The sequence below is a fragment of the Streptosporangium sp. NPDC001559 genome, from assembly GCF_042893955.1.
Classification (GTDB): Bacteria; Actinomycetota; Actinomycetes; order Streptosporangiales; family Streptosporangiaceae; genus Streptosporangium.
Window position 1 is genome coordinate 1 of record NZ_JBIAVG010000027.1, and the last position, 54,250, is coordinate 54,250.

Here is a 54,250-nt window from a genome sequence, read left to right on the forward strand (position 1 = left end):
GTTCAGGGAAAGCGCGTAGCCGACCCCGGAGGAACCGGGGCCGCCGGGATGCAGCAGCAGAGAGCCGATCCTGGCCGCGGGGTCGGTGGCCTTGACCCTGCCCACGGCCAGGTCGATCGTCGGCCCGCCCGGGTCGTTCCAATCCACCGGCACGGCCTGCAACAGCAGGACGAGCCGGGTGACGTCGCCCTCGGTCGCCGCCGGTCAGGATCGCGGCCAGGCGGTCATCCAGCCGCTTTCGCCCTGGCCGGCGGGCCGCCATTGGTGTTCGGGCGACAGCGGCTCGATGACCGCCCACAGCTCGTCGCCGACCTCCCACGGCTTCAGCCGCGCCAAGCCGCTCCCCCTCCCGCCGTCACTCAGCGAGAGACCAAAGCATTCTGTTAGGAGCTCCAAGGCCTCACGCGGCCGGATCAGCCGATCCAATAACATAACGGGCAAAATGCACTGATCACCGCAATCTATGCGTGCTGCCTGGGCGGGAGACTCCACCGGCACACGCCCAGGAAAGCGAGCGCACCCATGCACGCCAACGGCTTCACGGCCCCCGGCTACGAAGGCGTCGCCGAGGCCTTCACCCGTAACTTCACCGGCTCCGCCGAGGTGGGCGCCGCGTTCGCCGCCTACCGCGACGGTCGGCTCGTCGCCGATCTGTGGGGCGGCAGCGCCGACCCGGACAGCGGCGCCCCCTGGCGGCGCGACACCCTGCAGCTGGTGTTCTCCGGCGCCAAGGGGCTCATCGCCGCCTGCGTGCTCCTGCTGGCCGAGCGTGGACGGCTCGACCTCGACGCCCCCGCCGCCCGCTACTGGCCCGAGTTCGCCGCCGCGGGCAAGTCCGCCATCACGGTCACCCAGATCATGTCGCACCAGGCCAGGCTCCCCGGCGTCCGGGAGAGCTTCACCACCGGCCAGTTCCTGGACCCGGTCTTCATGGCCTCCCTGCTGGCCGCCCAGGAACCGCTCACCGATCCCCGTGCGGCCTTCACCTACCACCCCCTGACCTACGGCTGGCTCGCCGCCGAACTCATCCGCCGCGTCGACGGCCGCAGCGCGGGCACCTTCTTCGCCGAGGAGTTCGCCCGGCCCCTGGACCTCGACGTCTGGATCGGCGTGCCCCGCGAGCACCACCACCGGGTGGCCACCACGCACGTCGCCCCCGGCTTCGTCTTCGCCGACCCCGACGCGCCCCCGACCGGAGACCCGCTGCGCGACCTGGCCCGCAACCCCATCTCCGTTCCCGACGCCCCCGCCCTGTGGAACAGCGCCGACTTCCGCGCCGCCGAGCTGCCCGGGGCGGGCGCCCACGGCACCGCCCGTTCCCTCGCCCGCTTCTACGCCTGCATGGCGCGCGGCGGCGAACTGGACGGGATCCGCGTCCTGAAGGAGACCACCCTCGAGAACGGCCGCAGGCTGCTCAGGCACGGCATCGAGCCCCTCTGGAACGGCCCCATGGCCTACGGGACCGGCTTCGAGCTGCAGACCGCGTCGGCGATCTTCGGCCCGGCACCGGACGCCTTCGGGCACGCGGGCATGGGAGGTTCGCGCCACGCCGCCTGGCCGACCGAACGCGTCGGGTTCTCCTACGCCACCAACCGGCTCCGGTCGTCGCCCAGCCCCGACCCGCGTCCGCTGCGGCTGCTCGACGCCCTGCACGCCGCCGTGAACTCCCCCGCCGATCCCGCCTCGGGCCGTTGAGCGGCCCGGCCCGGTCCCGGGCCGGGCCATTCGCCGGGTCGGCTAAGGTGCCCTGAGGCGACATCTCACAGGGGAGAACACAGCACGTTGTCCGGCAACCACGCACATCCCAGCCCTCCGGCCGCGACCGGCCCGCGTGACCTGCGTGCCGACTGCGCGAACTGTTTCGCCCTGTGCTGCACCGTCCCGGCCTTCTCCGCCTCCTCCGACTTCGCCGTCGACAAGCCCGCGCACCAGCCCTGCTCCAACCTCGGCGCCGACTTCCGCTGCGGCATCCACTCCTCCCTGCGCCAGCGGGGTTTCGCGGGCTGCACCGTCTACGACTGCTTCGGCGCCGGGCAGCGGGTCTCCCAGGTGACCTTCGGCGGGCGTGACTGGCGTTCCTCCCCCGGTACGGCCAGGCAGATGTTCGAGGTCTTCCCCGTCATGCGCGACCTGCACGAACTGCTGTGGTACCTGACGCAGGCCCTCGCGCTCCCCGGCACCGCCCCCGTCCGCGACGCGCTCACCGAGGCGCGGGCCGCCCTGGAGGCGCTCACCCGGGAGTCTCCGGAGGTCCTCGCGCGGACCGACGTCATGGCGCGGCGCGCGCAGGTCAACCCCCTCCTGCAGCGGGCCAGTGAGCTCGCCCGCGCCAACGTCCCCGGCCCCCGCAGGGACCGCAGGGGCGCCGACCTCGTCGGCGCGAAACTCAAAGGGGCCGACCTCAGGGGCGCCAACCTGCGCGGCGCCTACCTCATCGGCGCCGACCTGCGCGGCGCGAACCTGACCATGGCCGACCTCACCGGGGCCGACACCCGCGGCGCCGACCTGCGCGGCGCCGACCTCGCCGGGAGCATCTTCCTCACCCAGGCCCAGCTCGACGCCGCCAAGGGCGACGCGGCCACCGGCGTCCCCGCCTCCCTCACCCGTCCCGCCCACTGGTGAGGCCCTCCCCCGGGGGAAACAGCGCCCGTACCTGCCCGCGCAGCCAGGCGTGCGCCGGATCGGCGTCGTGACGCCGGTGCCAGGCCTGCGAGACGGCCATCTCCGGCAGGTCGAGCGGAATCGGGAAGGTGGCCAGCCCCAGGACGTCGATCATGGGCGCCGACATGCGGGCGGGCGCCATGCCGACCAGGTCGGACCCGCGTACGGCCAGCAGGACGGCGGTGAACGTCGGCACCGACCCGACGATCCGCCGCCGCAGCCCCCGCTCGGCCAGCGCCACGTCGATGGGCCCCGCCGTACGGCCCCGGCGGGAGGAGACGACGTGCTCGGCGGCGGCGAACCGCTCAAGGGTCACCGGGGAGCCGAGCAGCCGGTGGCCCGGCCGTACGACGCCCACCCCGTGGTCGTCGATCAGCGGCTCGACACGCGTCTCCGGTGAGGGGTCGGAGATCACCGCGATCTCCAGGTCGGCCGTCCCCTCGCGCAGCGCCCGCTGGTCGCCGTGCCCCTCCGGGACGAACCGCAGCCGGATCCCCGGCGCGGCGGCGCCGACGCGGGTCAGCAGCGGGGCGCAGACGGTGGTGGCCACCGCGTCCGACAGCAGTACGACGAAGTCGCGCCTGAGGGTGGCCGGTTCGAACACGGCGGGTGTGAACACCCGCCGTGCCCCCTCGACGAGGCCGCGCACCTCGGCCTGCACGGCCAGCGCGCGCGGCGTGGGAACCATCCGCTGACCGGACCTGACCAGGACGGGGTCGTCCATCGCCTGGCGGATCCGGCCCAGGGCGCGGCTCATGGCCGGTTCGGACAGTCCCAGCCGCAGGGCGGCCCCGGAGACGCTGCACTCCTCAAGCAGGGCGTCCAGGGCGATGAGAAGGTCCAGACTCGGTTGCGTTTGGCGCATATATCTCATGATAAATATGCATTTGAGGTTAGGTGTGGGCCTTTTTACCGTGGCCTCGTGAATCGAACCTCCATCGTGATGTGCGCCGCGTCGGTCCTCGTGGTCTCCCTCGTCGCCGCGGTGAATCTCGCCCTGCCCGCCCTGACCGGCGCCCTGCACCCCACCGAGAGTCAGCTCGTCTGGATCGTCGACGCCTACGTCCTGGTCTTCGCCTGCTTACTGATCCCGATGGGGGCGGCCGGGGACCGTCTCGGCGGCAAGGGCGTGCTGCTGGCGGGCCTGGCCGTCTTCGCCGCCGGGAGCCTGGCCGCCGCCCTCGCCCCGCACACCGGCGCCCTGATCGCCGCCCGCGCGCTCAGCGGAGCGGGCGCCGCCATGATCATGCCCGCCTCGCTGTCCATCACCGTGGCCGCCCACCCGCCGGAGCGGCGGGCCCACGCCGTCGGGCTCTGGAGCGCCGCGAGCGGCGCCGCCGGGGTCGTCGGCAACGTCGGCGGCGGGCTGATCATCCAATACCTGCCCTGGCAGGCCCTCTTCGCCGTCCCCGCCCTGCTCGCGCTGCTGCTGGCCGGGGTCACCGGCCTGCTCGTCCCGCGTCAGCCCCGCCGTGCGGCCGCCGTCGACCCGGTGGGCACCGGCCTGCTCGTCCTGGGCTGCCTGGCCCTGGTCTTCGCCATCATCGAGGGCCCGGAGACGGGCTGGACGTCCGCCGTCGTCCTGGGCGCCTTCGCGACCGCCGCCGTCGTGCTCACGGGATTCGTCCTGCACCAGCTGCGGGCCCCCCGCCCGCTGCTGGACCCCCGGCTCTTCGCCCGGCGTGAGCTGCGCGCCGGAGCCCTCGGCGTGAGCGTGCTGTTCTTCGGGCTCTTCGCCCTGTTCTTCGTCAACGCCCGCTTCCTGCAGGAGGAGCGTGGTCTCTCGCCGATGGTGACGGGCCTGGCCATCCTGCCCCTCGTGATCCCCATGGTCGCGTTGTCCGGGCGGCGGGCGCCGACGCTGCCCGCGGTGGCCGGCGGCCTGGCGTCCGTGGTGGCCGGGCTGGGGTGGCTGGCGTGGGCGACGACCCTGCCCTACCCCCTCTACGCCGCCGGGCTGGTCCTGGTGGGCGCGGGCATGGGGCTGGCCCTGCCCGCGCTGTCCACCCAGATCATGGCCGGACTGCCCGCCGGGCGGGCCGGGCTCGGCTCCGGGCTCAACAGCGCGGCACGTGAACTCGGCAGCGCCGTGGGCGTGGCGGTCATGGGCACCGCGCTGGCCACCTCGGGCCTGCGGGCGGGCCTGGTGATCGTGGCATTGTGCGTCGCGGTGGGCGCGGCGCCCGTGGTCGGCTGGCTCAGGACGGGCACGCGCGCGCTCAGCGCCCCAGCAGGCGGTCCACTTCGGCCGTGAAGAGCAGGCCCGGATCGAACCCCATCCCCGCGAAGTGCCCGGCCAGCTCCAGGGACAGGACGCCGTGCAGCCGGGTCCACAGGACCAGGGCCCGGTGCAGGACGGCGGGCGGGGCGGGGTGGGCGCCCGCCCATCCGCGGTGGTCGGCCAGGTGCTCCTCGAACGGCGTCTCCGGGCCGTCCGGCACGGGCTCCGCGCAGGCGTCGAGCAGCATTCCCATGATCTCCGATGAGATGACCGTGATGTCGACGGGCGCGTGATAGCCGGGCACGGGGGTGCCGTAGATGAGCAGGTAACGCTGGGGGTCGGCGAGCGCCCAGCCGCGGACGGCGTGCGCCAGCGCCTCCAGCCCGGCCCCCGTCTCGGAGAGCGGGCGCAGGGCGTCGGCCAGGCTCCGGTAGGCGTCACCGACGAGCTCGGTGATCAGCTCGTCACGGCCGGCGTAGTAGCGGTAGAGGGCCGGCCCGCTCATGCCCATCCGTTTGGCGATGGCGTTGAGCGAGAGCGCGGAGGCCCCCGCCGTGGCGATCTGCTCCCACGCGCACTCCTTGATCTCCGCGCGCACCTGGGCGCGGTAGCGCTCCCTGGGGCTCCTCGCGTCCGTCTCCGCCAAGGCCTCCGCCTTTCCGCCCCCACCGACAGGGCTACACCATCAAGGGATAGTTAGAAGGTATCACGAATCCCGTTGACACCCTCCTCACAGCTTGGTTATAACTTCTAACGAAAGCACATGCTTCTAGCCGGTTCGGAGGAACCCATGTCCCGCGCTCTCGCCGTCCTCGCCGTCCCGCTCACCGTCACCGCACTGCTGGCGGGCGGCGCCCCCGCCGCAGCTGCCCAGCCCCGCCACGCCCCCCACTGCCGGGGAGAGGGCCTCGACCCCGCCGCCCGCATCCGCTACCAGGCGGACATCCTCATCAAGGCGCCCCTGAGCAGCGTCTTCGCCCTCCAGACCGACGTGGAACGCTGGCCCGGCTGGCAGGCCCCCGTCCTCACCGCCGAACGCCTCGACCCCGGCCCCCTGCGCGCGGGCTCGCGCTTCCGGTGGACCACCCCGGCCCCCGCCACCGCCACGACCCCGGCCACCGTCCTGCGCATCACCTCCACCGTCCGGCGGCTCCAGCGCGACACCTGCGTCCTGTGGAGCGGGCCCGCCGTCGGCGACGGCGTGCGCATCGACCGCGGCACCCACCTGTGGACCTTCACCAGGGTCAAGGGCGGCGTCCGCGTCCACACCGAGGAGACCTGGACCGGCCCCCAGGTCGAAGCCGACGTCCCCACCTCGACCGCGATCCTCGGCGCGGGCCTCGAAGCCTGGCTGCGCGACCTGAAGACCGCCGCGGAGAACCACCGGGTCACCCCGTCCAGTCCCATCTGGTGATCGCGGAACGCATCAGGCGCGCCGCGCCCGACAGATGACCGTCGGCCGCCCAGAACAACGTCAGCGTGCGGCGGCAGTCGGGACTGTCGACCGGGACCCACACCAGAGGCACACTCCACGCGGCCCGCCGCGCGAAAGCCGGGACGAGCCCCACACCGAGCCCCGCGCCGATCAGATCCGCGATCGCACCGGACTCGTCCGCCTCACAGACCACCCTCGGCGTGAGCCCCCTGGCCGTGAAAAGCCGCTCCAGCAGCCGCCGCTGCCAGTGCCCCCCGCGAGCGGCCACGAAGGACTCCCCGGCGAGCTCCTCGACCCCGACCGAGGCGCGCCCCGCCAGCCGGTGATCGGACGGCACCGCCAGCCCGACCTCCTCCTCCAGCAGCCGGGCCGACTCCAGCCCGTCGGCGTGGATCGGCTGCGAGGCCACGCACAGGTCGACCTCGCGGGCCCGCAGGTGACGCCCCATGTCCTCGGCCGGCATCCAGCGAAGCTCGGTCTCGACGCGAGGGTGGGCCCGCTTGTAGGCCGCCAGCGGACCGGTGAGGGTCAGGAACGTCTCCGACGCCAGCCGTACGGCGCCCAGACCCTCACCGGCCGCCTCGGCCACCGCCCGCCTGCCCGCCTCCAGCTCTCCCAGGCAACGCTCGGCGTAACCACGGAAAAGCCTGCCCGCGTCGTTCAGCCGGAGCCTGCCGCTGCGATCGAACAACGGCGTGCCCAGCTCGCCCTCCAGCCGGGCGATCGTCCGGCTCAGCGACGGCTGGGCGACGCGGAGCTCCTCGGCCGCCCGGCTCAGGTGCTCAAGCCGCGCCACCACCAGGAACTGCCTGAGCGCGTTCAGCTCCACCATGCCTCCCAAGGCATAACACCATAGCAATATTGATCTTGGACAGGATAACTCGGAGCCCATAGCGTCGGGGGCGCCACGACATCCGCGAACAGAACGAGAAAAACCCCATGACCGAAACCGTGCCTCGGACGACCCCCACGGGGTGGGCACTGCGCGCCCTCGCCGGCGCGCACACCGTGGCGATCATCGGCCAGCCGGTGTTCGCCGGAACCTACCTCACCGGCGACTACGACAGCCTCCACCTGCACGCCGTCGGCGCCGACGTCGTCACCTCCATCGGCTACCTGCAGACGATCGCCGCGCTCACGGCCTGGATACGGCTGCGCCGAGCCTGGCCCTTCCTCGCCACCGCAGCGGTGGTCGCCGCAGAGACCGTCCAGTACCTCGCCGGGCTCGACGGCGCGCTGTGGCTCCACATCCCCCTGGGGGTCATCACCGTCACCGCGCTCACCGTCCTGTTCGTCGCCCTGTGGCTGCGCCCCCTCACCGGCCCCCGGCCGCGGACCGCCCGCCGTGCCTGACGACATCACCCGGCGGCGGCTCCTCGGCATCGGCGGGACCCTCGGCCTCACCGCCGCCGCCGGACTGACGACCTCGGCCGTCCTCGCCCGCCGCCCCGCCGTCACCGGCACCGAACTGCGCAGCGCCCTGCCGCTGCCGCCGCCCTTCCAGGTGCCCCTGCCCGTCCCCGCCACGCTGGCCCCGGCAGGCACCTCCGGCGGCGCCGACCACTACGAGATCACCCAGCGCGAGACGACCGCGGAGATCCTCCCCGGCGTCAGAACCCCGCTGTGGACCTACGAGGGCACCTTCCCCGGCCCCACCATCGAGTCACGCCGCGGCCGCCCCGTCACCGTGACCCACCACAACACCCTGCCCGTACCGACCGTCGTCCACCTCCACGGCGGGCGGACCGCCCCGGAGTCCGACGGATACCCCACCGACCTCGTCCTACCGGCGCACTGGCCGCAGACCGCGCACGCCGCGCACGACGCGGGCGCCCCCACCATGCACGACCCGAGGGCGGCCGTCACCAGGCTGAGCCGGGACTACACCTTCCCCCTCGACCAGCGCTCCACCCTCCTGTGGTACCACGACCACCGCATGGACTTCACCGCTCCGGCCATCTGGCGCGGCCTCGCCGGACTGCACATCATCCGCGACGACGCCGAGGACGACCTCGGCCTGCCCTCCGGAGCCCGCGAACTCCCCCTCATGATCACCGACCGCGCGTTCTCCGCCGACGGCACCCTCACCTACCCCTCCCTCGATCCCACCCTCCGCCTGCGGCCCGGCGTGCGGGACCCCTATCTCGCCGGAGTGCTCGGCGACGTCATCCTCGTCAACGGCGCCCCCTGGCCCGTCCACGAAACCGACACCGCCCGCCACCGCCTGCGCGTCCTGAACGCCTCCAACGCCCGCCACTACGAACTCGAAGCCGTCACCGACACCGGACGCCGCCTCCCCCTCGTCCAGATCGGCGCCGACCAGGGACTGCTCGCCGCCCCCGTCACCCACCACGCCCTTCCCGTCGCCCCGGCCGAACGCTACGACGTCGTCGTCGACTTCACCGGCCTTCCGGTCGGCAGCCGCGTCAAACTTCTCAACCGCCTCGGCACCGGCCGCACCCGCGACGTCATGGCCTTCCACATCACCCGCGCCACGACCGACGACAGCCGCGTCCCCCCGGTCCTGTCCACCGACCTGCCGGCCTGGCGCCCCGCGGACGCCGCCGTGACCCGCGAGTTCTCCTTCCGCGCCGGGCGGACGCACGGCGGACACGGATGGCTCATCGGCGGCCTCCCCTTCGACCCCGCCCGCTCCGACGTCACCGTCCGCCTCGGCGACGTCGAGATCTGGCGGCTGATCGCCGACGTCCACCACCCCGTCCACCTGCACCTGGTCGGCTTCCGGGTGCTCTCACGCAACGGCCGCCCGCCGCTGCCCCACGACGCGGGCCTGAAGGACACCGTCTCCCTGCGCCCCGGCGAGGCGGTGGAGATCATCACCCGCTTCGACGGCTACCGGGGCCGCTACCTCTTCCACTGCCACAACGCCGAACACGAGGACATGGCGATGATGGCCAACCTCGAGATCGTCTGACCCGCGCACAGGCCGCGGGCGTGTCTATCGTTGCGAGGTGAACACCCCCGCGGCCGAGGCCGACATCGACGACGACCTGGTCGCCCGCCTGATCCGCCTGCAGCACCCGGACCTGGAGGGCCCGCTCACCCTCGTCGCCAACGGCTGGGACAACGTCGTCTACCGCCTCGGAGAGGACCTGTCCGTACGGCTGCCGCGCCGCCGGGCCGCCGCCGGTCTCATCGTCAACGAGCAACGCCGGCTGCCGGTCCTGGCCGGTCACGTCGAGGTCCCGCTGCCCGTACCCGTCAGGACCGGCGTGCCCGGTGAGGGCTACCCGTGGCCGTGGACGATCGCGCCCTGGTTCGAGGGCCGCCCGGCCGCCGACGTGCCGCCGTCCGGCCGCTCCTGCCTCGCCGTCCCGCTGGCCGACTTCATGACGGGCCTGCGCCGGCCCGCACCGCCCGACGCGCCGCGCAACCCCGTCCGGGGTGTCCCGCTCGCCGCCCGCGACCAGGCGGTACGGCAACGCCTGTCGTCCATCCCCCGATCGGCCGGGCTGCTTTCCCTGTGGGAGAGACTGGCCGCCCTGCCGCCCTGGCGGGGGCCCGCGCTCTGGCTCCACGGCGACCCGCACCCGGGAAACCTCCTCATCGGCGGGGACGGCCTGGCCGCCGTCCTGGACTTCGGCGACCTCACCGGCGGTGACCCCGCCACCGACCTCGCCGCCGCGTGGCTGGTGTTCGACGAGGACGCACGCGAGATCTTCCGGTCAGGCGTGGACGCCGACGAGACGACCTGGGAACGCGCACGGGGCTGGGCCCTCGTCATGGGCACCGCCCTGGCCGCCCACTCCGCCGACGACCCCGGCATGGCCGCCGTCGGCGACCACGTCCTCCGCCAGGTGACTCTCACCTAGGGAAATCGAACCTCACCGGCTCACGGCGGGGACGACGCCCTGCGCGGATACACGGCCGATACACGGCCGCGCGGTCACCGATACGAGGCCGCTGCGGTGTGGAGATCTTCGCCCCTCAGGGTGGGCGGCGTGCGCCCGAAGGCGTGCCCCGCGCGTTCGGAGGCGCGGGCAGGACCGTCGAAAGGTTCGACCGTGTTCAGCATCCGTGCACTACCGGGCAGACGCCTGACACCCGTGGCGATCGCGTGCCTGACCGGCCTGGCGAGCCTCGGAACCGTCGGCGCGGCCGGTGCCCACGCCGACGAGGAACCTCTCGCCTGGCGGAAGTGCGCCCAGACGGCCAAGAACTGGCCCGTCGCCGGCGACACCAGGACCGAGTGCTCCACGCTGACGGTTCCCATGGACTACGCGAATCCGCAGGGCCGGAAGATCAAGATCGCCGTGAGCAGGGTCACGGCAACCGACCCGGGCAAACGCCGCGGTGTGCTGGTCATCAGCCCCGGCGGCCCCGGCGTCACCAACATCGACGCACCGGCGACGTACGCCACCAGCAGGCTCGGCACGCTGGCCGTCGACCATGACCTGATCGGGTTCGACCCCAGAGGCGTCGGCTACAGCGACAAGATCAAATGCGACTGGGGGGATCCGCCGCCCGCCACGCCCGGCATGTCCCCCAAGGAGGAGGCGAAGGCCACATTCGACCAGGACGCCGCGTACAACAAGCTGTGCGCCGCCAAGGACCCCGACTTCGTCCGGCAGCTGACCACCACGAACATAGCGCGCGACGTCGACGCGATCCGCGCGGCCCTCGGCGAATCGAAGATCAACTTCTATGGGGTGTCCTTCGGCACCGCGGTGGGCCTGAACTACCGGTCGCTGTTCGACAACAGGGTGAACGCGATGTGGGTGGACTCGGTGATGCCACCCGTCATCGACCTGGCCGCCATGGACGCCTCGACGGACGCGCTCAACGAGAGACGCTTCACCGCGTTCGTCCCATGGCTGGCTCGGCATGACACCGAGTACCGCTTCGGGACAACCGACGCCATGGTCCGCAAGACCATATTCACGCTTCGCGACAAACTCCACCGCAAGCCACGCAAAATAGATAAAAACACCGTGATCAACGGTGAATGGGTCAGCCAGCTCCTCGGAGGAGGACCGGGAAGCTGGGTCTCCTCCACCAGAGACCTGGCCACCGTCCGTGAAGGCGGCGTCCCGCTGTCCGCGTCTCCCGCCCCGGCATCCTCGAAGACGTTCGGTTTCGACGACACCCCCCTGGGCCTGAACCTCATCCAGTACCAGGCGATCTTCTGCAACGAGGGCGTCGGCGGCCGCGACTTCGAACAGATGTGGGCGGCCGCGCAGGCCAGGAAAACCACCTTCCCCGCAACCGGCGGCTACTTCGAACGCAGCGGCTGGTGCGGGCAGTGGCCATGGCCCGCGCGCCCGTGGAAACCCGTCAGGGGAACCAGCCCGCTGCAACTGTCCGGCCACATCGACGAGGACGTCACACCGTACGCGTGGGCGGTGGACGCGTGGAAGGCCGTCGGCGGAACACTGCTGACCGTCCAGGACGGCGCGCACGCCTCACTGCGCCGGCTGCCCTGCGCCTCGAAGGTGATCGACTTCTTCCGTACCGGCCGCACCGCCGCGGGCACCTGTCCCGGCGCGTGATGACCGCGGCCCCTCCCACGAACGGACATGCGATGCGCACGTTTCGGCGAATCGGCGCGACACTGAGCGCCATCCTCCTCAGCCTCACCCTGCCGGCACTCCCCGCCCAGGCGGCGGCCGCGGACTTCACGGGCTCCGCCGTCGCGGGCGGCTGCTCGGGATCACTGGTGCGGACCCCGGTCACCACGGCCGACGACAAAGCCCTCGTCCTGACCAACGGGCACTGCTACGAGGGCGCGTGGCCGGTACCGGACGAGGTCCTGGTGGACCAGCCGTCCCATCTCCTGATCGACCTGCTCAACCGCGAAGGCGAACCGGCGGTCACCCTGCACGCGGCCAGGGCCGTCTACGTGACCATGACCGGCACCGACATCGCGCTGTACCGGCTGGACACGACCTACCGGCAGCTGGAACGCGATCACCGCCTCCGGCCCCTCACGATGTCGACGGACCGTCCCACACCGGGCACGGACATCCGGGTGATCTCCGCAGGCACGAAGAAGATCTTCTCGTGCGAAATCGACGCTCTGGTCTACCGGGTACTGGAGGTGGGCTACATGACCAAGGACGTCATCCGTTACACACCGCGGTGCGACACCGGCCCCGGCACCTCCGGATCCCCGATCGTCGACGCCAGAAGCGGCAAGGTCATCGGCATCAACAACACCAGCAACCGCGACGGCCGCCGCTGCACGCTGGACAACCCGTGCGAGATGAACCGCGACGGCGCCATCAGCGTGCGCAAGGGCGCCTCCTACGGAACCCAGACCTACCAGCTCGCCGCCTGCGTGACCGCGGGCAACGAACTCGACCTGGAACGCCCCGGCTGCCCGCTGCCCAAGCCGGACACGCGATACGCGGATCCCCACACGGCTCCGGCCGCCTGACGGGCACCGACCCCACCTGGCGGGCCACGGAGCGACCACGGGCGACCCACGCCGCGGCCCTGCCGCGGCCCTTGGCCGGCCGGACGACCAAGGGCCGCGGCGCCCGAAGCACTCGAAGACGACGGCGGCGCCGGAAAGAACCCGGGCGAGCCCGGCCGGCGGTCAGCCTGTTCGCTGAAGCAGGAGAGTGACGAAGCCCAGAACCCCCCGGTAGCCGTGCAGCCACATGGCGCGATGCTCCAGGGCGGCCGCCCGGACCGCTTCGGCGTCCGGGCCGGGGTTCTCATTGGCCCAGCGCAGCAACGTCCCCGTCCAGGACCACTCGTAGTCATCCCATTCCGACAGGTCGCTGGTGTACGCATAAACCGTGTCGAACCCAGCGGACTCGGCGGCGGCGACCGTACCCGGCAGATCGAAATACTCCGACGGCCCCGCACCCAGCCGGGCGAGCGCCTCCGGCGTCGGCGCGCACTCCCAGAACCCCTCGCCGACAAGCGCCAGCCCGTTCGGCCGCAGATAGCGCCGAACACGTTCAACGGTCGGGCCGAGGCCCCCGAACGCGTGCGTCGCCCCGACGCAGATCACCAGGTCGTACCGCTCGGCCACCGGGAAGTCCGCGGCCGGCCTCTCGTGCAGCCGGACACGCTCCCAGACACCCTGGACCTCGGCGTGCCCCTCGGCCGCCTTGAGCGCGTCAGCGGAGATGTCGACACCGTCGGCGGTCGCGTCCTCGTAGAGCGCGAGCGCACGCAACGTCCAAGCCGCCTCACCGCAGCCGAGATCCAAGATCCTCGCCCCCTCGGGCAACCGGGCCCGGCGCAGCAGCCGGGTCACCTGAGCGCCGGAGACCGGCGCGGCGATGGGGTGGTCACGATGAGCGAGATGACTGATGAGCTGACGTTCCATGGCACCAATCTGTCCCATCTCCCACAGCTGAGACCACACATTTCCGGCCCGACCCCGGAGGGCGGCGGCTGGAAGCGACACTCGAAACACTTCGGAAGACCGCGAACCTCCGGCCCGCCCGCCGCATCCAATCCGTACGTGAACACAATCACGAAGGCGCTCACGATCGCCGCCCTGTCCGCGACCTCCGCCGCGACGCTGCTCACCGGCCCCTCCGCGCACGCCGCCACGGGGAACGCCACCGCCTGCCCCATCCCGAGCAAGGCGGAGATCAAACGCTCCCACGACTCCAAGATCGACAAGCCCGCGAGAGGCGCAACCGCCATCAAGGGCGTGCACGTCGGCTACATCCCCAAGGGCTTCACCTACGGCGGAGTGGTGGCCGGCAAGCACAACGGCGTCACCGAATACGGCTACCAGTGGGGAGACGACCGGGCCAACGCCGACCCCAAACAGCGAAGCCTGTGGGTACGCGTGCTCTGCTGGCCGAACGCCAGGAGACTCACAGACCTGAAGCGCCTCCCCGTAACCTACGGAACCTTCACCGGAGACGTGAAAACCACGACGATCGGCGGCCACCGGGCACTGACGAAGCCAGGCGACGGCGCACTCGGCGACGGACGGTACGTCGGCTGGATCGAACGAGAGGGAGCCGTCGTCACCGTGATGGCCAGCACACCGCTCGTCCCCGACCTCAAAAAGATCATCGCCGGCATCCGCCTTCCCTAGCGCGGTGACCGGAAGGTTCGCCTGAGTCTTGAGGACGGCGGCGAACGGGAGGCCGTACGTCATCGGCGCCGACGGCGCCCACAGCACCGTCCGCGACCTGGCCGGCGTGGGCTTCGCCGGCGCGGCCTGCCCTTGCCGCCGGCCGACGCCCGCGTTCCCGCCTCCGAGCCTCCGCCCGTCACCCAGGTCGGCACGCGGGGCGTGGTGGTGACCCCCCCGTTCGGCGACGGCTGGTTCCGGGTCTGCGCGTGGCTGCGCGAAGCACAGAAGAACGCAGATTTCACCCAAATCCGCGAGGCCTTCCCGTGCGGAAGCTCAGCGGCCTCGGCGAATCCACTCGCTCGGGGCCCGTGACCGGCGCCCGCTCACGCCTCGGGATAGGCCATGAACACGGTGTTGACGGTGCGGGCGTCCCCGTCCGGCTCCTCACCCGAGTACTTCATCAGCAGCGCCACGTACTCCTCGAAGAACGCCTCCAGCTGCCCCAGCGACACGCGGATGCTCCCCCGCGAGTAAGGGAACGCGTCGTCCCAGCCGCCCTGGCCCGAGGTGTCGGCCAGAGCCTGCTGGAACTGCTGGATGTCGGCGGCGAACGCACGCGTGTTCATCTCGTCCAGCACGGCACGCGTCTTGGTGTCCTGCCGGCTGCGCCGGGGGAACCGGAAGTCGGCCATGACGAAGCGCCACCACCGCTCCCGCCCGTGCCCTTTCGCCGGAGCCTCCTCGACGAAGCCGTGTTTGGCCAGCTCACGCAGGTGGTAACTGGTGGCTCCGGTGTTGAGGTCGAGCTCGCGGGCGAGCGTGGCCGACGTCGCGGGGCCGTGCTTGTAAAGGTGATCGAGGATGCGCCGCCGCCGGGGGTGCGTCAGCGACGTCAGAGCCTCCAGGTCGGTGACCTCGTGACGCGCGGGCTCTCCAACCATGGTCGACAAACTAGCTGTGCACAATCCGTTGTGCAACTTTCGCCGCCCTGACCTGGCCGGACTCCCCAAGCAGTGCACAACCCGTTTGCACAATCAATTGTGCACAGTCATTGTGTACTCATGAACCTCGCCTGGAAGGCCCTTCTGGCGGCTGGAGCGACCCTGACCGCCCTGCTGCCCACCCCTGCGGCGCACACCCGCCCGTGCGCAGAGGCGACGAGCCCCTGCCCCGGCGAACTACGCGTCCCCCTCGACTGGTCGAACCCCGGCGGGGAGAAAATCTCCGTCGCCTACCTGTGGATTCCACGCGGCGACCGCAGCCGCCCGCCCCTGACCACCGCGATCGCCAACGGCGGCGGCCCCGGCCCCCTCGACCCCTCCTACGCCGGGCTCGCCAAGACACTGCTCGGACCGCTGTCCGACCGGGTCGACATCCTCATGGTCGAACCACGCGGATTCGGCGAATCCTCGCCACTGTCATGCCACGGGCTCGACGTCACCCGGCCGAAAACGATCGAAGCGTGCGCGCACCAGATCGGCGACAGGGGCGGATTCTTCACCTCCGACCAGGCCGCCGCCGACCTCGACGCCGTCAGAGCCACACTCGGCGTCCGCAACGTCACCTTCGTCGGAGCCTCATACGGCACACTGCTCGGCCAGGCCTACGCCACCCGCTTCCCCAAGCACCTGCGCGCCATGTTCCTCGAGAGCGTCACCGGCACCGGCGACGACGGCTACGAAGAACAGGGCTTCCGCAACCAGCAGAAACTGGGCCTGGCGGCCTTGCGAAACGCGTGCCGCCGCTCACCCGCCTGCGCCAAGCACAACCCCGACCCGGCCGCCCTGTGGGACAAACTCCTGAAACGGCTCCGGGCCCAGCCCGACCCGAAACTCCCCATCGGCCAGACCGGCCACCTGCTCACCGCCGCCGCCAATCCCGACGCCAGATCGACCCTGGCCGCAGCGAACGCCTACCTGAAAAACGACCCGGCCCCACTGCACCGCCTGATGAACCGCGCCACACCACCCCTACCCGACAAGTCCCCCGCGCCGGCCCTGTTCACCTATTACTGCGGCGACACCAGGTTCCCCTTCGACCGCGACGCCCCCACCGCCGAACGCCTCCGGCAACTCGACGCCTACGCGGAACGCCACAACGTCTACGCGCCCTACCAACCCTCCGAAGCCACCGGACCGGTCGCCGACTGGACACGACAGTGCGCCCACTGGCCCACCCCACGCCAGAGCCCACCGGCCACCGACGACCGGCCGAACGTACCCGTCCTGGCGATCAGCGGCCAGTTCGACTCCGACACCTCCCCACTCGACGCCGCCTCCGTAGCCGCCCGCTACCCCAAGGGGCACGCCTACACCGTGCCCTTCGGAGGCCACGGCCAACTGTTCGGATTCACCCCCCTCGGCGAATGCCTACAGGGCGTCCTACGCTCCTTCATCGCCGACCCCACCAAGCCGGCACACCCTGACTGCACCGCGGAAAGCTACCGGCTGCTCGGCGACTTCCCCACACGGGCACGCGAACTGGCCGTGCCCCACGGCCACGAGCTGAACGCCGAACAACGCCGGACCGTGGCGGCGGCCTTCGCGACGGCCGCCGACGCGATCGCACCCCTCAACCCCACCTCCCTCACACCTCCGCCCCAAACCGAACCCGGCCTGCGCGGCGGCCGCGTCCTACGAACCGAAGACGGGCCGATCACCCTCCACCGGGTCCGATACGTCAAGGACGTCCAGGTCTCCGGAACCATCCACCTCGACCCGAAAACCGGAACCGCGACCGCGACCCTCACCACCGCGCCCGGAAACCGCCTGTCACTGAGCTGGCGACCCTTCCGCGCGGAGAACCAGACCGAACTCCACGGCGAACTCGACAACGAACCGTTCACCGTGAGAATCCCCACCCGGTAACCCCTCACCCCCGCCACTCCACGACGGCCGTCTGCGGCAACCGCGAAAAGGCACGTCGCCACTACCAACGCACCCGCCGAGCCGTACCGCTCTTGGATGGGTTCGGCCTCCGGGACATCGCGGTCCTCCTCGCCGAGGAGGACCGCTGCTCGGCCACCGAGTTCAGAGCGCCTCGACCCGGGCGCGCCGTGCCGGATCCGGGTGGTGGTCGGCGTCGCCCCAGGCCGATGGTCCAGCACCACAGTTCGCGCAGTCACAACTCGTGCCGGTGCCCCTGCGGCGCATGTCCGCCGGCCACCGCTCACGCACCTCGGCGGGCTGGTCGTCCGACGAGAGTTCGCCCGGCGGCCCGGGCGGCACCGGCGAGCCGAGGACGGCGAACAGGTCGGGGCCGGTCAGCCCGATGCGCGGGCTCTTCGAGGCTCCCCTCGAAACGCGCTCACCTCCGGCGAACGACCGGCGAACGACCGGAGGGCCCGGAAGGAACGGTGCCGGGAGCCCAGCGTGGCCGTTCAAGCGCGTTGCAGCCGAGCCACAAGCGGGCCTCCCTAGCCTCGGGATCATGTTGACGACCCTGGTTGTGACCGCCTCTCTCCTGTTCACCGGCGCACCCGCGCAGAGCGTGGCGACCAAGCCGCTGACCTTCCGCGGCATGACGCTCCAGATTCCCAAGACCTGGAAAGTCGGCAAAGAAGACATGTGGGGCATCCATGTCAAGACCGGCGGCTGCGGCCGGCGCGCCGTCGAGTGCCGCGGGTTCTACCTCGTCGGGCCGGAGGGCATCTCCCTGGGCCGCCACGGCAACCCCTACAACCCCGAGGAGCAATACCACCCGGGCAACGGGCTCTCGGCCTGCGCACCCGACAAGCGCTACGTGGAGGACTTCCCCGGCAAGCTCGTCACACGTGCCCTCCGCCCGGTGGGCGCGGGACACCAGGCCACCTACCGTGTCTGGCGCGTCGGCTGCACGACGCAGTCGGCCAAGCGGACCGGCGTCTCCTACCAGGAGCGGATCTGGCACCTGCCCACGTCGAAGATCCTCGTCTTCGACCGGTGGAGCGACAGCCGGCTCGGCGCGATTCTCAAGCGGGCGACCTGGAACTGAGCCCGCCGGTCGCGGCGCTCGCGACCACGGCGAAACGGAGCAGGTGAGAGAACGGCCGTGGCGCCAGGACGCGGAGCGCGCGGATGTGCCGGAGCGCCACTCCCCGGGCGCCACGCGATCCCGCTACTCCGCGATCTCGAAGGGGTACCGGACTCACCCGGCACGGTGAAGTCGCGCCCGCGAGTGCCTTCGCCGTGCCGCCTTTCGGCGGGCCAGGGCCGCCGCCCCTCCGCCAAGCTCTACATCGACGACTTCGGCGTCGAGTGGAGCACACCCCCAAGCGGGCCTGCCTCCGCAACCTCGTACGCGACCTGCGGGCCCAGGGTGTGCCGATCGACGACATCGGTCAGGCCGGCTGGTCGGCCTGCTTGCCGTCGATCCGGCCCAGGGCGTCGGGGCCGGCGCCGACCGGTTGATGACCGGAGTTCCACCGTTGTGTGATGGTTTGATGACGACCGCACTGACCAGGAGTTTTCCGCTGGTTGGGTGAAGCCATGCACAACAACAGCCTTCCTGCGCGACGCCGTCCGATCAAGAGAGCCGCGCTGGCCCTGACCGCGGTGGGCCTGAGCGCCACCCTCGCCGCCTGCGGCGAGGGTTCCGGCGGCGGCGACGATGCCAAGCCGCGGCGGCGACCTCCGGCGAGTCCGAATCGACCGGGAAGAAGGTTCTGTGGCTCGGTGACTCCATCGCCGGAGCCGAAGCCCCTGCGCTGGGCGCGGCGTTGAAGGCCGGCGGCGTGGAGTTCAAGAACGCCACCTCCAGCGGAGGCGGAAACGTCGTCGCCGGTGAGCACCCGGTGACGAAGACGGGCGCCAAGGACACCTGGCAGCAACTGGACAAGAACCTCGCCGAGTTCAAGCCCGACGTCGTCGCCTACCAGACTGCGTCCTTCGTAGGCATGGCGACTCACAACGCCGGTGATGCGATGCCGTGGCCGGTTGCGGTTCTGGTGAATCGGCGGGCGAGGTGTTCGAAGGCGTCGGTGAGTTCGCCGGGGCCGATGACTTCGATGTCGGCGTCGTAGCGGGCGATGGCGGCGGCGAGGCTGGGCCAGGACCAGGATCCGAGGGTGAGCCGGCAGCGGTGGGGGCCGGTCTCCTCGACGAGTCCCTCGCGGGTGTAGAGGGCCACGGTGGCGGCGGGCAGGTCGAGGATCACCGTGCCTTGGCAGGGCCAGTCGCCCGAGGCGTCACCGGAGCCGCGGAACGTGCTGGTGACGAAGGTGGCGGCGTCTCCTCCGGGCAGTACGCGTAGAGTGAACCGGGGCCCGTTGGGGGTGCGCGGGGTGATCCGGTCGGCGCGGAAGGTGCGCCAGTCGTCGCGGTCGAGGTCCCAGGCGATGAGGTACCAGCGTCCGTCCCAGGTGATGACGTGGTGGGGTTCGACGCGGCGCGGGGGTTCGGCCGTGACCTCGGCACCGTAGTCGAAGCGCAGGATCTCGCGGGCGTGGACGGCGGCGCTGATGGTCAGGAGCACGTCGCCGTCGACCGGGGTGGCCGGCCGGGTGACGGGTCGTTCGACGGCGGTGACGCGCAGCGCGTCGATGCGGTGCCGGAGCCGGGAGGGCATGACCTGCCGGATGGTGTGCAGGGCCCGTTCGGCGGGTTCGGCGAGGCCGTTGCCGGGGTTGGCGGCGGCGATCTGCAGGGCGACGGTGAGGGCGACGGCCTGTTCGTCGTCGAACAGCAGCGGGGGCAGTTCGGTGCCGGCGCTGAGCCGGTAGCCGCCGTCAGGGCCTTTTACCGCGGCGATGGGGTAGCCGAGCTCGCGGAGCCGGTCGACGTCGCGGCGCACGGTGCGCAGGCTGATGTCCAGGCGATCGGCCAGCACCGTGCCGGGCCAGTCCCGGCGCGTCTGCAACAGCGACAGCAGAGCCAGCAGCCGGGCAGAGGTTTTCTGCATGAACCTCATACTGCCCGAAGTAGGTGCCACATCCTGTCACCTACTCCTGCGAACCTTCGTATCGAGCCGGTCAGCCACGCGACCCGGACGGCCCCCCCTTTAGCACTGACGGAGTCAGCACCATGTTTGATGTTCTGGGCGATCTGAACTGGTTCGGGATCCTGCTCGGCTTCACCGCCCTGACCCTGCTCGGCGGCGTCTGGTTCGCCGGCCTGTTCCCCAAGGCGTACAACCGCTCCCTCGGCCGCGAGGTCGGCGCCAAGGCGCCGACCTCGCCGCTGTTTCTCGCCGGGCCGCCACTGACCAGCCTGGTCGTCACCCTCACGAGCGCGATCCTGATGGCCGCGTTGAAGATCGACACCTACGGCGACGCGCTGCTGTTCGGACTCATCATCGGCCTCGGCTACCTCACGGCCAACACCGTCACCATCGCCATCAACCCCAACTTCCCGCGACCGCTGCTCTACGCGGCGATCTCCGGCAGCTACAACATCGTCGGCGGCCTGATCGTCAGCGCCATTCTGCTGGCCGTCTGAGACCAGCAGCGCCGTGGACCGTGGGGACTCGCCGGTTCGGCCGTCCGACACCCCGTTCTCTCCAACGAGATTTACCCGCCCGTACCGGGCGTACCGCGCCCGGAAGATCAACAAGGAGTCACCAGCATGGCCATCTCCGCCACCACCCACCTGAACTTCCGCGGCGACGCTCGCGCAGCGCTGGAGTTCTACCAGACCGTGTTCGGCGGCCACCTCACCACCATCGCCTACGGCGACTTCGGCATGCCGAAGGAACTGCCGGACGCCGACAAGATCGTCTTCGGCCAGGTCACGGCCGACAACGGCTTCAGCATCATGGCTTACGACGTGCCCAGCCAGGCACCGGCCGCCGCCACTCCCGCCGCCACCACTCGCGAGCACGGCATGACGCTGACCGGCGAGCGGTTCTTCGTGTCCGTCCGCGGCGAAACCACCGAGGAAGTCGGCGCGCTGTGGGACAAGCTCACCGACGGCGCCGACATCATCGAGAAGTACGGCCCGTCGCAGTGGGCCCCGGGCTTCGGGATGCTGACCGACCGCTTCGGCGTCACCTGGATCCTCGACGTCGCCGCCCCGTACGCCGGCTGACCACCAACGCACCCATCCGGTCCGAGGCGGCCTTCCCCGGCCGCCTCGGACCACCCGGCTCCCCGCCTTTCGAAGGAACAGATCATGCGCACCCGCCCCCTGGGCCGTACCGGCATCAAGGTCAGTCCCTACTGCCTCGGCACCATGATGTTCGGCCCGTTCGGCAACCCCGACCCCGACGACTGCGTCGCCATCGTCCACCGGGCCCTCGACGCCGGCATCAATTTCGTCGACACCGCCGACGTCTACGGCGGTGACGGCGAAACCGAACGGATCGTGGGCAAGGCGCTGCGCGGCCGACGCGACGACGTGGTGCTCGCCACCAAGTTCAACGGCCCCATGGGCACCGACCCCAACCATCGCGGCAGCTCCCGCCGCTGGATCGTCACCGCGGTCGAGAACTCGCTGCGGCGTCTCGGCGCCGACCACATCGACCTCTACCAGGTCCACCACCCCGAGCCCGGCACCGATGTCGAGGAAACCCTCGCCGCCCTGACCGACCTGATGCAGGCGGGTAAGGTACGCGCGATCGGCCATTCCAGCCTGCCGGCCGCGGAGATCGTCGAGGCCCAATGGGCTTCCGAACGGCGCGGGCTGGCCCGCTTCCGCACCGAACAGCCGCCGTACTCGATCCTGAACCGCGGTATCGAGCGCGACGTCCTCCCGGTCTGCGAGCGTTACGGGCTGGGCACGCTGGTCTGGAGCCCGCTGGCCTCGGGTCTGCTCACCGGCCGCTACCGCAAGGGCGGCAACGCACAGGTCTCGAGCGCCCGCATGCACTGGGTGCCGAAGCACATGACCGACAAGCGCAACCACGACGCCGTCGAGGAACTCCTCCCGATCGCCGAGCAGGCCGGTCTGTCACTCACCCACCTGGCCCTGGCCTTCGTCATCAGCCATCCCGCGGTCACCTCGGCGATCATCGGCCCCCGCACCATGGCGCAGCTCGACGACCTGCTCGCCGGCGTCGGCACCACCCTCGACGACGACACCCTCGACCGGATCGACAAGGTGGTCCCGCCCGGGGTGAACCCCGGCACGCTCGACATCGCCTACGTACCACCCGCACTCGAGCAGGCCGACCTGCGCCGCCGCCGCACCGGCGACCGCGCCGCCGCCTGACATACCTGTCCACGACCGCTGGCAGGAACGCGAAGTCCCTGAATACGGGGCTTCGGGTGGCGCCCGCTCCGGTCTCTTTCGAGCCCGGCCACCGACACCTCAGGCCGGAATCGGCGATGACGGGCTACTGCTCATCTGAGAGGAAATCCACCCGAGGGCCGCCCGCATCTGGCCGAACCGCGCGCGCCGCCCGCTCCGGCCCAGGACGGCGACCCCGTCGACTCCCCCATGGGCGAGACGGGTGCCCAAGGATGAGACTGACCGGCTGCTCGCGGCGGCGCGCCGGACACCCAGGTCTCGAGCGACCCGCCGGTAGCCGTCCAGAACGGCGATCTTCATTCGGTCATCGTGCGACTACGATCACCAGGTGACGTTCGCGGGAAATTGGGACCATCTGGAACCGGCTACGAAAGAGGCCTACCAGCGCTTCGACGCCCTCACCGAGCAGGGCCTCGACCCCGGCCCTGACACCGACTGGCGCCTCTACGGCACCTACGCCCACACCAAGCTCTGGCTCAGCCCGCAGGGCGGCCACGACTACGACGAGCGCGTCCTGCGCCTGGTCCGCACCGTGGCCGCGCGCGCCGTCGACTGGACTCCCGACGACGCCTGGAACCTGGCCGAACGCGCCGGCTACTGGGCCCGCCAAGGCCACACCCGCCACGAGGAGCTCTATCGGATTCCGCTGTCAGCCGCCCACCTGCTCCATCCGCAACAGCGCCGCGACCTGTTCGGCCACCTGAGGGACCTCGGAGAGCTCCAGCCGCTCCTGGAAAGCCTGCTCACCGAAGACGGCCCAGACGGTGCGGTCAGGAACGTGATCGGGGAGGCCGACCCCTTCGCCACGATGCTGGCCGAGGAGTACGGCCTCCGCCTGGCCGGAACGCTGCCACTGCTACGTCACTGGGCCACCGCTGACGCACCGGCCCCAGGCGACGGCTGGTTGCCGCTCGTCTGCGGCCTGCTCACTCCTGAGGCCGTCACCCTGGTCCACGAGCTGGTCACCCGCCTGGCCGCCTACCGGGGCGGCCCGTTCGTCTGCCATCACGCCGACATCAGCTGGAGCGAGGAGCGCTTCCTGAAGGGCCAGACCGTTTCGGTGGCGCGCGGCCTGATCTGGACCTGCGAGGTCATTGACGAACCTTGGGTCCCGTCGCTGCTCGCCGACGCCGCCGTCACCTGCGGCACCGGCCACGACGGCCCCGGCTCCACCTGCCGCAGCGAGACCGTCGCCAACGGGGCCGTCGGCGTGCTGGCCCGCCGCGGCGGGCCCGAGACGGTCACACCGCTGGCGCTCATTCAGGCGCGGGTGCGGGCGGCGTCCGTACAGGAGAACGCCACTCGCGCACTCGATGCGCTCGCCGACGCGGCGGCGCTGACCCGCGACCGGTTCCTCGACCGCGCTCTGCCCGCCGCCGCCACGCCCAGAGAGGTCGAGCAGGCGCGCACGGCCGCGCGCCACCGCCTGGAGCAGGCGCTCATCCACCAGCGTGAATGGACCTGGCGTGAGGTCGGTGAACATCTCCTCGACCACCCCGTCACCGGCCCCGACGCACGCGCCCTGGTGTGGCGGACCCCCGGCGGCCCCTCTGGCCTGCCCGTCAGAACCGCCGACGGCTGGGAACTGGCCGGGCACCACCCCGAGGGCCCTGTCACGTTGTGGCACCCGGCCGACGCGAGCGCCGAGGAGGTGAGCGCGTGGCGCGAGAGAGGTCTGGCGCAGCCGTTCGAACAAGTCCTCCGCGAGGTGTACGTGGAAGAGCCGGACCGTGTCGCCGGTCATGTCGTGCGCTACGACCCGGCCCGGACGGAGCTGATCCGGCATGGATGGACCGGCGTGTCGATCGGCTACTGGGAGCACGACTGTCACGAGGGGCAGGGCGAGGTGGTGCGCGACCTCGCGGGCTGGCAGGCCCGCTGGCTCCTGCGCGTCGTCGAGGGCATGTCCGACGAGGGCTGGGACCTGGACGCGCTGTGCGCGACCAACCCGATGACCTTCCACCGCGACGGCCGGAAGGTGCCCGCGGCGTCGGTGCCGCCACTGGTGCGGTCGGAGATCCTCCGAGAGGCCGACCTCACAGTCGCCGCCGCTTCGGCCGGCCCGGACGCCCAGCACCTGGTCGATTATTACGACGGATACTGGCACTAGAAGTTACGCGGCACCACCACGACGGGCACGTCGTCCAGCCACCTGGCCGGGCGCCCAGGGCTGTCGAGGTCGCCGAGCCAGACGGACGGCGTCATGGCACATGCCCCTCCAACCACACGCCCCGCTAGCGCCAGGGCATGTACTGGAGGCACCAGGTATTGCCGTCCGGGTCGGCGAAGTACGCGTAGAGCACGCCGCCGGAGTCCTCGATCTCGCTGATCTCGACGCCACGCCCGACGAGTTGAGCGCGCGACGCCTCGATGTCGGCTACCACGAGGTGCAGACCGCGCAGAGTTCCTGGAGGCATGTCGAGCGTGGACAGGCCTTCGGCCAGCGTGATCGAGCATGCCGAACCGGGCGGAGTGAGTTGGACGATGCGGACACCGGGCTTCGGGTTGACGTCGACGTCGAGGCGGAACCCGAGCTGGTCCTGGTAGAAGGCCTTGGCCCGTTCGATGTCGGTGGTCGGCACCGGCACGAGTTCCAGCAGCAGCGCGCCAGGGGGCACAGGCGGGTTGCCGGAGTCCTGGGGAACCTCCCCGAGGTCGGCCGGGATCTCGGTGACTGGTGCGGATGCGTCGGTCATGGATGGTGCCTTTCGTCGGGGAGGTGCGGTGGCAGTGTGGCGAGTACAGCGGCGAGGCGGTCGTACCCTTCGCCGGCGCCGCGTCGCATGGAGCCGCGCACGACCATGTCGCGGATTTCGGGCGAGGAGTACTGCGCGGTGACGGTCATGATGGTGTGTCCGTCTGCCTCGTCCAGAACGGTGGTGACCAGTGCCGCGCCGTCGGCCCAGTCACGGTGGATCTCGGTCTGTGTGAGGCGTACAGGCGGCACGACCTCACGGAACAGCCCGTGTAGTTCCATCTCGGAGCCACCCGGCCCTGTCGAGACGAACCGCCAGGCACCGCCTGGGCGTAGGTCGACCTCGCAGACGGTGAGCTGCCAGCCGCGGGCGCCGTACCAGCGGCGGAGCAGTTCCGGCTCGGTGAGCGCGGCGAAGACCAGCGGCGCGGGAGCGGCGAAGGTCCGGGTGAGGACGAGGCCGGTGGCCCCGGACTCGACGACGTGCAGCCCGAGGCCGGGGTGCGGGGAGGTCACGTTTCGCCGTCCTGCAGGTCGTCCAGCAGGGCATCCAGTCGCTGATAGCTCGCTTCCCAGTAGTCGCGGTAGTCGGCCAGCCAGTCCGTGGCCGTCTTGAGCGGCTCGGCCACCAGCCGGCATGGCCGGCGCTGTGCGTCGCGGCCGCGGCGGATCAGGCCCGCCCGTTCGAGCACGCGCAGGTGTTTGGAGACGGCGGGCTGGCTCATCGCGAACGGCGCGGCCAGCTCGGTGACCGTGGCGTCACCCGCCGCGAGCCGGGCCAGGATGGCCCGTCGGGTGGGGTCGGCGAGCGCCGCGAACGTCGCGTCCAGCCTGTCGCTTGCAACCATTTCCATAACCCTCCGGTTCCATAACCTGATGGTTTTATATGTGCTAGCCTCCAGCCTTGTCAAGATCGCAGACGCTCTGGGGGCAACCATGGGAAAGGTCTTCACACAGGCGTCGGTCTCGCTGGACGGGTACATCTCCGGCCCCGGCCAGTCAGGCTTCGACAAACTGTTCGCCTGGTGCACGGCAGGCACCGTGGCCACGCCAACGGCCGATCCGGACCGGCTGACCTACCGCACCTCCGAGGCAACGGCCCGCTACCTGCGCCGACTCCAGGAGACGCTCGGAGCCTGCGTCATCGGCCGGAACCTGTTCGACCTCACCGCGGGCTGGAACGGGCGACACCCGAGCGGCGTACCGGTGTTCGTTGTCAGCCACCGCCCACCACCGTCCGACTGGACGGCGACGACACCGTTCACGTTCGTCGGCGACGGCGTGGAGAACGCGATCGCGCGAGCCCGCGAGGCGGCCGGGCATCGCGACGTCGGCGTCGGCCCCGGCGGCACCGCGGCCGACGCGCTGAAGGCCGGCCTGCTCGACGAGTTGCGGCTGGACGTCGTGCCAGTGGTACTCGGCGGCGGCACGCCTGTGCTGGCCGGGCTCAACGCCACAGCACCGATCGGCTTCGAGCAGGCCGAGATCATCGAGGGAATCGGTGTGACTCACATGACCTATCGCCGCACGCCCCAGACGCCGGCGTAATGCGAGAGATCCGCCTCGGCCGCCGACCGGCAACCGACCGATCAAGCAGGCCCCCCGCTCAGGCCCATGCCACCAGCCGCAAAGCAACGCCACGCAACCGATCATGCGTACCTCGACCCGGCAAGGCGGCAAAGCGCCATTGACCTGTGGTCAGACCGCCCCGGGCATGGACGCGGCAGGGCCCGATCCGCGCGGGACGCCGGTGTGGCGCGCCGACGCCGAATCCGACGTCATCACCGACCTCGGCCCTCTCCACCTGTAACGGCCGAACGAGAACGCGGCGCCTACCGCGCCGTCACCGGGACGATCCGGGTGGCCGGGGCAAAGGACCCGCCCGCTCTCCTGGTGGTGGTTCAGGCCTGGAAGAGCCTGATCTCGGACTGGCTCGTGTGACCCCGGTCGGCGGCGCCGCCGATCCAGCCGTCGCAGATTCCCAGCAGGCTGTTGCTGCCCTTGGCGGTCCACGCGACCTTCCCCGTCACGGCGTCCCGGACCCACGGCACGTAGCGGCGGCGGCCGTCCTCGTTAAGTGACGGTGAGTGCCGAAGGGTCAGCTGTTCGGTTCCCGTATTCCGTTGAGGGCCTTGCGGAGCAGGGTGGCCAGTTGGTCTTGTTCGCGGGCGCTGAGGTTGGCGGTGGCGGACCGGGCGAACTCGAAGGACTCCTCGAAGGCGGCGTAGAGGGCGGCTCCATCGGGGGTCCGGACGATCTGCCGGGAGCGGCCGTCGCCGGGGTGAGGTCGGCGGTGGACGAGATCGCGAGCCTCGAGCCTGCTGATGATCTGGGTGATATTGGACGCGTCGCAGCTGAGTTCGTCGGCCAGTTCCCGCATCCCGATCTGCCGGGTGAGCCGCCCGAGCACACAGGCCTGCGCCACGCTCAGCCCGTGCTCCAGGGCGGCGGTTTCGTATGCGCGGTCGTAGGCGTCGACGAAGTCGAACATCGCCCGTTCGGCATCGGTCGACGCGGCGACGGGCCCCGAAGGTGTAGCCATGGGGCCGATTCTACAAGAACTTGATGGGCTCAAGTATATGTGCCAAGGTAGATACTTAATTGACTCAAGTATCTACGGGGCATTCTGATGATGATCACCAGCAAGGGACGGGCCCGGGAGTGGCACCTGGCGCGACGGCCGCAAGGGCAGGTGTCGGCCGACGACTTCGCACTGGTCGAAACCGAGATCTCCGAATTGCGGCCCGGTCAGGTCCTGGTTCGCAACACGCACTTGTCGGTGGACCCGTACATGCGTGGCCGGATGGACGACCGCCCGTTCTACATCCCGCCATTCCCGCTGAGGGCACCGCTGGAGGGGGGAGCGATCGGCGTGGTCGTCGAGTCCCGTGCGGACGACGTCAAGCCGGGCCAGGTGGTTGAGCACTTCCTGGGCCTGCGCGAGGCCACCGTGATCGACGCGGCCGGGGTCGTACCCATCGACACCGACGATCTACCCGCCGAAACCTATCTCGGCGTGCTCGGCGCGACGGGCCTGACCGCATGGCTGGGCATCACCCGAATGGCGTCGGTGCGATCCGGCGACACGGTGTTCGTCACGGGAGCGGCCGGGGCGGTCGGGAGCATCGCCGGTCAGATCGCCCGACTGCGGGGAGCCAAGCAGGTGATCGGCAGCGCGGGATCATCCGCCAAGGTCCGCCACCTGGTCGATGACCTCGGTTTCGACACCGCCTTCGACCATCACGACGGTGCGACCGGTGAGCACCTTGCACAGGCCGCCCCGGACGGCATCGACGTGGTCTTCGACAACGTCGGCGGCGCCCAGTTGGAGGCCGCGATCGACCATCTCCGGGTCGGTGCCCGGCTGGCCCTGTGCGGAATGGCCAGCCAGTACGACGGCCGGGAACCACACGGCCTGCGGAACCTCTACCAGCTGGTCACCAAGCGGGTGACCGCGCGCGGCTTCCTGGTCACCGACCACCAGGACCAGATGCCCGCCTTCCGCGCCGAGGTGGGTTCCTGGGTACGCTCGGGCGAGATCGTCCACCGGCAGACGGCAGTGAACGGCATCGAACGGATGCCCGAAGCCCTACTGGGCCTGCTGCGCAGTGGAGCGCCCACGATCGGCAAGGCCGTCGTCCGGCTCCAAGAGCAGGCATGATCCGCACGGCGCTGGTGACTGGAGCCCGAGGCAAGACAGGACGCGAGGTGGCCGCCCGGCTGCGCCGCTTCGGGATCCTCGTCCACGCTGGGTCGTCGCAGCCCGCCAGGACGTCAGACACCAGAACCGATCCGGTCCGTTTCGACTGGCACGACCAGGCGACCTGGCGCGAGGCGGCCGCAGCCGTGGACGCGATCTACTTGATGCGCCCCGACCACCCCACCGCCCCCGAACTCGTCGCCAAGCTGGTCGAGGTGAACCCGGACGCGCATGTCGTCCTGCTGTCCGAGCAGGGAGCCGAAACCCTCTCACCGGACCACTGGGCACGCCGGGTCGAGGACGCGGTCATCACTCGGGCCGCTTCCTGGACCCTGCTCCGTCCGTCCTGGTTCCACCAGGTCCTGACCGACTCTCGGTTCTACCGCGACGCCATCCGGGACGACCGCGTCCTGAGCCTCCCCTCAGGCGGCGCCCCGATCGCGTGGGTGGACGCACGCGACATCGCCGACGTCGCCGTGGCCGCTCTCCGCGCGCCGGAGGATCACCACGGCCGAGCGCACACGATCACCGGTCCGGACCCGGTTCCCGTCGCGAACGTCGCGCAGGAACTCTCCGCGCGTCTCGGCCACCAGATCCGCGCCGAGGACCCCTCCCCACGGGAAACCCTCGACGGCCTCGACCCCTGGACGGCGGACATCCTCGACGACCTCTACCACCGCGTCCGACACGGCGGTTTCAGCCAGCTCTCCCCAGCCGTGAAGCAGATCACCGGCCGCGAGCCCACATCGATAGGCGAATTCATCAACGCCCACCTCGACCAATGGAGGAGAAGGCCCTCGAGGAGGCTGAGTGCAGAAATTAGCGGTAGGGAGTTGATCTTCGTACCGGTTCGGTGACGGCACCCGTTTGGGCTGGTTGCGGGGCCTACGTTCCTGGGCCATGCCCTTCGAATTTCTCTCTGATGAGCAGATCGCCCGCTATGGCCGCTTCCCTGAGGAGCCTTCGGCTGCGGAGCTGGAGCAGTTCTTCCGGCTGGATCGCAGCGCGTTGGACGCGCTGGCGTCCAAGCGTCGGCCGGCCACCAAACTCGGTTGGGCCGTGCAGTGGGGCACGGTGCGCATGCTCGGGGTGTTCCTGACCGACGACCCGCTGGCTGTTCCGCCGGGTGCGGTCGCGTTCGTGGCCGAGCAGCTCGGCCTGGATCCGGCGCACTTCGTCGACTACGGGCAGCGGCAGCAGACGGTGTACGAGCACGCCTGGGAGATTCGCCGGCTGCTGGGTTATCGCGACTTCGGGGTGTGCGAGAGCGAGGTGCGCCAGTACGTGGCGGCCCGGGTGTGGGCTTCGGCGGAGGGGCCGCGGGCGTTGTTCGACCGGGCGCGGGTGCACATGCTCAAGGAGCGCATCCTGCTGCCGGGCATGACCGTGCTGGTGCGGCTGGTCGGGGAGGTGCGGCGGGCGGAGAACGAGCGGCTGCACGCGTTGCTGTCGGGCCGGTTGTCGGCCGAGATGCGCGCCGCGCTGGTGGGGCTGCTGGCGGTGCCGGACGGCAGGCTCCGCTCGGAGCTGGAGCGGTTGCGGACGGCGCCGACGAAGGCTTCGGGCCGGGGGCTGGCCGAGGAGCTGCGCCGGGTGGCCGAGATCGCCGAGTTCGGCGTGGGATCGGTGGCCACTGATCCGGTGCCGGTGGTCAAGCTGGGGGCGCTGGCCCGTTACGGGCTGGCGGCCAAGGCTCCGACGCTGCGGGATCTGGCCACCCACCGGCAGGGCGCGACGCTGCTGGCCACGGTGCGGCACCTGGAGACCGCCTCGGTCGATGATGCGCTCGACGTGCTGATTTCCTCCAACCTGCTGGCCCGTGCGGAGAGGGCGGGCAAGGCCGAGCAGCTGCGCACCTTCCCCAGGCTGCGTAAGGCGGCACGGACGATGGCCTCGGCGATGGAGGTGCTGATGGCCGTGCCGGAGGCGACCGAGGAGCGGCTGGTGTCGCTGGTGGAGGTGTGGAAGGCGATCGAGGAGGTGCGCCGCGCGAACGGCTGGCGGCCGCGGTGGAGACCGTGGCGGCGTTCGTGCCGGTCACCGATGACGACGCGGCCGCCGAGTGGCGGGCCGAGCTGGTCAAGCGCTACCGCACGGTGCAGGGCTTCATCGAGCCGCTGCTGGAGGTGATCCGGTTCCGTGCGGTTGAGACCGGCACACCGGTGCTGGCCATGGTGCGCACCGCGGCGGCGATGGCCAAGAGCCGCTGCCGCTACGCGCCGGGCGACATCGCCGAGCACGAGGCGCTGATCACCGGGTCGTGGCGGGGCCTGATCTACCGCAACCCGGACCTGCCCGCCGGGCAGATCGACAAGGCGGCGTTCGTGCTGTGCGCGCTCATGCACCTGCACACCGCGCTGCGCCGGCGTGACGTGTTCGCCGAAGGCTCCGAGCGGTGGAGCGACCCGCGGGCCCGGCTGCTGGACGGGCAGGCGTGGCAGCAGGCGCGGCCGCGCGTGCTGACCTCGCTGGAACTGGAGCTGGAACCGGCCGGGCACCTGGCCGAGCTCGCCAGCGCGCTGGAAGGCGCCTATGTCCGGGTGCTGGACGGGCTCGGCAGCAACACCGCGGTGCAGTTCGTCGGTGGCCGGCTGCAGCTGGAAAAGCTCGGCCCGCTGGCCGAACCGCCGTTGATGAAGGAGTTGCGGAGCCTGGTCGATGGCATGCTGCCCCGGCTGGACTTCCCCGAACTGCTGCTGGAGGTCTTCGACCGCACCGGCCTGCCCGCGGACTTCACCCACGTCTCCGGTATCGATGCCGCGATGGACGACTTCCCGATGAGACTGGCCGCCCTCATCGTGGCTGAGGCGTGCAACGTCGGCCTGGTCCCGATCGAGAAGCCGAACGTGCCCGCCCTCACCCGGGCCCGGCTGCAGCAGGTCGACCAGGGCTACCTACGCACCGAGACGATCGCGGCGGCCAACGCCCGGGCCGGCATCGACATCGTCCGGCACTGGGGCAGCGGGCACATCGCCTCGGCCGACGGGCTGCGCTTCATCGTGCCGGTGGCCAGCCTGCACGCCGGGCACAACCCGATCTATTTCGGCCGCCAGCGCGGCGCGACCTGGCTGAACGTGGTCAACGACCAGGTGATGGGCATCGGCGGCCTGGTGGTGCCGGGCACGCTGCGTGACTCGCTGTTCATCCTGGACGCCATCCACAACCTCGACGGCGGACCGCGCCCCGAGACGATCATCACCGATACCGCCAGCTACTCCGACCTGGTGTTCGGGCTGTTCGCGATCTGCGGGTATCAGTTCTCGCCGCGCATCGCCGATCTGGCCGACATGCGGCTGTGTCGCACCAACACCCGCGCCACCTACGGGCCGCTGGAGCACACCTCCCGCCACGTGGTGCGTCTGGACCGGATCCGGGCGCACCGGGGCGACATGCTGCGGGTGGCCGGTTCGCTGACGATGGGCACGGCGCGCGCCTATGACCTGATCCGGATGTTGTCGGCCGACGGCCGCCCCACTGGCCTGGGGAGGCGTTCGTGCACTACGGCCGCATCTTCAAAACCCTCCACCTGCTGCAGTTCTTGCACGATGAGGGCTACCGGCGGATGATCGGCACCCAGCTGAACGTGCAGGAGGCCCGCCACCGGCTGGCCCGCAAGATCGCCTTCGGCAACCGGGGCCAGCTGCGCCAGCGCTACCGCGAGGGCATGGAAGACCAGCTCGGCAGCCTCGGCCTGGCGCTGAACGCGGTCATCTGGTGGAACAGCCTCTACATCGACGCCGCCGTCAAGCAACTGCGCGCCCAAGGTTTCCCGGTCACCGACGAGATGTGCGCCCGGCTGTCGCCGATCCAGTACGAGCACATCAACTTCCTGGGCCGCTACGCCTTCACTCGCGCCGACGCCAGCTCCGGGCTGCGTCCCTTCCACGACCTGTTCGCCCCGGCCGGGTGAGCCCGCCACCGTCGACGGGCGGTCAACAGCAGAACTTCAGATAGTCCTGCAGGTCGCCGAGAATGCGGGCGACACTGTCGCGGTCACCGCGATACAGCACCTCCTTGCCTGCCCGTCGGGAGGTGAGGATGCCGCCGCGCCTCAGCAGGGCCAGTTGCTGGGAGGCGGCGGACTGGCTGACGCCAGCGCGTTCGGCCACCTGGTTGACCGACAACTCGGCACCACGGGCGAACAGCAGCATGATCTGCTGGCGCCCCGGGCTGGCCAGCGCCTTGAGGAAGTCCTGGGCGGCCTGTGGTATCTGCGGCGCGCACGCGGCGCCCACCGGCGTTGCCGATGCTGCCGGTGGTGTCGTGGTCTCGGTCATGCCTGCTGCCTCCTGCCTGCACCCTACCTCTCACATCAAGATATTGACATATTATAAAATGACGGTACGTTCTGCGGCATGTCCATCGACGACGACCGTGTCCTGATCATCGGGGCCGGGCAGTCCGGCCTGGCCGCCGCGCACGCCGCCCTTGAACACGGGCTGCACCCCGTGCTGCTGGAGGCCTCCGCGCGGGCGGCCGGGTCCTGGCCGCGCTACTACGACAGCCTGACCCTGTTCTCCCCCGCCCGCTACAGCCACCTGCCCGGCCTGCCCTTCGGCGGGGACGGCGACCGCTACCCGCACCGTGACGAGGTGGCCGCCTACCTGGAGCGCTACGCCGCCGCCCTGGCCGATCGCGGCGCGCAGATCCGCACCGGCACCCGCGTGAACAGGGTCGAGGCAGGCGAGGAGCTCGACGAGGGCGGGCGGGGCTTTGCCGTGCGCCTGGAAGGCGGCGAGGAGGTGAGCGCGCCCGTCCTGATCGCGGCCAGCGGCGCGTTCGCCCGCCCTCACCGCCCCGCCCTGGCCGGGCTGGAGACCTTCACGGGGCGGGTGCTGCACGCCGCCGACTACCGCTGCCCGGCCATGCTGGCCGCCGAGCACGTGGTGGTGGTCGGCGCGGGCAACTCGGCAATCCAGATCGCCCACGAGCTGGCCGCTCACACGCGGGTCACGCTGGCCACCCGGGCGCCGATCCGTTTCGCGGCGCAGCGCCCGCTCGGGCGTGATCTGCACTTCTGGTTTCGCCTGAGCGGGTTTGACCGGCTGCCGCTGGCGCGCGCCGATGCCCCGCCCGCCGTGCCGGTGCTCGACGACGGCCGCTACCGCCGGGCGCTGCGTCAGGGCCGCTACGTGCGGCGGGCGATGTTCACCCGCCTGGACGGTCAGGAGGTGGTGTGGGCCGACGGGCGCCGTGAACGCGCTGATGCGCTGCTGCTGGCCACCGGCTACCGGCCCGATCTGGGATATCTGGCCGCGTTGGGCGCGCTGCGCGGCGACGGGCGGCCCCACCAGCGCGCAGGCCTGTCGCTGACCCACCCGGGGCTGGGCTTTCTGGGGCTGGAGTGGCAGCGCACGCCCTCCTCCAACACCTTGCGCGGCGTCGGCGCCGATGCCCGGTACCTGCTGGCCCGCCTTGTGCGGCGCGACAGGACGCGGCGGCGGCGTCCCTGACCCCCCACTGCTTAGATCAGCATCTAATTTGACTTTCCTCTATCCAAGGAGGCATGCTGCCTCTGATTCGATTGATGTCGAATCAAGGCCGGGTGGGGCCCAGACACCGAATCCAGGAGGAGCGATGAGCGAGAACATCGACGGCCAGGAGGCCCATCACGCCGCTGCGGCATGTTGCGGGGTCAGTGCCTGCTGCACCGCCGGTGAGCAGGCGCTGGAGCCCGGCACCACGGTGGCTCAGGCTAAGGCCTCAAGCGGCTGCGGTTGCGTGGAGGCAGACTCCAGCCAGGCCGCGCGGCCGAGTGGTGTCCTGCCGGTGGTGGTGATCGGTGCCGGGCCGGTCGGCCTGGCCGCCGCCGCCCACCTGACCGAACGCGGCCAGAACTTCCTGGTCGTGGAGGCGGGCGAGCAGGTGGCCGCCTCGGTCGCCCGGTGGGGTCATGTGCGGGTGTTCAGCCCGTGGAAGTACAACATCGACGCCGCGGCCCGCCGCCTGCTTCAGGCCGACGGCTGGATCGCCCCCGACCCCGAGTGGCTGCCCACCGGCGTCGAGCTCATCGACGGCTACCTCGCCCCGCTGGCCAAGCTGCTGGGCGAGCGGGTACGGCTCGGCGCGAAGGTGAACGCAATCAGCCGCCTGGGCTACGACCGGGTACGCACCAACGGCCGCCAGGACGTGCCCTTCCTCATCCGCCTGGACAACGGCGAGGAGCTCCAGGCCCGCGCCGTCATCGACGCCTCCGGCACGTATGAGACCCCGAACGTGCTCGGCGCCAGCGGCCTGCCCGCCCACGGCGAACCGCAGGCCGTCGCGGGCGGGCTGGTCGACCACGCCCTGCCCGACGTGCTCGGAGCCGACCTCGACCGCTACGAGGGCAAGCACGTCCTGGTCGTGGGTGCGGGCCACTCGGCCGCCACCACCCTGCTGGCACTGGCCCAGCTGCCAGAGGCCACCCGGATCACGTGGGCGATCCGCGCCGGCGGCGCCACCCGCACCTACGGTGGTGGCGCGGCCGACGCGCTGCCCGCCCGCGGCGCGCTCGGCACCCGGCTGCGCGCGCACGTTGACTCCGGCCGCATCACTCTGCTGACCGGCTTCTTCACCCACACCGTCCAGCCCGGCGGCGAACAGGTCACCGTGATCAGCCGCGACTCGTCCGGCCACGAGCAGGCCATCGTCGTCGACCGGGTCGTCGCCGCGACCGGCTACCGGCCCGACCACACCATCGCCGGCGAGCTGCGCCTGGACCTCGACCCGATCCTCGGCTCCACCCGCGCCCTGGCCCCGTTGATCGACCCCAACGCCCACTCCTGCGGCACCGTCCCCGCGCACGGCGTCGACGAACTCGCCCATCCCGAACCCGGCTACTACGCCGTCGGCGTCAAGTCCTACGGTCGCGCCCCCACCTTCCTGATGGCCACCGGGTATGAGCAGGTCCGCTCGGTCGTCGCCGCTCTGGCCGGTGACTGGCAGGCCGCCCGCGACGTCCAGCTCGACCTGCCCGAGACCGGCGTGTGCTCCTCCAACCTGGCCGAAGCCCAGCAGGTGCGCGTCGGCCTGGCCACCGGCATCAGCGGCGGCCTGCTGGCCACCCCGCTCCCCCTGGTGACGGCCGACGCCGGTAGCGGCTGCTGCGGCTGAGCCGTACCACGCGAAAGGAAGCTCTTCATGTCCGAGGGATACCCCACCGCGGCCCAGCGGGAGGCGCTGCGCCTCATCTGCGCCCACGAGCCACTGGAGGTCGGGCAGCTCGGCGAGCATCTGGTCGCCGCCCGGCGCTCAAGCACCAACCCGGGCTTCGCCCCGGCGATCGCCCGCATGGCGGGAACGTTGACCTGGCGGCTGCGCGCTCAAGGGTTCATCGCCGAAACGCAGGCCGCCGACGGCTGGACGACGACGGCGGACGGCCGTGAGCTGATCGCCTGCGCCGGGATGCGCGGGTGAGCTCCACCGCCCAGGCCGCCGCTTCCCTGACCGGGAGCGGCGGCCAGTCGCGTTTCACGAGGGGGTGGCAGATCGTCGCCGCCCTGGCCGTGACCCAGACCATCGGCTACGGCGTGCTCTACTACGCCTTCTCCGTCTTCCTGACTCCGATGGCGCGTGAGCTTTCCGCCTCCCAGACGCAGGTCGCCGCCGCGCTCACGCTGTCGATCCTGATCGCCGCTTTGTGCGCCCCGGCGGCGGGTCGCCGGCTGGACGCCCGTGGCGGGCGCGGTTTGATGAGTGTCGGTTCGATCCTCGGCATGGCCGCGCTGCTGGCCTGGTCGCGGGTGGAGAGTCTGTGGCAGTTGTACGCCGTGTTCGCCGCCGTTGGCATCGCCTGCGCCATGGTGCTGTATGAGGCGGCCTTCGCCGTCATCATCGCCTGGTACGGCGGCGACGGACGTGGCCGGGCGGGTGGGCTGCTGGCATTGACCATCGTGGCCGGATTCGCCTCGGCGATCTTCATCCCGCTCACCGGCCTGCTCGTCGACGCCTACGGCTGGCGTCAGGCCCTGGTGGTGCTTGCCCTGCTCTACGGGCTGACCGCGATCCCGCTGCACGCCCTCGTCATCCGCCGTCGCCCCAGGGCAGCCGGCACAGCCGCAACGGCGCAGCAGAGAAGCGAGATCGTCAAGGCCGCGGTGCGGCGCCGCCCGTTCTGGTTACTGGTGATCGCCTTCACCGCCAACGGCGGCGCGGTGGCCACCATCGCGGTACTGCTGGTCACCTACCTCATCCACCTCGGCCACAGTCCGGTCCTGGCCGCCACCCTGGCAGGTCTGCTGGGTGTGCTGTCGGTCACCGGCCGCCTGATCACCACCGGCCTGCAGACCCGGCTGCCCGCCGCCCTCATCGCCGCTGCGATCTTCGCCCTGCAGGGCGTGGCCGTCTTGTCGCTGCCGCTCCTGGGGCGCAGCGTGGCCGGGGCGATCGGCTGCGTGCTGGGGTTCGGGCTCGGCTTCGGCATCGCCTCCATCACCTTGCCCCACCTGCTGGTCGGCCGGTACGGCACGGCGGCCTACGCCACCCTGTCGGGCCGCATCGCCGTCTTCTCCGTCGCCGACAAAGCCCTGGCCCCGCTCGGCGCCGTCGCCCTGGCCCAGAGCGCCGGATACACCTGGGTCATGACCGTGGTCGCCGCCGCCTGCGCGATCGCCGCCTTCGCACTGGTCGCCTACCATCGCCTATAATTTCGATGGACTTCAAAGTAAGGAATGCCGGATGACCGCCGTAACGATCCAGTGCTGCGCGCCGATCGCCCGCGAGCCGATCTCGGAGAACGACGCGGCCGAGCTCGCGGCCGCGCTCAAGGCGGTCGCCGACCCGGTACGGCTGCGGCTGCTGTCGATGATCGGCTCGCATGCGGGCGGCGAGGCGTGCGTGTGCGACCTGACCGCCGCCTTCGACCTGACCGCTCCCACGATCTCCCACCATTTGAAGGTGCTGCGCACCGCCGGGCTGATCGACTGCGAGCGGCGCGGCACCTGGGTTTACTACTGGGTCGTGCCGGCCGCTGTGGCCCGCTTGGGTGCGCTGTTCACCCCGCTGGCCCAGCCCATCGAGGTATGAACGGCCCGCAGACGGCGACCACCTCGCCGCGGCTGGTCGACGTCCTGGTCATCGGCGGCGGCCAGGCAGGTCTGGCCGCCGGCTACCACCTGCGCCGCGCCGGGGCCGACTTCGTCGTCCTGGACGCCCAGGAGCGGCCGGGCGGCGCCTGGCGGCACGCCTGGCCCTCGCTGCGGCTGTTCTCCCCGGCCCAGTACAGCTCGCTGCCGGGGCGCATGATGCCCGCCCCCACCACGGGCGGCTACCCCGGCGCGGCCGACGTCGTGGCCTACCTGGCCGACTACGAGCAGCGCTATCAGCTTCCCGTCGTGCGTCCGGTCCAGGTGCGGGCGGTGCGGCGCAGCGGTGAGTGTCTGCAGGTGGATACCGACGCAGGCGTCTGGCGGGCCCGGATCGTGATCAGCGCGACCGGCACCTGGTGGCGCCCGTACGTGCCGCACTACCCCGGCCTCGACGCCTTCCAGGGCCAGCAGCTGCACACCGCCCACTACCGCGGCCCCGAGGCCTTGGCCGGGCGAAGCGTTCTCGTCGTGGGCGGCGGTAACTCCGCCGCCCAGATCCTCGCCGAGGTCTCGGCTGTCGCCTCGACGACCTGGGCCACGCTGCGCCCGCCCCGGCTGCTGCCCGACGACGTCGACGGCCGGGCCCTGTTCGAGGTGGCCACCCGCCGCCAGCGGGCCCTGCAGGCCGGGCAGACGGCACCCGGGGTCGGTGATCTCGGAGACATCGTCGCCGTCCCGGCCGTACGCGAGGCTCGGGAGCGGGGCGTGCTCAAGGCCGAACCGATGTTCGCCCGCCTCACCCCGACCGGCGTCGCCTGGGCCGACGGCACCGTGCTGGACTGCGATGTCGTCATCTGGTGCACCGGGTTCCGGCCCGCCCTGACCCACCTGGCGCCGTTGCGGCTGCGCGGCCCCGGCGGAGCGGTCGCGGTCGAGGGCACCCGGGCGGCGGGTGAGGCGCGGCTGTACCTGCTGGGCTACGGCGACTGGACTGGGCCCGCCTCGGCCACGCTGATCGGCGCCGGCCGCACCGCGAAACAGGCTGTCGCCGAGGTGCTCACCCAGCTGTGACGCCCGGCCGCCGCAGCCGGCAGGCACATCAGCCCTGGTCGGCCAGGGGGATGTCCGCGCTCTGGGCCCACTGCTTGATCGTCTCCCAGTGCGGACCCCACGCCTGGGGGTTGAGGCTTCCGTCCCGGCGAATCTGCTGGTTTTCCGCGACGCCGTAGGTCTGCAGGAGATCACCGACGAGCTGGGCCGTGGCGCGGGCCAGGGGGCGGCCGTCGTCGGCCAGATCGTTGAGCCAGACGACGGATTCGCCGTAGGCCACGCGGCTGATCCGGCTGCCCAGCGGGCGGTTGACCCCGGTCTCCGGGGTGGGCGTCAGCAGGTCGACGCGGTAGCGGTCGATATGGATGTCGTCATACGGCCACCCGGCGGGCCGGGGGCCGGAGTACAGCGTGGGGTGCAGGTGGGTGTCGGCGACCAGGGTGACCCTCACCAGCGCGCTGCCGTTGACCGCGGCCTGGTCGCGGGCGTGACGGGCCAGGTAGCGCAGGGCGCTGGCGGTGCGTACGACGATCTCTGCGTCCAGGACCGCCACGGTGAAGGTGTCGCTGCCCGCCGGGGGGATGGCGGTGGGGTGCACCGTGAAGGTGCCTGCGCCGTCGGTGTACAGCTCGGCGCGCACACCGAACAGTGAATTGCCGCCCGCTTCGGCGACCAATCGCCGATGCGCCACCGACGTCGAGGTGAAGGTCGGCGTCTGGGCGCCGATCATCACGATCTCCTGGCGTGTGCGCTCCTCGAAGGCCCGGACCTTCTCACCGTCCAGCAGCAGGTCGCCGGGCAGATCCGGCACCAGGGTCACGGCCAGCAGCGGCAGCGGGAACTGGCTTCGGGCGCTGGTGGTCGCCGTGGTGCGCACCGCGTTGTTCTCCAGCTCCACGACCCGCCCGGCCTGGTCGGTGACGGCCATCACCCGGCGCCGGTAGGCCGCGGCGATCTCCGATTCGCTCAGCCACACCTTGTCGGCGCCGTGCCGTCTCGGCCAGCGCAGCCCTTTTTCCTCCTGAGAGGGGATGGACACCGCGTGCGGTGCCAGCGTGCTGGGCGGGATCGCGATCAGCAGGAACCCCTTGCCCGCCTCAGCGGGATTCTCCACCGGGCGGGTGCCGAAGCGGGGCATCGGGTGGATGCGGTCGGCGACCGTGCTACGGATACGGTTTTCCAGACCGGCCAGGGCGACCCCCAGCGCGGCCGAGGGGGTGTCACGTACTTCGGCCATCCCGACGATGATCAGCCCGCCGAGGTGGTTGGCGAAGGTGGCGATGTCGATGGCGATGTCGTCCTTGCCCTCCTCGCCGGAGGGATACAGGCGCTTGTAGTCCAGGTCCTCGGCCTCACGGGCGTCGGCGTTGCCGACCAGGTCGGCGATCTGCTGGTAGGTGACCTGGTGCACGGGGGCGCCGAGGAGGGTTTCCAGGCGGCGGGGGCTGTAGAGCATGAGCGAGAAGGTCTCCCTTGACCGTGCCGGGGCCTGGCGGCCCGGTTTGATCACGGTAGAGGAGGCATACGACGATTTGTCAGCGGAGCAGTACACAAAGTGGCAGCCGCCCCGGCCGAAGCTGGCGGGGGCGGCTGTTTGCGTTCACGACCGGGCGAGACGGTCTCAGCCGGGCAGCAGTTCGGCGATGAGTTTTTCGATCCGGGTGCGGATCTCGTCGCGGATCGCTCGCACGGCTTCGATGCCCTGGCCGGCCGGGTCCTCCAGCTTCCAGTCCTCATACCGTTTGCCGGGGAAGAACGGGCAGGCATCCCCGCAGCCCATGGTGATGACGATGTCGGAGGCCTGTACCGCCTCGGGGGTGAGCACCTTCGGCTTCTGGTCGGTGATGTCGATGCCGGCCTCGGCCATCGCCGCGACCGCGACCGGGTTGATGGTCTCGGCCGGGGCCGAACCGGCGGAGCGGACCTCGATGCGGTTTCCTGCCAGGTGGGTCAGCCAACCGGCGGCCATCTGGGAGCGGCCGGCGTTGTGGACGCAGACGAACAGAACGCTGGGCGTGTCAGACATGGACCGACCCCTTCGAGGCGGTAGCGGAGGTGAACAGGCGTCGGCCCCACAGGCTGACGTAGACCAAAGCGACCAGGACGGGCACCTCGATCAGCGGGCCGACCACCCCGGCCAGGGCCTGGCCGGAGGTGACACCGAACAGGCCGATGGCCACCGCGATGGCCAGCTCGAAGTTGTTGCCCGCCGCGGTGAACGCCAAAGTGGCGGTGCGGTCGTACGGCAGGCCGATCGCCCGCCCGAGCAGGAAGGAGCCGCCCCACATCAGGGCGAAGTAGGCCAGCAGCGGCAGCGCGATCCGGGCCACATCCCCGGGCCGTTCGCTGATGGTGTGCCCTTGCAGGGCGAACAGCACGACGATGGTGAACAGCAACCCGTACAGGGCCACGGGTCCGACCTTCGGCAGGAACCGCTCCTCATACCACTGGCGGCCCTTGGAACGCTCGCCGAGCTTGCGCGAGAGGTATCCGGCGGCCAGGGGGATGCCCAGGAAGATCAGAACACTCTGGGCGATGTCCCACGCCGAGATCTGCAGCGCGGTGCCTTCGCCCAGGCCGAGCCAGGCGGGCAGGATCTGCAGGTAGAACCAGCCCAGTGCGGCGAAGGCGAGCACCTGGAAGATGGAGTTGATCGCGACCAGGACGGCGGCGGCCTCCCGGTTACCGCAGGCCAGGTCGTTCCAGATGAGCACCATAGCGATGCAGCGGGCCAGCCCGACGATGATCAGCCCGGTGCGGTAGGCGGGCAGGTCGGGCAGGAAGATCCAGGCCAGGGCGAACATCAGCGCCGGGCCGATGATCCAGTTCAGTAGCAGGGAGGACAGGAGCAGGCGGCGGTCGCCGGTGACGGTGTCCAGCCGGTCGTAGCGGACTTTGGCCAGCACCGGGTACATCATCAGCAGCAGGCCGAGCGCGATCGGCAGCGAGATCCCGCCGATCTTCACCGCCTCCAGCGCCGCGTTCAGGCCCGGCACCGCTCGGCCGAGCAGCAGCCCGGCGGCCATGGCGACGCCGATCCACACCGGCAGAAAACGATCGAGTGTGGACAGGCCCTTGATCACGCCTGGGTCGGCGGGCGGCGCGGCGGCCGGGGAACGGGTGGGTGATGACATGCGGTGTCCTTGTGATTCGTGTGGGGCCCACGGGCCCGGTTCGGGCCGTTCAGATCGTGATGGGGACGCTGAGCAGGCCGGACAGCTCGGCCAGGCGTTCGGGCACGGCACGGTAGTAGACCCAGGAGGCGCGCCGTTCGGAGGTGAGCAGGCCGACCTCTTTGAGGACCTTCAGGTGATGGCTGATGGTGGGCTGGGACAACTCAAAAGCGCCGGTGATGTCGCACACGCACGCCTCGCCGCCGGCGTGGCTGGCCACGATCGACACGATGCGCAGCCGGACCGGGTCGCCCAGGGCCTTGAACACCCGCGCCGCTGCGGCCGCCTGTCCGGCATCCAGCGGTTCGCGTACCAGCGGCGAGTCGCAGTCCAGGATCTCCAGCGGTTGCATCGTCTCCCCCTTGGTCATGTCGGCACACAACGGATTCCACTTTCATCTATATTGACATCCGTCTATCAGTGGGCGGCACGGGGGTGGCGGCGAGGTGACCGATCAGCCGGGAGCCTCGCTGGTCAGGGCGATGTTCTGGTCGATGGTGAGGTCAGCGCGTTTGTAGGTGTGGGTCATGACCGGCTCCCGGGATGGCAACGTGCGGAATCGACGGATGTCTAATTCGACAGATGCCAATATTGGCGCTTATCGATACCACTGTGGGTAAACGCCGGATGAACAACCCGTATGTGCCCGTTCCCGCGTGGACTGCCGCGGGCAGTCACCGACCCGGGAAAGGCTTCAGGCACGACGAAGGCCCTCGCCATACGGCGAGGGCCTTCGATTCAACGCGTGCGTACCGGTGTGCAGGTCGCCTCTCGGCGAAAGGCACAACGCGGCTCCAGCCGAACGGTAGTCCGCGAAGGCAAAAGGTGAGGCCCGGGGACACTGTGCACACCGGCCACGGCATGCACAACCACCGCCGCCCGCCGGATGTTCCCCACCCCCACACACGAATGAAGGCGGAGCCCGGCCCTGGTAGGAACAGCACGAGACCATGAAGATCCGGCCGCACACAGGGGACGGCAGGCATCACACAGGCAAGGGAGCACAGCAGGCATGACACCGGACGAAAGCACTGCGCCCGCCCATGCGGTGCGCTCGATTCCGCTGCCCTTAGCCGCCGGGGCGGCGGTGGGCGCACTGGGCGGAATGATCGGCCTGGGAGGCGCGGAGTTCCGGCTGCCGCTGCTGATCGGCCTGTTCGGCTTCGCCGCGCTGTCGGCGGTCATCCTCAACAAGGCGATCAGCCTGGTCGTGGTGCTCACCGCGCTGCCCGCCCGCCTGGCCGCCGTTTCCTTCACCGATCTGGGCACGCACTGGGCGATCGCGGCCAACCTGCTGGCCGGAAGCCTGCTGGGCGCCTGGGCCGGCGCGTCCTGGGCGGTGCGGATGCGTACCGCCACCCTGTACACGGTGCTGGCGGCCTTGATGACGCTCATGGCCGCCGCATTGCTGTTCACCCATTTCACCGCCCTGGGCTCACCGGCCCTGCCCGGCCCGGTGCAGACGGCCGCCGGAGTCGCGGCCGGGTTCGGCATCGGCGTGGTGGCCGCCATCATGGGCGTGGCCGGCGGCGAACTGCTGATCCCGACGATCGTGCTGCTGTATGCCATCGACATCAAGACCGCCGGGAGCCTGTCGCTGCTGGTGTCGCTGCCCACCATGCTGGTGGCCTTCGCCCGCTACAGCCGAGATGGCAGCTTCGCCGTCCTGGGCGCCAACCGGCGCTTCGCCGTCGTCATGGCCGCCGGGTCGATCACCGGCGCCCTATTGGGCGGCCTGCTGCTCGGCGTGATCCCCGACCTGATCCTCATCCCCCTCCTGGCCGCCATTTTGCTGATCTCAGCGGTCAAGCTGGCCCGCCACACCTCCACGCGTGAGTGAACGCCGCCCCTGGGACGTCTTGGCCAGGAGCACTCCCTACTGTCCAGCGACGGTACTGCGCCGCTCCAGCAGGATCACATCCCGCCAGGCGCTGCGGTGGCGGCCGATGCTCTCGCGGATGCCGACCACACGGAAGCCGAGCTTTTCGTGCAGGGCGAGGCTGGCGGCGTTGCCGGGAAAGATCCCGGCCTGGATCGTCCAGATCCCGGCGTCCTCGCTGGCGGCGATGAACGCCTCCAGCAGCGCCCGGCCGATGCCGTGCGCCTGGCAGCCCGGGTGGACGTAGACGCTGTGCTCGACCACTCCGGCGTACGCCGGCCGGGAGGAGACCGGCGAGGCGGCCACCCAGCCGACGACCTGTCCGGTCGCGGTGTCGACGGCGACATAGCGTGGGTGTGCCAGCTTGCCCGCGTCAAACCCCTCCCAGGACGGCGCCGTCGTCTCGAAGCTGGCCTGCCCCGTCTCCAGGCCCGCCTGGTAGATGACCAGCACCTGCTCGGCGTCACTTTGACGCATCGGCCGGATCTCCAGGCCCGGCCCGGCGGCGGGCTTGACGGCTTGGACGATGGCCGAGTGCACGCCGTCGCCGTGATCGGCGCTCAGCGTGATGCGGGCCCCGATGAACCCGGCCTCCAGCAGCAGCTGCCGATAGGTGGGCACAGGCAGTGCCCCGGCCACGCAGCCGATGCGCCGTTCGGCCTCCTGGCGCCGTCGTGCGTCGAGGTCGCCGTCGACGGCGATGTCGCTGACGACGAGGCGGCCGCCCGGCCGCAGCACCCGGAACGCCTCGGCCAGCGTCGCGGTCTTGTCGTCGGACAGATTGATCACGCAGTTGGAGATGACCACGTCCACCGTCCGGTCTGGCAGCGGGACGTTCTCGATGGTGCCGTGCAGGAAGACGGTGTTGCTCACGCCTGCCTGCTCGGCGTTGCGCCGAGCCAGCGCGAGCATGTCGGCGCTGGCGTCCAGCCCGTAGACGGTGCCGCCGGGGCCGACCCGGCGCGCCGCGGCCAGCATGTCGATCCCGCCGCCCGAGCCCAGGTCCAGCACGCTCTCGCCGGGCCGCAGGCCGGCCACGGCGACCGGGTCGCCGCATCCCAGGCTGGTGCTCACCGCACCCTCCGGAAGGGCGTCGGTGTCGTCGTAGCCGGCGGCGCCGCAACACCCCTGCGTGGAGGCGCCGGAGCCGCAGTCGGCAATGACGCGACCGGCGGCCGCGGCCCGGGCCAGACGGGAGTAGCGTTCGACGATCTCCTCGTGCGCCATCGCGCCTCTCCTTTCACTCACAGACCGGCGCGGCCGGGACAGGGTTGCCCATCACCACGTCGGCGGCGGTGGGAAAACAGCTCACGCACGCCTCGTTGATCCGGTACAGGCTGGCGGTGCCCTGTCGTTCGACCAGCACGAACCGCACCTCGGACAGGATCTTCAGATGGTGGGAGACGGTCGACTGGCCCACCCCGGAGGCCGCGACAATCTCGCCCACGCTCATCGGCGCACGCCGCCGGGCCAGCAGCGACACGATCTGGATCCGGGTGGCATCGGCCAACGCCTTGAACCAGCCGGCGTACTCCTCGGCCTCGGCTCGCGCCAAGGGCCCTTGGTCATCATTCATCGTTAATCGACGATATTCGATGAATGTCCAGAAGGGAAGACCGTGGCAAGACCGGTGATCGGCTAGCTTCCGGAATGACTCAATTCCGGAGTCGGCCCCGTAGCCGCGTACCGGCCGGACCGGTGATCCGTTGAAATCCGCCCTTACAAGGACCGCGTGGGTGAGGTTCGTGCCAGTGAGGTTGATTGTCACGTGGGGCAGGTCGTGGTCGGTGATGCGCCGGCCGATTACGGTGAAGGCGGCCTGGAGGCCTATTCGCAGTTCGGACCCACGTCACGGTCCTTTTCGATGTCTCGGGAGTGCTCCCGAACGAAGGCGGCCAGCACCTCCATGACCGTGGGGTGCCCGCACGCCGAGCCGCGGGCGATCCGCAGCCTCGGCGGTCAGGGCGGCCTTTGCCGACGGCGTTCGCCAAGCTTGGGCGGCCGCCGAGAGTTTTAGGTGGGACAGCGAGTTCGGCGGATGAAGGAACCCAGGCCGTACGCGAGGGTTGAGCAGCAACCGAACAGCCAGTGACGTTAGCCAGCAGCCGGGGCTCGGGTTATCGTCACCGGCCGTTCTGATGCGAGTGATCGCTCGTCCCCTCCCTCACCGGCGGCTAATCCCGCACATGCAGGCCGAAACCCTTGCGGCCCGGCACTTCCAGGCCCTCCTTCAACCGCAGCGACGGGATCTCATAGTCACCGAAGTTCTGGCGCCGGAACGCGATCGGCTCGGTTGTCTCCAGCGACAGCAACCGCTCCTTCCACACCTTCGCGGCGTCCTCGAAGTCACCGCGCGTCATCTTGTCGGTGCCGTACAGCACGAACGGCGGCAGCACTTCCACGCCCGGGTAGTACAGGATCCCGTGGTGGATCGGGAACAGCAGATCCTCGATCGGGCCGTTGATTCCGCGATCGGTGTAATGGGACTCCGGGCCCCCGACGGTCACCGACAGGATCGCCCGCCGCCCCTGCAGCGTCCCCTCACCGAAACGCTCGCCGTACCGGGTCTCGTCGTGCACTCCGACGCCGTACGCGAAGTGAAAGGAGAACACCCGATCCACCCAGCCTTTGAGGATCGCCGGCATCGTGTACCACCACATCGGGAACTGGAAGACCACCGTATCGGCCCACAACAGCTTCTCCTGCTCAGCCGCCACGTCAGGCGTGAGCGCGCCGGCGTCGTACGCCCCGGCCGAACTCGGTATCACCCGCAGCGGACTCGTGGCATGCTCGCCGAAGTCCGCCGCGTCCACCACGGCCTTCCAGTTCATCGCGTACAGGTCACTCACCCGCACCTCGTGCCCGGCGGCTTCGAGAGTGGACACGGCGAGGTCCTTCAGAGAGCCGTTCAGCGAACGCGGCTCGGGATGGGCGTAGACAATGAGCGTCTTCATGGCTGTTCCCTTCAACAAGGTACGTCGCCATAGATGCTCGGCCGCCGAGGCCTCGTCGTTCAGAGACGCTTCTTCCATCGGACGGGACTTCCTGGTAACAGCAGGACCACCTTCACATGCGCCACCGAAGCCATACTGGGGGCATGGACGATCTCGCGGGCTTCCTGCGCACCCGACGTTCCCGGGTCGCCCCTTCCGCCGTCGGCATCCCCACCGACAGCCGCCGCCGCGTCGAAGGGCTGCGCCGCGAAGAGGTCGCGCACCTGTCCGGAGTCAGCGTCGACTACTACGTACGCTTGGAGCAGGGCCGCGCCACCCAGCCCTCCGAACAGGTCCTCGACGCGCTCGCCCGCACCCTCGGCCTCGACGAGACCGAACGCGGGCACCTGTACCGGCTGGCCCGGCAGCGCCGCCGCGCTAAGTCGCCCAGCGGGCGCCTACGGCCGGAGCTGCTGCGCGTACTCGACCTGGTCACCGACGCGCCCGCCCTGATCATGGACCACCGGCTGGACGTGGTCGCGGGGAACCGCCTCGCCGGACTCCTCTACGGCCGGGAGATGCCGGGCTTGAACACCGCCCGGCACATCTTCCTAGAGGAGACCGAGCGCGGCCTGTACGCCGACTGGGAGAAATGCACCCTAGACGTGGTCGGGCACCTGCGTCTGGCGGCCGGGAAATACCCCGACGACCCGCGCCTGGCCTCACTTATCGGCGAGCTGGCGATGGGTAGCAAGCGCTTCCGCCGCCTCTGGGCCCGCGCGGACGTGCGCTCCCGCACACATGGACGCAAGGCGTACCAGCACCCGCTGGTCGGACTGCTGGAACTGCACCAGGAGAACTTTGCACTGCCGGACGAATCGGGCATGGAGCTGCTGGTGCTGTCCGCGGCACCCGGGAGCCCCACCGAGGACGGGCTGCGCCTGCTGGGCGCACTCAGTGGGGATGGACATCCCACGGTGAAAGGCCTGCCGGTAACGAACGTGTCATGAGCCGCAAGAAGCCGCTGGGGTCAGCGGCGACGATCGGCGAGGTTGTCTTCGCGGGTGTTGCGTTCGTCGGCGTCTGCGCCGAGGCCGTCGTGGTGGCCGAGGGTGGGAGGCAGGCATGCCCGGGATTTAGCTGGAGTTCGGACGCGGAGTGGTGTCCGGGCATCGGGAAGAGAACCCTCCCCTCCTTGTCAGTCAGCTCCTCCCAGGTCGGGCGAGCGCCCTGTCGTGAGCGAGGCACTGGCGAGCCCTGGCCAGGGCCAGGACATGCGGGTCGTCGAGCGGGATCTGGGGCAGCGGCATGACGCTCTCCTCAAAGAGTCGAGAGCTGGTCAGCGGGCTTGCCCCCGGCGGCCGCGAAGGTCTTGTGGACGACGCCGACGGAGACGTTGAAGACTCTGATACCCGCCCACCCCGCCAGGACATCGACCACCGACCCGAACAGGGCAGGGACACAGGTCTCACAGGCCCGCGTCCTCACGCATGTCGAAGGCGTCGCGGACGTCTTGCGCCTGACGTTCTATGTGACCCGATGGAGCCCGGAGGAGATCGGCCTCCAACTCCCCATGCCGCCGGCCTCCCTCATCGGCGTCGACCACCTCTTCGAGCCGGACATCCTCGTCGAGGTCGAGGCGACCGCACTGCTCGACTGATCCGGCGCACGCAACCGGACCTGGTCACCTCAGAACCGCACACGACACGAACACCACTCGCCGAACGCCTGAAGGCCCAAGCGACCGGGGTCGTCACCCCCCACAGGGCCAACCCCACCGATGCCAGGCGCCGGAGCCGACGACACGAAGCGACGGCCGCAGCCCCCGCCCGGCACCGGAGCCACGAACCGTCCCAGATACCACGATCCAACACCGTGACCAACCGAAGACATCAGCCGGATAATCCCGCATTGCCACAGGTCAGACACGACTCATTGCCACCGGGGCCCTGCCCCACTCCGGGCAAAAGGGTCTCGCCATACAGGCGCCCTGACCGTAGGGGACGGTGGACGTCACCGGCCCACAGTTCCGGCAGCCCGGACAGCTGTGGACCGCCGAATCGGACGAGTACATGTGAGACGAACCGCGCCCCGGGATCGCCGCCGATCACGACTGCCGCTGGGTTCCTTTTTGGAAGGGGTCTTCAGTCCTTCGTTGTTTTTGATCTTGGAACTCGAGCGGGCGCCTTTACAATGTAGATCAATAACTTCACGGAACGGGTTCCAGCCGGAGTGCACATCCGTTTACGCTGGAGGTGAACGAATGTACACCCCCTGTCCCCCTTCCCATGGAGAGTCGCGGTGCCCCCTCAGCCAATCGAGGCGCCTCATCCACGTTTTCTCGTCGCCGTCCTGGCCTTCTGCGGCGTGGTCGTGGCCGTCATGCAGACACTCGTCATCCCTCTCCTGCCGCACATCCCCGCGCTCACCGGGAGCACCCCGACCGCCGCGAGCTGGCTGGTCACCGTCACCCTGCTCAGCGGCGCCGTCTGCACCCCCGTCCTCGGACGGATCGGCGACATGTACGGCAAACGCAAGGTCCTGCTGGCCTCCCTCGGCCTGCTGACCATGGGCTCGGTACTGTGCGCCGCCAGCTCCCAGATCGGCGTGCTCATCGCGGGCCGCGCCCTGCAGGGAGCCGCACTGGCCGTCATGCCGCTCGGCGTCAGCATCATGCGGGACGAACTCGCACCCGGCCGGCTGCTCTCCGCGGTGGCCCTGATGAGCTCCACCCTGGGCATCGGCGCCGCCATCGGACTCCCCCTCGCCGCACTGGTCGTCGAGAACGCCGACTGGCACACCATGTTCTGGGTCTCGGTGGGTCTGGGCCTGCTCGACATCGCACTGGTGCTGCGCTACGTGCCCGAGTCGCCACTGCGCACCGGCGGCCGGCCCGACATTCTGGGCGTGCTCGGCCTCTCCGCCTCCCTGGTCAGTCTTCTGCTGGCGGTGACCCAGGGCGGCGACTGGGGCTGGACCTCCCCTCCCACCCTCGCCCTGCTGGCCGCCGCCGTACTGATCGGGCTGCTCTGGGGAGTCCACGAACTGCGCGCCCCCTCCCCCATGGTCGACCTGCGGATCTCCGCACGGCCCGCGGTGCTGCTGACGAACCTCGCCGCCCTGCTGATCGGTTTCGCCTTCTACGCCAACTCGCTGGCCACCGCACAACTGGTGCAGGAGCCCACGAGCACCGGGTACGGCCTGGGCGTCTCCATCGTCGTCAGCGGCCTGTGCCTGCTGCCCGGCGGCGTCGCGATGGTGTTCCTGTCCCCCGTCTCGGTCAGGATGTCGGCCGCCTACGGCCCCAAGGTCACCCTGGCGGTCGCCTCGGCCTGCATGGCCGCCGGATACGTGGTGCGATTCTTCACCAGCCACCAGCTGTGGACGATCGTCCTCGGCGCGACCGTGGTGTCCGCGGGCACGGCCATCGCCTACTCCGCCCTGCCCGCGCTCGTGATGCGCGCGGTGCCGGTGAGCGAGACCGGCGCGGCCAACGGCCTCAACACACTGATGAGGTCGATCGGCCAGGCGGCGTGCAGCGCGGTCGTCGCCGCGGTCCTCGCCCACGTCACCTTCCAGGTCGCGGGCCGTACCGCGCCGACCCTGGGCGCCTACCTGACGGTCTTCGTCATCGCCGGAGCCACCGCGTTCCTCGCTCTGGCCGTCGCCCTGTGTCTACCGGGCAGACGGGCCCCCGCCCCGTATACCGTCGGGCAGGACCGTACGGCGGGCGCAGCGGAGCGCCCACCGGCGGCGCTCGCCCAGGAGAGCAGCCCATGAGCGTGCACACCACCGGAAGGCAGACCGAATCCCGGGACACCGGAGCCCGCAGCGGCCGGGACGCGATTCTGCGCGCCGCCCGGCGCGCCTTCACCCTGCGCCCGTACGCCGAGGTGACCTTACGCGGCATCGCCACGGACGCGGGGGTGAGCGCCTCGCTCATCGTCAAGCACTTCGGCAGCAAGGAACAGCTGTTCAACACCGTCGCCGACTTCGGTCCCGACGCCGACGAGCTCTTCGCGGCCCCTCTTGAGTCGCTCGGCAGGCACATGGTGCTGGCACTGGTGCACAGCCGCCGCGAGCTCCAGCGGGACCCGCTGCTGCGTGTCGTGTTCTCCCTGGGCAACACCGATGAACGTTCCCTGCTGCGGGACCGCTTCCACGAGCAGGTCACCGCGCGGCTGACCACGCTGCTCACCGGTCAGGACAACGCCCTGCGGGCGGAACTGGTCGCGGGCCAGTTGCTCGGGCTCGGAGCCACTCTCGCGCTGCACCCCTCGGGCGCCGCGGCACAGGCCGACGCCGAACGCATCGCCGACCTCTACGCGCCCGCGCTGCAACGCCTGATCACCGGCTGATCCGGCCCGCTGATAGCTTTAGGGCGTAAGGAGACGGGAGGGAGCCGCAGGTGGTCGTCTTCGCGGGCCAGGGCGATGCGCGCCGTTCCATGGCTCTACTGTGGCGTTCCACCGGCCCCGCCGAGTCCCGGCCCGGCCCGAAACCGGGGCTCAGCGTCGATCTGATCGTGGACACGGCGATCGCCCTCGCCGACGCCGACGGCATGACGGCGCTGTCCATGCGAGCGGTCGGCGAACGGCTCGGGCGCTCGGGAATGGCCCTCTACACCTACGTCCCCAGCAAGGGTGAGCTCGTCGACCTGATGTACGACCGGGTCCTGGGCGAGCTGCCGACCGGCTACGGGCACGAGGAGGGCTGGCGGGCGGCCCTGACGGTGTGGGCCCGCGACACCTGGGAGTTCTACCTGCGCCATCCCTGGGTGCTTCAGGTGTCGCAGGCCAGGCCCGTGCTCGGCCCCAACGAGTACCTCAGCCTTGAGACGCTGGTGCGCATCCTGCGTGAGACCGGCCTCGACGCCTCCCGGATCCGGGGTGTCGTCGGCACGCTGTTCCACTTCCTGCGCGGTTCGGCGGGGACGGTCTCCGAGGTACGGCAGGCCCCCGCCGCCACGGGCGTCTCCGACGAGGAGTGGTGGCTCGCCCGTTCGGCCACGCTGCTGGAGATCGCCCCCGGCCTGACCGAACGGTTCCCCGCCGTGGCCTGGCTCGAAGGCGCGACGGCCGCCGCCTCCGCGCAGGACGACGACCTGCCCTACCTCGAACGCGAGGCCAGGAAAAGCTTCGAGACCGGCCTGGCCGTACTCCTCGACGGCATCGAGGCGACCGTCGCGGGCTGACGCCGCTGTTCTGGCAGCGCGTCCGGTCTTCTTGGGGAGCTCGACAAGGTCAAGAACATGAACGGGGCCTTCGGCCTCCCCGACATGTACGTGGTCTACCGGCACCTGTCGGACTACACCCACGCCGGTCTGCCGGCCGCCGGCACGTACGCCGAGCACCTGGGCAACGGCACATTCCGCCTGAACCCGCCCGGTCAGCTTCCCGGCTACGCCAACCCCATCTGGATAGCCGTCTCCCTCATCCAGGCCGGGCACGCCATCAGCCCCATGATCGTGGGCGATCCGATGCGCAAGCTCCTCAACCAGGCCGCCCAGGACATCGGGCTGGGTTCCCCTGAGGCGATCTACCCCCAGCGGCGAAAGAAGAAGGGCCCCAAGACGAAGGGTCAGCCTCCGGCGCAAGCCGCCCCCACGCCGTAGCGACACCGCGGGCCCCGGTCTCCGGCCAGGGCCCACGGTCGAAGCGCAGTGACTGACTGTCACCCTCACTGACATCAACTTGTCGCGAGCCACTGCCAAGACCCTGTCGTTTCCACTGACAGAAACTCGTCGCTCAGCATCCGGGCCGTCCGGGGGCCTCAGCCGCTCAGCAGTAGCTCAGGGGCTTGCCGTAGTAGGTGAAACTGAAATTGTCCATGGACATGAATCCCGTGATTCCGGTGCCCTTCACGCGGCCGTAGACCCAGAGGTGGCCGTGGCTGTTCCTCGTGAAGCAGTGGAAGTAGATCTTCTTGCCCTTGCCGACCGAGGCGACGGTCTTGCACCTGGGCCCGGCGTACGGGCCGACCTTGAGGTTGAACCTGCCCTTCATGATCCCGTAACCGGCGTGCTGGTTGCTGACCGCGATCGGCGGGCAGGAGCCCGCGATGGCCGCCTCCGCCGGCGCCGTCACGGCTCCGGTCATGGTCAGGGCGCCGGTGATCGTCCCGGCTGCCGTGAGAACCGCGAGCGTCCTGATGATGTGCCACATGTGCCGCCCCTCCAGAAGATCGACTGGTGACCACATCCTGACAGAGGCCATGTTGAGGGATTGTTGAGGATTTGTTGACTGGGCCGGAAATTGTGTTGCCGTCCGCGTTGGTCTGGGCCCGGCCCTGGCCGTCTGGGTGGCCGCGGCGCGACGTGCGCGACGCCGCCGGACACGCCGGCGCCGACACCACCATCCACCACGACCGCCACCGCGGAGGCCTGGCAACCGGCGCTACGGTCATGGGTCCACAGCGGATCAAACTCCTGGAGCGTCTCGCCCAGCACGACCCGGACCTCTACGGACCCGCACTGACCCAGGCCAAGGCGGACGCAGCCGCTTTGGTGTCTAGCCGGCCCCTGAGGACGGCCCCTCGGGCCTGGCGCAGCTCACGAGAAGAGGACGGTCCACGTGCCTTACGTGCCCGACAAGATCATCGGGCCCTGGCCTGCGAGAAGATGCTAATAAGCGAGCGCCGACCCAGTCGGTGGTGAACGCGAATTCCACGCCACCTCCGAGCCCGGTGCGTGAACGAGCCCGCCGTAACGTCCGCGCGGAACCGGTGCTGCCGGCCCAGGAGCTGTTCGCCGACCGTGGCTATGCCGAGACGACGGTGGAGAAGACCGCCGCGGGCATGTCCAAGCGCACGTTCTTCCGCTACGTCTCCTCCGAGGAAGACCTGGTGGTCGGCAGGTGCGAGACCATCGGCGCCGCGTTCTCCTGCCTGCTGGCGGCGCGGGCCGTCTGGATCTCCTCCGAGGGCACCCTGCTCGACGCCGCCATGGACGCCCCGTCCAGGCGAAGTGAGCCGACCGGCGGATGGTGGGTCGGCGACCGCGGAACCCCGGCTTCATGAAGAGGCCATCGGTCAGACGTCGCCGAACATACGGTTCCTGTCGCTCTTTGGAACGTCAAGGGCGTGAAGTGCCCGGTTCAGGGAGCCCTCCTCAAAGCCGAAATGAGCCTTCATCGCGGCCTTGATGTCGTTGATCTGCCGGAAGAGCTGTTGCGGTGATGACTGCGGATCGTCGAGACTCACCTGGAAGTCCGCGAGCAGGCGCGCGAGGACCTCGTGCTCGCGTCCCAGGCGGGCGATCGTGGGCTCCAGCTCGGGCATCTGTTGCAGCAAGGCCGGGAAGAAGTCGCTGTCCTCGCTGC

Annotated in this window: 56 protein-coding genes and 2 pseudogenes (1 of these 58 cut by a window edge); 35 read left to right on the forward strand and 23 right to left on the reverse strand. The window is 70.5% G+C overall.

Features of this window, described 5'->3' with window-relative positions:
- Window positions 1-204 precede the first annotated feature (204 nt).
- Window positions 205-336, reverse strand: a complete 132-nt coding sequence (locus ACFYY8_RS39310; protein ID WP_390050174.1) for a hypothetical protein — start codon at window positions 334-336, stop codon at window positions 205-207.
- 186 nt (window positions 337-522) lie between these two features.
- Here ACFYY8_RS39310 and ACFYY8_RS39315 point away from each other — a divergent pair, with 186 nt between their 5' ends.
- Entirely contained in the window at window positions 523-1,695 is a 1,173-nt protein-coding gene (locus ACFYY8_RS39315) for a serine hydrolase domain-containing protein (protein WP_390050176.1), read from the forward strand.
- A gap of 87 nt (window positions 1,696-1,782) precedes the next feature.
- On the forward strand, window positions 1,783-2,622 hold the full coding sequence (locus ACFYY8_RS39320) for a pentapeptide repeat-containing protein (RefSeq protein WP_390050178.1): 840 nt from the start codon (window positions 1,783-1,785) through the stop codon (window positions 2,620-2,622).
- On the opposite strand, the gene ACFYY8_RS39325 is transcribed toward ACFYY8_RS39320, so the two are convergent.
- The gene (locus ACFYY8_RS39325; RefSeq protein WP_390050180.1) at window positions 2,600-3,526 is read right to left on the reverse strand and encodes a LysR family transcriptional regulator; all 927 of its coding nucleotides are present in this window, start codon (window positions 3,524-3,526) and stop codon (window positions 2,600-2,602) included. The genes ACFYY8_RS39320 and ACFYY8_RS39325 overlap by 23 nt on opposite strands.
- Before the next feature lie 57 nt (window positions 3,527-3,583).
- On the opposite strand from ACFYY8_RS39325, the gene ACFYY8_RS39330 reads away from it, so the two are divergent.
- Complete coding sequence (locus ACFYY8_RS39330; RefSeq protein ID WP_390050182.1) at window positions 3,584-4,915, forward strand: MFS transporter; 1,332 nt, start codon at window positions 3,584-3,586, stop codon at window positions 4,913-4,915.
- Here the strand turns inward: ACFYY8_RS39330 and ACFYY8_RS39335 are convergent.
- Complete coding sequence (locus tag ACFYY8_RS39335; protein WP_390050184.1) at window positions 4,881-5,528, reverse strand: TetR/AcrR family transcriptional regulator; 648 nt, start codon at window positions 5,526-5,528, stop codon at window positions 4,881-4,883. The two genes, ACFYY8_RS39330 and ACFYY8_RS39335, sit on opposite strands and share 35 nt — an antisense overlap.
- Window positions 5,529-5,672: 144 nt before the next feature.
- On the opposite strand from ACFYY8_RS39335, the gene ACFYY8_RS39340 reads away from it, so the two are divergent.
- Window positions 5,673-6,296 carry an SRPBCC family protein gene (locus tag ACFYY8_RS39340; RefSeq protein WP_390050187.1) on the forward strand — a complete coding sequence of 208 codons (624 nt, stop codon included), beginning with the start codon at window positions 5,673-5,675 and terminating at the stop codon, window positions 6,294-6,296.
- Here ACFYY8_RS39340 and ACFYY8_RS39345 read toward each other — a convergent pair.
- A complete protein-coding gene (locus tag ACFYY8_RS39345; protein WP_390050296.1) occupies window positions 6,271-7,149 on the reverse strand; it encodes a LysR substrate-binding domain-containing protein in 879 nt (292 codons plus the stop codon). The two genes, ACFYY8_RS39340 and ACFYY8_RS39345, sit on opposite strands and share 26 nt — an antisense overlap.
- Window positions 7,150-7,256: 107 nt before the next feature.
- On the opposite strand from ACFYY8_RS39345, the gene ACFYY8_RS39350 reads away from it, so the two are divergent.
- From ACFYY8_RS39350 to ACFYY8_RS39370, 5 genes are all read left to right on the forward strand, one after another.
- On the forward strand, window positions 7,257-7,670 hold the full coding sequence (locus ACFYY8_RS39350; RefSeq protein ID WP_390050189.1) for a hypothetical protein: 414 nt from the start codon (window positions 7,257-7,259) through the stop codon (window positions 7,668-7,670).
- Window positions 7,663-9,252, forward strand: coding sequence for a multicopper oxidase family protein (locus ACFYY8_RS39355; RefSeq protein WP_390050191.1), 1,590 nt, complete (start codon window positions 7,663-7,665; stop codon window positions 9,250-9,252). Before ACFYY8_RS39350 ends, ACFYY8_RS39355 begins: the two co-directional genes overlap by 8 nt.
- A 37-nt stretch (window positions 9,253-9,289) precedes the next feature.
- Window positions 9,290-10,150 (forward strand): aminoglycoside phosphotransferase family protein, encoded by an 861-nt coding sequence (locus ACFYY8_RS39360; RefSeq protein ID WP_390050193.1) that lies wholly within the window; start codon window positions 9,290-9,292, stop codon window positions 10,148-10,150.
- 192 nt (window positions 10,151-10,342) lie between these two features.
- The gene (locus tag ACFYY8_RS39365; protein WP_390050195.1) at window positions 10,343-11,827 is read left to right on the forward strand and encodes an alpha/beta fold hydrolase; all 1,485 of its coding nucleotides are present in this window, start codon (window positions 10,343-10,345) and stop codon (window positions 11,825-11,827) included.
- A 32-nt stretch (window positions 11,828-11,859) separates the two neighbouring features.
- A complete protein-coding gene (locus tag ACFYY8_RS39370) occupies window positions 11,860-12,714 on the forward strand; it encodes a trypsin-like serine peptidase (RefSeq protein ID WP_390050197.1) in 855 nt (284 codons plus the stop codon).
- 162 nt (window positions 12,715-12,876) lie between these two features.
- Here ACFYY8_RS39370 and ACFYY8_RS39375 read toward each other — a convergent pair whose 3' ends face one another.
- A complete protein-coding gene (locus tag ACFYY8_RS39375) occupies window positions 12,877-13,620 on the reverse strand; it encodes an SAM-dependent methyltransferase (RefSeq protein ID WP_390050199.1) in 744 nt (247 codons plus the stop codon).
- A gap of 138 nt (window positions 13,621-13,758) precedes the next feature.
- On the opposite strand from ACFYY8_RS39375, the gene ACFYY8_RS39380 reads away from it, so the two are divergent.
- Window positions 13,759-14,349, forward strand: coding sequence for a hypothetical protein (locus ACFYY8_RS39380; RefSeq protein WP_390050201.1), 591 nt, complete (start codon window positions 13,759-13,761; stop codon window positions 14,347-14,349).
- Between the two features lie 365 nt (window positions 14,350-14,714).
- Here ACFYY8_RS39380 and ACFYY8_RS39385 read toward each other — a convergent pair whose 3' ends face one another.
- Entirely contained in the window at window positions 14,715-15,272 is a 558-nt protein-coding gene (locus tag ACFYY8_RS39385; protein WP_390050203.1) for a winged helix-turn-helix domain-containing protein, read from the reverse strand.
- Between the two features lie 120 nt (window positions 15,273-15,392).
- Here ACFYY8_RS39385 and ACFYY8_RS39390 point away from each other — a divergent pair, with 120 nt between their 5' ends.
- Entirely contained in the window at window positions 15,393-17,198 is a 1,806-nt protein-coding gene (locus tag ACFYY8_RS39390) for an alpha/beta fold hydrolase (protein ID WP_390050205.1), read from the forward strand.
- 162 nt (window positions 17,199-17,360) lie between these two features.
- Here the strand turns inward: ACFYY8_RS39390 and ACFYY8_RS39395 are convergent, their stop codons facing one another.
- Window positions 17,361-17,714 (reverse strand): hypothetical protein, encoded by a 354-nt coding sequence (locus tag ACFYY8_RS39395; RefSeq protein ID WP_390050207.1) that lies wholly within the window; start codon window positions 17,712-17,714, stop codon window positions 17,361-17,363.
- Between the two features lie 46 nt (window positions 17,715-17,760).
- Here ACFYY8_RS39395 and ACFYY8_RS39400 point away from each other — a divergent pair, with 46 nt between their 5' ends.
- Window positions 17,761-18,303: a hypothetical protein gene (locus ACFYY8_RS39400; RefSeq protein ID WP_390050209.1), complete on the forward strand. Its 543-nt coding sequence runs from the start codon at window positions 17,761-17,763 to the stop codon at window positions 18,301-18,303.
- Between the two features lie 909 nt (window positions 18,304-19,212).
- Here the strand turns inward: ACFYY8_RS39400 and ACFYY8_RS39405 are convergent.
- Window positions 19,213-20,208 (reverse strand): helix-turn-helix transcriptional regulator, encoded by a 996-nt coding sequence (locus ACFYY8_RS39405; protein WP_390050211.1) that lies wholly within the window; start codon window positions 20,206-20,208, stop codon window positions 19,213-19,215.
- Between the two features lie 122 nt (window positions 20,209-20,330).
- On the opposite strand from ACFYY8_RS39405, the gene ACFYY8_RS39410 reads away from it, so the two are divergent.
- The 4 genes from ACFYY8_RS39410 (at window position 20,331) to ACFYY8_RS39425 (ending at window position 24,603) form a co-directional block, all read left to right on the forward strand.
- Window positions 20,331-20,744 (forward strand): DUF1761 domain-containing protein, encoded by a 414-nt coding sequence (locus tag ACFYY8_RS39410; protein WP_390050213.1) that lies wholly within the window; start codon window positions 20,331-20,333, stop codon window positions 20,742-20,744.
- Window positions 20,745-20,870: 126 nt separating this feature from the next.
- Window positions 20,871-21,332: a VOC family protein gene (locus ACFYY8_RS39415; RefSeq protein ID WP_390050215.1), complete on the forward strand. Its 462-nt coding sequence runs from the start codon at window positions 20,871-20,873 to the stop codon at window positions 21,330-21,332.
- An 84-nt stretch (window positions 21,333-21,416) separates the two neighbouring features.
- Window positions 21,417-22,454 (forward strand): aldo/keto reductase, encoded by a 1,038-nt coding sequence (locus ACFYY8_RS39420; protein ID WP_390050217.1) that lies wholly within the window; start codon window positions 21,417-21,419, stop codon window positions 22,452-22,454.
- A gap of 367 nt (window positions 22,455-22,821) precedes the next feature.
- Window positions 22,822-24,603 carry a DUF4132 domain-containing protein gene (locus tag ACFYY8_RS39425; RefSeq protein ID WP_390050218.1) on the forward strand — a complete coding sequence of 594 codons (1,782 nt, stop codon included), beginning with the start codon at window positions 22,822-22,824 and terminating at the stop codon, window positions 24,601-24,603.
- Between the two features lie 124 nt (window positions 24,604-24,727).
- Here ACFYY8_RS39425 and ACFYY8_RS39430 read toward each other — a convergent pair whose 3' ends face one another.
- Genes ACFYY8_RS39430 through ACFYY8_RS39440 form a run of 3 tightly spaced genes read right to left on the reverse strand, consistent with a single transcriptional unit; the run spans window position 24,728 to window position 26,036 of the window.
- Window positions 24,728-25,189, reverse strand: a complete 462-nt coding sequence (locus ACFYY8_RS39430) for a VOC family protein (protein WP_390050219.1) — start codon at window positions 25,187-25,189, stop codon at window positions 24,728-24,730.
- Window positions 25,186-25,704: an SRPBCC family protein gene (locus ACFYY8_RS39435; protein WP_390050220.1), complete on the reverse strand. Its 519-nt coding sequence runs from the start codon at window positions 25,702-25,704 to the stop codon at window positions 25,186-25,188. Before ACFYY8_RS39435 ends, ACFYY8_RS39430 begins: the two co-directional genes overlap by 4 nt.
- Window positions 25,701-26,036, reverse strand: coding sequence for an ArsR/SmtB family transcription factor (locus ACFYY8_RS39440; protein WP_390050221.1), 336 nt, complete (start codon window positions 26,034-26,036; stop codon window positions 25,701-25,703). Before ACFYY8_RS39440 ends, ACFYY8_RS39435 begins: the two co-directional genes overlap by 4 nt.
- Before the next feature lie 88 nt (window positions 26,037-26,124).
- On the opposite strand from ACFYY8_RS39440, the gene ACFYY8_RS39445 reads away from it, so the two are divergent.
- Window positions 26,125-26,736, forward strand: coding sequence for a dihydrofolate reductase family protein (locus tag ACFYY8_RS39445; RefSeq protein WP_390050222.1), 612 nt, complete (start codon window positions 26,125-26,127; stop codon window positions 26,734-26,736).
- Window positions 26,737-27,089: 353 nt separating this feature from the next.
- Here the strand turns inward: ACFYY8_RS39445 and ACFYY8_RS39450 are convergent, their stop codons facing one another.
- Window positions 27,090-27,218, reverse strand: coding sequence for a hypothetical protein (locus ACFYY8_RS39450; protein ID WP_390050223.1), 129 nt, complete (start codon window positions 27,216-27,218; stop codon window positions 27,090-27,092).
- Window positions 27,219-27,286: 68 nt separating this feature from the next.
- Window positions 27,287-27,730 (reverse strand): MarR family winged helix-turn-helix transcriptional regulator, encoded by a 444-nt coding sequence (locus ACFYY8_RS39455; RefSeq protein ID WP_390050224.1) that lies wholly within the window; start codon window positions 27,728-27,730, stop codon window positions 27,287-27,289.
- 87 nt (window positions 27,731-27,817) lie between these two features.
- Here ACFYY8_RS39455 and ACFYY8_RS39460 point away from each other — a divergent pair, with 87 nt between their 5' ends.
- From ACFYY8_RS39460 to ACFYY8_RS39475, 4 genes and pseudogenes are all read left to right on the forward strand, one after another.
- On the forward strand, window positions 27,818-28,849 hold the full coding sequence (locus ACFYY8_RS39460) for an NADP-dependent oxidoreductase (RefSeq protein ID WP_390050225.1): 1,032 nt from the start codon (window positions 27,818-27,820) through the stop codon (window positions 28,847-28,849).
- Window positions 28,846-29,745 (forward strand): NAD(P)H-binding protein, encoded by a 900-nt coding sequence (locus tag ACFYY8_RS39465; RefSeq protein WP_390050226.1) that lies wholly within the window; start codon window positions 28,846-28,848, stop codon window positions 29,743-29,745. The genes ACFYY8_RS39460 and ACFYY8_RS39465 overlap by 4 nt, the downstream gene beginning before the upstream one ends.
- Before the next feature lie 43 nt (window positions 29,746-29,788).
- Window positions 29,789-31,018, forward strand: a complete 1,230-nt coding sequence (locus ACFYY8_RS39470) for a DUF4158 domain-containing protein (RefSeq protein WP_390050227.1) — start codon at window positions 29,789-29,791, stop codon at window positions 31,016-31,018.
- 533 nt (window positions 31,019-31,551) lie between these two features.
- Window positions 31,552-32,798, forward strand: a pseudogene (locus ACFYY8_RS39475) (transposase).
- A gap of 22 nt (window positions 32,799-32,820) precedes the next feature.
- Here the strand turns inward: ACFYY8_RS39475 and ACFYY8_RS39480 are convergent.
- Window positions 32,821-33,165, reverse strand: coding sequence for an ArsR/SmtB family transcription factor (locus tag ACFYY8_RS39480; RefSeq protein ID WP_390050228.1), 345 nt, complete (start codon window positions 33,163-33,165; stop codon window positions 32,821-32,823).
- Window positions 33,166-33,243: 78 nt separating this feature from the next.
- Between ACFYY8_RS39480 and ACFYY8_RS39485 the strand changes: the two genes are divergently transcribed.
- The 6 genes from ACFYY8_RS39485 (at window position 33,244) to ACFYY8_RS39510 (ending at window position 38,967) form a co-directional block, all read left to right on the forward strand.
- Window positions 33,244-34,341, forward strand: a complete 1,098-nt coding sequence (locus ACFYY8_RS39485; protein ID WP_390050229.1) for a flavin-containing monooxygenase — start codon at window positions 33,244-33,246, stop codon at window positions 34,339-34,341.
- Window positions 34,342-34,465: 124 nt separating this feature from the next.
- The gene (locus ACFYY8_RS39490) at window positions 34,466-35,983 is read left to right on the forward strand and encodes an FAD-dependent oxidoreductase (protein WP_390050230.1); all 1,518 of its coding nucleotides are present in this window, start codon (window positions 34,466-34,468) and stop codon (window positions 35,981-35,983) included.
- A gap of 27 nt (window positions 35,984-36,010) precedes the next feature.
- Window positions 36,011-36,286: a hypothetical protein gene (locus ACFYY8_RS39495; protein WP_390050231.1), complete on the forward strand. Its 276-nt coding sequence runs from the start codon at window positions 36,011-36,013 to the stop codon at window positions 36,284-36,286.
- The gene (locus ACFYY8_RS39500) at window positions 36,283-37,515 is read left to right on the forward strand and encodes an MFS transporter (RefSeq protein WP_390050232.1); all 1,233 of its coding nucleotides are present in this window, start codon (window positions 36,283-36,285) and stop codon (window positions 37,513-37,515) included. Before ACFYY8_RS39495 ends, ACFYY8_RS39500 begins: the two co-directional genes overlap by 4 nt.
- Before the next feature lie 31 nt (window positions 37,516-37,546).
- Window positions 37,547-37,894: an ArsR/SmtB family transcription factor gene (locus ACFYY8_RS39505; RefSeq protein ID WP_390050233.1), complete on the forward strand. Its 348-nt coding sequence runs from the start codon at window positions 37,547-37,549 to the stop codon at window positions 37,892-37,894.
- Window positions 37,891-38,967 carry an ArsO family NAD(P)H-dependent flavin-containing monooxygenase gene (locus ACFYY8_RS39510; protein ID WP_390050234.1) on the forward strand — a complete coding sequence of 359 codons (1,077 nt, stop codon included), beginning with the start codon at window positions 37,891-37,893 and terminating at the stop codon, window positions 38,965-38,967. Before ACFYY8_RS39505 ends, ACFYY8_RS39510 begins: the two co-directional genes overlap by 4 nt.
- 28 nt (window positions 38,968-38,995) lie before the next feature.
- Here the strand turns inward: ACFYY8_RS39510 and ACFYY8_RS39515 are convergent, their stop codons facing one another.
- The 4 genes from ACFYY8_RS39515 to ACFYY8_RS39530 form a co-directional block, all read right to left on the reverse strand.
- Window positions 38,996-40,402 (reverse strand): helix-turn-helix domain-containing protein, encoded by a 1,407-nt coding sequence (locus tag ACFYY8_RS39515; RefSeq protein WP_390050235.1) that lies wholly within the window; start codon window positions 40,400-40,402, stop codon window positions 38,996-38,998.
- 165 nt (window positions 40,403-40,567) lie between these two features.
- Window positions 40,568-40,972 (reverse strand): arsenate reductase ArsC, encoded by a 405-nt coding sequence (locus ACFYY8_RS39520; RefSeq protein ID WP_390050236.1) that lies wholly within the window; start codon window positions 40,970-40,972, stop codon window positions 40,568-40,570.
- Window positions 40,965-42,080 carry an ACR3 family arsenite efflux transporter gene (gene arsB / locus ACFYY8_RS39525; RefSeq protein ID WP_390050237.1) on the reverse strand — a complete coding sequence of 372 codons (1,116 nt, stop codon included), beginning with the start codon at window positions 42,078-42,080 and terminating at the stop codon, window positions 40,965-40,967. The genes ACFYY8_RS39520 and arsB overlap by 8 nt, the downstream gene beginning before the upstream one ends.
- 49 nt (window positions 42,081-42,129) lie before the next feature.
- A complete protein-coding gene (locus ACFYY8_RS39530) occupies window positions 42,130-42,489 on the reverse strand; it encodes an ArsR/SmtB family transcription factor (protein WP_390050238.1) in 360 nt (119 codons plus the stop codon).
- A 642-nt stretch (window positions 42,490-43,131) separates the two neighbouring features.
- On the opposite strand from ACFYY8_RS39530, the gene ACFYY8_RS39535 reads away from it, so the two are divergent.
- Entirely contained in the window at window positions 43,132-43,959 is an 828-nt protein-coding gene (locus ACFYY8_RS39535) for a sulfite exporter TauE/SafE family protein (RefSeq protein ID WP_390050239.1), read from the forward strand.
- 36 nt (window positions 43,960-43,995) lie between these two features.
- On the opposite strand, the gene ACFYY8_RS39540 is transcribed toward ACFYY8_RS39535, so the two are convergent.
- From ACFYY8_RS39540 to ACFYY8_RS39550, 3 genes are all read right to left on the reverse strand, one after another.
- Window positions 43,996-45,225 (reverse strand): GNAT family N-acetyltransferase, encoded by a 1,230-nt coding sequence (locus ACFYY8_RS39540; protein WP_390050240.1) that lies wholly within the window; start codon window positions 45,223-45,225, stop codon window positions 43,996-43,998.
- Window positions 45,226-45,238: 13 nt separating this feature from the next.
- Window positions 45,239-45,574, reverse strand: coding sequence for an ArsR/SmtB family transcription factor (locus tag ACFYY8_RS39545; protein WP_390050241.1), 336 nt, complete (start codon window positions 45,572-45,574; stop codon window positions 45,239-45,241).
- Window positions 45,575-46,172: 598 nt separating this feature from the next.
- Entirely contained in the window at window positions 46,173-46,952 is a 780-nt protein-coding gene (locus ACFYY8_RS39550) for an NAD(P)H-dependent oxidoreductase (protein ID WP_390050242.1), read from the reverse strand.
- A gap of 143 nt (window positions 46,953-47,095) precedes the next feature.
- Between ACFYY8_RS39550 and ACFYY8_RS39555 the strand changes: the two genes are divergently transcribed.
- The 6 genes and pseudogenes from ACFYY8_RS39555 to ACFYY8_RS39580 all read left to right on the forward strand — a co-directional run bounded on the left by ACFYY8_RS39555 (window position 47,096) and on the right by ACFYY8_RS39580 (window position 52,545).
- Window positions 47,096-47,941 (forward strand): helix-turn-helix transcriptional regulator, encoded by an 846-nt coding sequence (locus ACFYY8_RS39555; protein ID WP_390050243.1) that lies wholly within the window; start codon window positions 47,096-47,098, stop codon window positions 47,939-47,941.
- Between the two features lie 494 nt (window positions 47,942-48,435).
- Window positions 48,436-48,591: pseudogene (locus tag ACFYY8_RS39560) on the forward strand (RidA family protein); the annotation flags it as partial.
- Window positions 48,592-49,232: 641 nt separating this feature from the next.
- Window positions 49,233-50,711: an MFS transporter gene (locus ACFYY8_RS39565; protein WP_390050244.1), complete on the forward strand. Its 1,479-nt coding sequence runs from the start codon at window positions 49,233-49,235 to the stop codon at window positions 50,709-50,711.
- Window positions 50,708-51,289, forward strand: coding sequence for a TetR family transcriptional regulator (locus ACFYY8_RS39570; RefSeq protein WP_390050245.1), 582 nt, complete (start codon window positions 50,708-50,710; stop codon window positions 51,287-51,289). Before ACFYY8_RS39565 ends, ACFYY8_RS39570 begins: the two co-directional genes overlap by 4 nt.
- Before the next feature lie 50 nt (window positions 51,290-51,339).
- Window positions 51,340-52,125: a TetR/AcrR family transcriptional regulator gene (locus ACFYY8_RS39575; RefSeq protein WP_390050246.1), complete on the forward strand. Its 786-nt coding sequence runs from the start codon at window positions 51,340-51,342 to the stop codon at window positions 52,123-52,125.
- A gap of 57 nt (window positions 52,126-52,182) precedes the next feature.
- Window positions 52,183-52,545, forward strand: coding sequence for a hypothetical protein (locus ACFYY8_RS39580; RefSeq protein ID WP_390050247.1), 363 nt, complete (start codon window positions 52,183-52,185; stop codon window positions 52,543-52,545).
- A 166-nt stretch (window positions 52,546-52,711) separates the two neighbouring features.
- Here the strand turns inward: ACFYY8_RS39580 and ACFYY8_RS39585 are convergent, their stop codons facing one another.
- Window positions 52,712-53,095, reverse strand: coding sequence for a hypothetical protein (locus ACFYY8_RS39585; protein WP_390050248.1), 384 nt, complete (start codon window positions 53,093-53,095; stop codon window positions 52,712-52,714).
- 520 nt (window positions 53,096-53,615) lie between these two features.
- On the opposite strand from ACFYY8_RS39585, the gene ACFYY8_RS39590 reads away from it, so the two are divergent.
- On the forward strand, window positions 53,616-53,948 hold the full coding sequence (locus tag ACFYY8_RS39590) for a TetR family transcriptional regulator (RefSeq protein WP_390050249.1): 333 nt from the start codon (window positions 53,616-53,618) through the stop codon (window positions 53,946-53,948).
- 12 nt (window positions 53,949-53,960) lie between these two features.
- Here ACFYY8_RS39590 and ACFYY8_RS39595 read toward each other — a convergent pair whose 3' ends face one another.
- On the reverse strand, window positions 53,961-54,250 hold the 3' portion of the coding sequence (locus ACFYY8_RS39595) for a hemerythrin domain-containing protein (RefSeq protein ID WP_390050250.1). 178 nt of this gene lie beyond the right edge of the window; only the last 290 of its 468 coding nucleotides appear in the window; its start codon lies off the right edge, out of view — the gene reads right to left on this strand; it ends in the stop codon at window positions 53,961-53,963.

Excerpts from the sequence above, each read along its gene's own strand:
- ACFYY8_RS39445 (WP_390050222.1), top strand. The coding sequence starts at position 26,125 with ATGGGAAAGGTCTTCACACAGGCGTCGGTCTCGCTGGACGGGTACATC.
- ACFYY8_RS39515 (WP_390050235.1), bottom strand. The coding sequence starts at position 40,402 with ATGCTCTACAGCCCCCGCCGCCTGGAAACCCTCCTCGGCGCCCCCGTG.
- ACFYY8_RS39410 (WP_390050213.1), top strand. The coding sequence starts at position 20,331 with ATGTTTGATGTTCTGGGCGATCTGAACTGGTTCGGGATCCTGCTCGGC.
- ACFYY8_RS39480 (WP_390050228.1), bottom strand. The coding sequence starts at position 33,165 with ATGACCGAGACCACGACACCACCGGCAGCATCGGCAACGCCGGTGGGC.
- ACFYY8_RS39540 (WP_390050240.1), bottom strand. The coding sequence starts at position 45,225 with ATGGCGCACGAGGAGATCGTCGAACGCTACTCCCGTCTGGCCCGGGCC.
- arsB (WP_390050237.1), bottom strand. The coding sequence starts at position 42,080 with ATGTCATCACCCACCCGTTCCCCGGCCGCCGCGCCGCCCGCCGACCCA.
- ACFYY8_RS39315 (WP_390050176.1), top strand. The coding sequence starts at position 523 with ATGCACGCCAACGGCTTCACGGCCCCCGGCTACGAAGGCGTCGCCGAG.
- ACFYY8_RS39325 (WP_390050180.1), bottom strand. The coding sequence starts at position 3,526 with ATGCGCCAAACGCAACCGAGTCTGGACCTTCTCATCGCCCTGGACGCC.
- ACFYY8_RS39455 (WP_390050224.1), bottom strand. The coding sequence starts at position 27,730 with ATGGCTACACCTTCGGGGCCCGTCGCCGCGTCGACCGATGCCGAACGG.
- ACFYY8_RS39370 (WP_390050197.1), top strand. The coding sequence starts at position 11,860 with ATGCGCACGTTTCGGCGAATCGGCGCGACACTGAGCGCCATCCTCCTC.
- ACFYY8_RS39510 (WP_390050234.1), top strand. The coding sequence starts at position 37,891 with ATGAACGGCCCGCAGACGGCGACCACCTCGCCGCGGCTGGTCGACGTC.
- ACFYY8_RS39495 (WP_390050231.1), top strand. The coding sequence starts at position 36,011 with ATGTCCGAGGGATACCCCACCGCGGCCCAGCGGGAGGCGCTGCGCCTC.
- ACFYY8_RS39535 (WP_390050239.1), top strand. The coding sequence starts at position 43,132 with ATGACACCGGACGAAAGCACTGCGCCCGCCCATGCGGTGCGCTCGATT.
- ACFYY8_RS39350 (WP_390050189.1), top strand. The coding sequence starts at position 7,257 with ATGACCGAAACCGTGCCTCGGACGACCCCCACGGGGTGGGCACTGCGC.
- ACFYY8_RS39570 (WP_390050245.1), top strand. The coding sequence starts at position 50,708 with ATGAGCGTGCACACCACCGGAAGGCAGACCGAATCCCGGGACACCGGA.
- ACFYY8_RS39505 (WP_390050233.1), top strand. The coding sequence starts at position 37,547 with ATGACCGCCGTAACGATCCAGTGCTGCGCGCCGATCGCCCGCGAGCCG.
- ACFYY8_RS39390 (WP_390050205.1), top strand. The coding sequence starts at position 15,393 with ATGAACCTCGCCTGGAAGGCCCTTCTGGCGGCTGGAGCGACCCTGACC.
- ACFYY8_RS39470 (WP_390050227.1), top strand. The coding sequence starts at position 29,789 with ATGCCCTTCGAATTTCTCTCTGATGAGCAGATCGCCCGCTATGGCCGC.
- ACFYY8_RS39405 (WP_390050211.1), bottom strand. The coding sequence starts at position 20,208 with ATGCAGAAAACCTCTGCCCGGCTGCTGGCTCTGCTGTCGCTGTTGCAG.
- ACFYY8_RS39490 (WP_390050230.1), top strand. The coding sequence starts at position 34,466 with ATGAGCGAGAACATCGACGGCCAGGAGGCCCATCACGCCGCTGCGGCA.
- ACFYY8_RS39340 (WP_390050187.1), top strand. The coding sequence starts at position 5,673 with ATGTCCCGCGCTCTCGCCGTCCTCGCCGTCCCGCTCACCGTCACCGCA.
- ACFYY8_RS39440 (WP_390050221.1), bottom strand. The coding sequence starts at position 26,036 with ATGGTTGCAAGCGACAGGCTGGACGCGACGTTCGCGGCGCTCGCCGAC.
- ACFYY8_RS39430 (WP_390050219.1), bottom strand. The coding sequence starts at position 25,189 with ATGACCGACGCATCCGCACCAGTCACCGAGATCCCGGCCGACCTCGGG.
- ACFYY8_RS39530 (WP_390050238.1), bottom strand. The coding sequence starts at position 42,489 with ATGACCAAGGGGGAGACGATGCAACCGCTGGAGATCCTGGACTGCGAC.
- ACFYY8_RS39460 (WP_390050225.1), top strand. The coding sequence starts at position 27,818 with ATGATGATCACCAGCAAGGGACGGGCCCGGGAGTGGCACCTGGCGCGA.
- ACFYY8_RS39420 (WP_390050217.1), top strand. The coding sequence starts at position 21,417 with ATGCGCACCCGCCCCCTGGGCCGTACCGGCATCAAGGTCAGTCCCTAC.
- ACFYY8_RS39485 (WP_390050229.1), top strand. The coding sequence starts at position 33,244 with ATGTCCATCGACGACGACCGTGTCCTGATCATCGGGGCCGGGCAGTCC.
- ACFYY8_RS39520 (WP_390050236.1), bottom strand. The coding sequence starts at position 40,972 with ATGTCTGACACGCCCAGCGTTCTGTTCGTCTGCGTCCACAACGCCGGC.
- ACFYY8_RS39375 (WP_390050199.1), bottom strand. The coding sequence starts at position 13,620 with ATGGAACGTCAGCTCATCAGTCATCTCGCTCATCGTGACCACCCCATC.
- ACFYY8_RS39465 (WP_390050226.1), top strand. The coding sequence starts at position 28,846 with ATGATCCGCACGGCGCTGGTGACTGGAGCCCGAGGCAAGACAGGACGC.
- ACFYY8_RS39400 (WP_390050209.1), top strand. The coding sequence starts at position 17,761 with ATGTTGACGACCCTGGTTGTGACCGCCTCTCTCCTGTTCACCGGCGCA.
- ACFYY8_RS39555 (WP_390050243.1), top strand. The coding sequence starts at position 47,096 with ATGGACGATCTCGCGGGCTTCCTGCGCACCCGACGTTCCCGGGTCGCC.
- ACFYY8_RS39345 (WP_390050296.1), bottom strand. The coding sequence starts at position 7,149 with ATGGTGGAGCTGAACGCGCTCAGGCAGTTCCTGGTGGTGGCGCGGCTT.
- ACFYY8_RS39580 (WP_390050247.1), top strand. The coding sequence starts at position 52,183 with ATGAACGGGGCCTTCGGCCTCCCCGACATGTACGTGGTCTACCGGCAC.
- ACFYY8_RS39550 (WP_390050242.1), bottom strand. The coding sequence starts at position 46,952 with ATGAAGACGCTCATTGTCTACGCCCATCCCGAGCCGCGTTCGCTGAAC.
- ACFYY8_RS39585 (WP_390050248.1), bottom strand. The coding sequence starts at position 53,095 with ATGTGGCACATCATCAGGACGCTCGCGGTTCTCACGGCAGCCGGGACG.
- ACFYY8_RS39385 (WP_390050203.1), bottom strand. The coding sequence starts at position 15,272 with ATGGTTGGAGAGCCCGCGCGTCACGAGGTCACCGACCTGGAGGCTCTG.
- ACFYY8_RS39545 (WP_390050241.1), bottom strand. The coding sequence starts at position 45,574 with ATGAATGATGACCAAGGGCCCTTGGCGCGAGCCGAGGCCGAGGAGTAC.
- ACFYY8_RS39415 (WP_390050215.1), top strand. The coding sequence starts at position 20,871 with ATGGCCATCTCCGCCACCACCCACCTGAACTTCCGCGGCGACGCTCGC.